The 55,607-nt window shown below is 71.4% G+C and carries 52 protein-coding genes, 5 pseudogenes and 2 CRISPR repeat arrays (1 of these 59 running past the window's edge); of the genes and pseudogenes, 31 read left to right on the top strand and 26 right to left on the bottom strand.

What is annotated here, in order from left to right; all coding sequences use genetic code 11:
- Window positions 1–6 precede the first annotated feature (6 nt).
- A CRISPR array of direct repeats spans window positions 7–523; the repeat unit is 29 nt; unit sequence CTCCTCCCCGCACCCGCGGGGGTCAGCCG.
- A 69-nt stretch (window positions 524–592) separates the two neighbouring features.
- Window positions 593–1,678 (bottom strand): IS110 family RNA-guided transposase, encoded by a 1,086-nt coding sequence (locus AC0B61_RS11475; protein WP_471740428.1) that lies wholly within the window; start codon window positions 1,676–1,678, stop codon window positions 593–595.
- A gap of 323 nt (window positions 1,679–2,001) precedes the next feature.
- Between AC0B61_RS11475 and AC0B61_RS11480 the strand changes: the two genes are divergently transcribed.
- Together AC0B61_RS11480 and AC0B61_RS11485 are read left to right on the top strand one after the other, a co-directional pair.
- A complete protein-coding gene (locus AC0B61_RS11480; protein WP_471740429.1) occupies window positions 2,002–3,036 on the top strand; it encodes an IS110 family RNA-guided transposase in 1,035 nt (344 codons plus the stop codon).
- A 190-nt stretch (window positions 3,037–3,226) separates the two neighbouring features.
- A CRISPR array of direct repeats spans window positions 3,227–3,557; the repeat unit is 29 nt; unit sequence CTCCTCCCCGCACCCGCGGGGGTCAGCCG.
- A 694-nt stretch (window positions 3,558–4,251) separates the two neighbouring features.
- Window positions 4,252–5,559, top strand: coding sequence for an IS256 family transposase (locus AC0B61_RS11485; protein ID WP_471740430.1), 1,308 nt, complete (start codon window positions 4,252–4,254; stop codon window positions 5,557–5,559).
- On the opposite strand, the gene AC0B61_RS11490 is transcribed toward AC0B61_RS11485, so the two are convergent.
- On the bottom strand, window positions 5,532–6,338 hold the full coding sequence (locus tag AC0B61_RS11490; RefSeq protein ID WP_471740431.1) for a hypothetical protein: 807 nt from the start codon (window positions 6,336–6,338) through the stop codon (window positions 5,532–5,534). The genes AC0B61_RS11485 and AC0B61_RS11490 overlap by 28 nt on opposite strands.
- Before the next feature lie 537 nt (window positions 6,339–6,875).
- On the opposite strand from AC0B61_RS11490, the pseudogene AC0B61_RS11495 reads away from it, so the two are divergent.
- Both AC0B61_RS11495 and AC0B61_RS11500 read left to right on the top strand, forming a co-directional pair.
- Window positions 6,876–8,005: pseudogene (locus AC0B61_RS11495) on the top strand (IS630 family transposase).
- A gap of 14 nt (window positions 8,006–8,019) precedes the next feature.
- Complete coding sequence (locus tag AC0B61_RS11500) at window positions 8,020–8,409, top strand: hypothetical protein (RefSeq protein WP_471740432.1); 390 nt, start codon at window positions 8,020–8,022, stop codon at window positions 8,407–8,409.
- 72 nt (window positions 8,410–8,481) lie between these two features.
- Here AC0B61_RS11500 and AC0B61_RS11505 read toward each other — a convergent pair whose 3' ends face one another.
- Both AC0B61_RS11505 and AC0B61_RS11510 read right to left on the bottom strand, forming a co-directional pair.
- The gene (locus AC0B61_RS11505) at window positions 8,482–9,000 is read right to left on the bottom strand and encodes a hypothetical protein (protein ID WP_471740433.1); all 519 of its coding nucleotides are present in this window, start codon (window positions 8,998–9,000) and stop codon (window positions 8,482–8,484) included.
- A gap of 806 nt (window positions 9,001–9,806) precedes the next feature.
- Window positions 9,807–10,280 (bottom strand): annotated as a pseudogene (locus tag AC0B61_RS11510) (hypothetical protein); the annotation flags it as partial.
- A gap of 519 nt (window positions 10,281–10,799) precedes the next feature.
- Between AC0B61_RS11510 and AC0B61_RS11515 the strand changes: the two are divergent.
- Window positions 10,800–11,261, top strand: a complete 462-nt coding sequence (locus AC0B61_RS11515; RefSeq protein ID WP_471740434.1) for a hypothetical protein — start codon at window positions 10,800–10,802, stop codon at window positions 11,259–11,261.
- Window positions 11,262–11,397: 136 nt separating this feature from the next.
- On the opposite strand, the gene AC0B61_RS11520 is transcribed toward AC0B61_RS11515, so the two are convergent.
- Window positions 11,398–11,703 carry a hypothetical protein gene (locus AC0B61_RS11520; RefSeq protein WP_471740435.1) on the bottom strand — a complete coding sequence of 102 codons (306 nt, stop codon included), beginning with the start codon at window positions 11,701–11,703 and terminating at the stop codon, window positions 11,398–11,400.
- Window positions 11,704–12,805: 1,102 nt separating this feature from the next.
- Between AC0B61_RS11520 and AC0B61_RS11525 the strand changes: the two genes are divergently transcribed.
- Window positions 12,806–13,456, top strand: a complete 651-nt coding sequence (locus AC0B61_RS11525; protein ID WP_471740436.1) for a DUF4232 domain-containing protein — start codon at window positions 12,806–12,808, stop codon at window positions 13,454–13,456.
- A gap of 960 nt (window positions 13,457–14,416) precedes the next feature.
- Window positions 14,417–15,523: a serine hydrolase domain-containing protein gene (locus AC0B61_RS11530; RefSeq protein WP_471740437.1), complete on the top strand. Its 1,107-nt coding sequence runs from the start codon at window positions 14,417–14,419 to the stop codon at window positions 15,521–15,523.
- Between the two features lie 267 nt (window positions 15,524–15,790).
- Here AC0B61_RS11530 and AC0B61_RS11535 read toward each other — a convergent pair whose 3' ends face one another.
- Window positions 15,791–15,922, bottom strand: a complete 132-nt coding sequence (locus tag AC0B61_RS11535; RefSeq protein WP_471740438.1) for a hypothetical protein — start codon at window positions 15,920–15,922, stop codon at window positions 15,791–15,793.
- A 386-nt stretch (window positions 15,923–16,308) separates the two neighbouring features.
- On the opposite strand from AC0B61_RS11535, the gene AC0B61_RS11540 reads away from it, so the two are divergent.
- From AC0B61_RS11540 to AC0B61_RS11570, 7 genes are all read left to right on the top strand, one after another.
- Window positions 16,309–17,448 carry a hypothetical protein gene (locus AC0B61_RS11540; protein WP_471740439.1) on the top strand — a complete coding sequence of 380 codons (1,140 nt, stop codon included), beginning with the start codon at window positions 16,309–16,311 and terminating at the stop codon, window positions 17,446–17,448.
- A 114-nt stretch (window positions 17,449–17,562) separates the two neighbouring features.
- Window positions 17,563–18,189, top strand: a complete 627-nt coding sequence (locus tag AC0B61_RS11545) for a transposase (RefSeq protein ID WP_471740440.1) — start codon at window positions 17,563–17,565, stop codon at window positions 18,187–18,189.
- The gene (locus AC0B61_RS11550; RefSeq protein ID WP_471740441.1) at window positions 18,186–18,593 is read left to right on the top strand and encodes a hypothetical protein; all 408 of its coding nucleotides are present in this window, start codon (window positions 18,186–18,188) and stop codon (window positions 18,591–18,593) included. Before AC0B61_RS11545 ends, AC0B61_RS11550 begins: the two co-directional genes overlap by 4 nt.
- Complete coding sequence (locus tag AC0B61_RS11555) at window positions 18,572–20,266, top strand: alpha/beta hydrolase (RefSeq protein ID WP_471740442.1); 1,695 nt, start codon at window positions 18,572–18,574, stop codon at window positions 20,264–20,266. The genes AC0B61_RS11550 and AC0B61_RS11555 overlap by 22 nt, the downstream gene beginning before the upstream one ends.
- 165 nt (window positions 20,267–20,431) lie before the next feature.
- Complete coding sequence (locus AC0B61_RS11560; RefSeq protein WP_471740443.1) at window positions 20,432–20,884, top strand: hypothetical protein; 453 nt, start codon at window positions 20,432–20,434, stop codon at window positions 20,882–20,884.
- A 225-nt stretch (window positions 20,885–21,109) separates the two neighbouring features.
- Entirely contained in the window at window positions 21,110–21,337 is a 228-nt protein-coding gene (locus tag AC0B61_RS11565) for a hypothetical protein (RefSeq protein WP_471740444.1), read from the top strand.
- Between the two features lie 435 nt (window positions 21,338–21,772).
- Window positions 21,773–21,931 (top strand): hypothetical protein, encoded by a 159-nt coding sequence (locus AC0B61_RS11570; protein ID WP_471740445.1) that lies wholly within the window; start codon window positions 21,773–21,775, stop codon window positions 21,929–21,931.
- A 266-nt stretch (window positions 21,932–22,197) separates the two neighbouring features.
- Here the strand turns inward: AC0B61_RS11570 and AC0B61_RS11575 are convergent, their stop codons facing one another.
- The 3 genes from AC0B61_RS11575 to AC0B61_RS11585 form a co-directional block, all read right to left on the bottom strand.
- Window positions 22,198–22,488, bottom strand: a complete 291-nt coding sequence (locus tag AC0B61_RS11575; protein ID WP_471740446.1) for a hypothetical protein — start codon at window positions 22,486–22,488, stop codon at window positions 22,198–22,200.
- On the bottom strand, window positions 22,466–22,762 hold the full coding sequence (locus AC0B61_RS11580; protein WP_471740447.1) for a hypothetical protein: 297 nt from the start codon (window positions 22,760–22,762) through the stop codon (window positions 22,466–22,468). The genes AC0B61_RS11575 and AC0B61_RS11580 overlap by 23 nt, the downstream gene beginning before the upstream one ends.
- 461 nt (window positions 22,763–23,223) lie before the next feature.
- Window positions 23,224–23,610, bottom strand: a complete 387-nt coding sequence (locus AC0B61_RS11585) for a DUF4240 domain-containing protein (protein ID WP_471740448.1) — start codon at window positions 23,608–23,610, stop codon at window positions 23,224–23,226.
- 328 nt (window positions 23,611–23,938) lie between these two features.
- Here AC0B61_RS11585 and AC0B61_RS11590 point away from each other — a divergent pair, with 328 nt between their 5' ends.
- Complete coding sequence (locus AC0B61_RS11590) at window positions 23,939–24,220, top strand: hypothetical protein (RefSeq protein ID WP_471740449.1); 282 nt, start codon at window positions 23,939–23,941, stop codon at window positions 24,218–24,220.
- A complete protein-coding gene (locus AC0B61_RS11595; RefSeq protein ID WP_471740450.1) occupies window positions 24,217–24,507 on the top strand; it encodes a hypothetical protein in 291 nt (96 codons plus the stop codon). Before AC0B61_RS11590 ends, AC0B61_RS11595 begins: the two co-directional genes overlap by 4 nt.
- 660 nt (window positions 24,508–25,167) lie before the next feature.
- Here the strand turns inward: AC0B61_RS11595 and AC0B61_RS11600 are convergent.
- Window positions 25,168–25,695, bottom strand: a complete 528-nt coding sequence (locus tag AC0B61_RS11600; RefSeq protein WP_471740758.1) for a DNA/RNA helicase domain-containing protein — start codon at window positions 25,693–25,695, stop codon at window positions 25,168–25,170.
- Window positions 25,608–26,531: pseudogene (locus AC0B61_RS11605) on the bottom strand (MerR family transcriptional regulator); the annotation flags it as partial. The pseudogene AC0B61_RS11605 and the gene AC0B61_RS11600, both read right to left, overlap by 88 nt.
- 104 nt (window positions 26,532–26,635) lie before the next feature.
- Here AC0B61_RS11605 and AC0B61_RS11610 point away from each other — a divergent pair.
- Together AC0B61_RS11610 and AC0B61_RS11615 are read left to right on the top strand one after the other, a co-directional pair.
- Entirely contained in the window at window positions 26,636–27,034 is a 399-nt protein-coding gene (locus tag AC0B61_RS11610) for a YaaC family protein (RefSeq protein ID WP_471740451.1), read from the top strand.
- Between the two features lie 1,117 nt (window positions 27,035–28,151).
- Entirely contained in the window at window positions 28,152–29,141 is a 990-nt protein-coding gene (locus AC0B61_RS11615) for an aldo/keto reductase (RefSeq protein ID WP_471740452.1), read from the top strand.
- Window positions 29,142–29,262: 121 nt separating this feature from the next.
- Here the strand turns inward: AC0B61_RS11615 and AC0B61_RS11620 are convergent, their stop codons facing one another.
- The gene (locus tag AC0B61_RS11620; RefSeq protein ID WP_471740453.1) at window positions 29,263–30,198 is read right to left on the bottom strand and encodes a helix-turn-helix domain-containing protein; all 936 of its coding nucleotides are present in this window, start codon (window positions 30,196–30,198) and stop codon (window positions 29,263–29,265) included.
- 104 nt (window positions 30,199–30,302) lie between these two features.
- Here AC0B61_RS11620 and AC0B61_RS11625 point away from each other — a divergent pair, with 104 nt between their 5' ends.
- The 5 genes from AC0B61_RS11625 to AC0B61_RS11645 all read left to right on the top strand — a co-directional run bounded on the left by AC0B61_RS11625 (window position 30,303) and on the right by AC0B61_RS11645 (window position 36,187).
- Window positions 30,303–31,328, top strand: coding sequence for a saccharopine dehydrogenase family protein (locus tag AC0B61_RS11625; protein ID WP_471740454.1), 1,026 nt, complete (start codon window positions 30,303–30,305; stop codon window positions 31,326–31,328).
- Between the two features lie 273 nt (window positions 31,329–31,601).
- Complete coding sequence (locus AC0B61_RS11630) at window positions 31,602–31,730, top strand: hypothetical protein (protein ID WP_471740455.1); 129 nt, start codon at window positions 31,602–31,604, stop codon at window positions 31,728–31,730.
- Between the two features lie 78 nt (window positions 31,731–31,808).
- Complete coding sequence (locus tag AC0B61_RS11635; RefSeq protein ID WP_471740456.1) at window positions 31,809–33,671, top strand: RiPP maturation radical SAM C-methyltransferase; 1,863 nt, start codon at window positions 31,809–31,811, stop codon at window positions 33,669–33,671.
- The gene (locus AC0B61_RS11640) at window positions 33,668–34,243 is read left to right on the top strand and encodes a DUF5825 family protein (protein ID WP_471740457.1); all 576 of its coding nucleotides are present in this window, start codon (window positions 33,668–33,670) and stop codon (window positions 34,241–34,243) included. Before AC0B61_RS11635 ends, AC0B61_RS11640 begins: the two co-directional genes overlap by 4 nt.
- Before the next feature lie 216 nt (window positions 34,244–34,459).
- Window positions 34,460–36,187, top strand: a complete 1,728-nt coding sequence (locus tag AC0B61_RS11645; protein WP_471740458.1) for a serine/threonine-protein kinase — start codon at window positions 34,460–34,462, stop codon at window positions 36,185–36,187.
- Between the two features lie 93 nt (window positions 36,188–36,280).
- On the opposite strand, the gene AC0B61_RS11650 is transcribed toward AC0B61_RS11645, so the two are convergent.
- Window positions 36,281–36,616: a hypothetical protein gene (locus AC0B61_RS11650; RefSeq protein WP_471740459.1), complete on the bottom strand. Its 336-nt coding sequence runs from the start codon at window positions 36,614–36,616 to the stop codon at window positions 36,281–36,283.
- Window positions 36,617–36,994: 378 nt separating this feature from the next.
- Between AC0B61_RS11650 and AC0B61_RS11655 the strand changes: the two genes are divergently transcribed.
- The 5 genes from AC0B61_RS11655 to AC0B61_RS11675 all read left to right on the top strand — a co-directional run bounded on the left by AC0B61_RS11655 (window position 36,995) and on the right by AC0B61_RS11675 (window position 40,097).
- Complete coding sequence (locus AC0B61_RS11655; RefSeq protein ID WP_471740460.1) at window positions 36,995–37,336, top strand: DUF5713 family protein; 342 nt, start codon at window positions 36,995–36,997, stop codon at window positions 37,334–37,336.
- A gap of 521 nt (window positions 37,337–37,857) precedes the next feature.
- Window positions 37,858–38,655 (top strand): hypothetical protein, encoded by a 798-nt coding sequence (locus AC0B61_RS11660; protein WP_471740461.1) that lies wholly within the window; start codon window positions 37,858–37,860, stop codon window positions 38,653–38,655.
- A 98-nt stretch (window positions 38,656–38,753) separates the two neighbouring features.
- A complete protein-coding gene (locus tag AC0B61_RS11665) occupies window positions 38,754–38,900 on the top strand; it encodes a hypothetical protein (RefSeq protein WP_471740462.1) in 147 nt (48 codons plus the stop codon).
- The gene (locus AC0B61_RS11670) at window positions 38,893–39,486 is read left to right on the top strand and encodes a radical SAM protein (RefSeq protein WP_471740463.1); all 594 of its coding nucleotides are present in this window, start codon (window positions 38,893–38,895) and stop codon (window positions 39,484–39,486) included. The genes AC0B61_RS11665 and AC0B61_RS11670 overlap by 8 nt, the downstream gene beginning before the upstream one ends.
- Before the next feature lie 20 nt (window positions 39,487–39,506).
- Window positions 39,507–40,097, top strand: coding sequence for a hypothetical protein (locus AC0B61_RS11675; RefSeq protein WP_471740464.1), 591 nt, complete (start codon window positions 39,507–39,509; stop codon window positions 40,095–40,097).
- 101 nt (window positions 40,098–40,198) lie between these two features.
- On the opposite strand, the pseudogene AC0B61_RS11680 reads toward AC0B61_RS11675, so the two are convergent.
- The 4 genes and pseudogenes from AC0B61_RS11680 to AC0B61_RS11695 form a co-directional block, all read right to left on the bottom strand.
- Window positions 40,199–40,318 (bottom strand): annotated as a pseudogene (locus AC0B61_RS11680) (NUDIX domain-containing protein); the annotation flags it as partial.
- 74 nt (window positions 40,319–40,392) lie between these two features.
- Window positions 40,393–41,079 carry a DUF402 domain-containing protein gene (locus AC0B61_RS11685; RefSeq protein WP_471740465.1) on the bottom strand — a complete coding sequence of 229 codons (687 nt, stop codon included), beginning with the start codon at window positions 41,077–41,079 and terminating at the stop codon, window positions 40,393–40,395.
- Entirely contained in the window at window positions 41,076–41,510 is a 435-nt protein-coding gene (locus tag AC0B61_RS11690) for a hypothetical protein (protein ID WP_471740466.1), read from the bottom strand. The genes AC0B61_RS11685 and AC0B61_RS11690 overlap by 4 nt, the downstream gene beginning before the upstream one ends.
- Window positions 41,511–41,534: 24 nt before the next feature.
- Window positions 41,535–42,014 (bottom strand): annotated as a pseudogene (locus tag AC0B61_RS11695) (SDR family NAD(P)-dependent oxidoreductase); the annotation flags it as partial.
- A 120-nt stretch (window positions 42,015–42,134) separates the two neighbouring features.
- Between AC0B61_RS11695 and AC0B61_RS11700 the strand changes: the two are divergent.
- A complete protein-coding gene (locus tag AC0B61_RS11700) occupies window positions 42,135–44,429 on the top strand; it encodes a catalase (protein WP_471740467.1) in 2,295 nt (764 codons plus the stop codon).
- A gap of 494 nt (window positions 44,430–44,923) precedes the next feature.
- The gene (locus AC0B61_RS11705; protein WP_471740468.1) at window positions 44,924–45,418 is read left to right on the top strand and encodes a hypothetical protein; all 495 of its coding nucleotides are present in this window, start codon (window positions 44,924–44,926) and stop codon (window positions 45,416–45,418) included.
- A gap of 302 nt (window positions 45,419–45,720) precedes the next feature.
- Here AC0B61_RS11705 and AC0B61_RS11710 read toward each other — a convergent pair whose 3' ends face one another.
- The 9 genes from AC0B61_RS11710 to AC0B61_RS11750 all read right to left on the bottom strand — a co-directional run bounded on the left by AC0B61_RS11710 (window position 45,721) and on the right by AC0B61_RS11750 (window position 54,496).
- A complete protein-coding gene (locus AC0B61_RS11710; protein ID WP_471740469.1) occupies window positions 45,721–46,590 on the bottom strand; it encodes a class II glutamine amidotransferase in 870 nt (289 codons plus the stop codon).
- 74 nt (window positions 46,591–46,664) lie between these two features.
- Window positions 46,665–48,092, bottom strand: a complete 1,428-nt coding sequence (locus AC0B61_RS11715) for a glutamate decarboxylase (RefSeq protein ID WP_471740470.1) — start codon at window positions 48,090–48,092, stop codon at window positions 46,665–46,667.
- 813 nt (window positions 48,093–48,905) lie between these two features.
- Window positions 48,906–49,328 carry a hypothetical protein gene (locus tag AC0B61_RS11720; RefSeq protein ID WP_471740471.1) on the bottom strand — a complete coding sequence of 141 codons (423 nt, stop codon included), beginning with the start codon at window positions 49,326–49,328 and terminating at the stop codon, window positions 48,906–48,908.
- A 161-nt stretch (window positions 49,329–49,489) separates the two neighbouring features.
- The gene (locus tag AC0B61_RS11725) at window positions 49,490–49,771 is read right to left on the bottom strand and encodes a hypothetical protein (RefSeq protein WP_471740472.1); all 282 of its coding nucleotides are present in this window, start codon (window positions 49,769–49,771) and stop codon (window positions 49,490–49,492) included.
- Between the two features lie 269 nt (window positions 49,772–50,040).
- Window positions 50,041–50,253: a hypothetical protein gene (locus AC0B61_RS11730; protein WP_471740473.1), complete on the bottom strand. Its 213-nt coding sequence runs from the start codon at window positions 50,251–50,253 to the stop codon at window positions 50,041–50,043.
- A 138-nt stretch (window positions 50,254–50,391) separates the two neighbouring features.
- Entirely contained in the window at window positions 50,392–50,607 is a 216-nt protein-coding gene (locus AC0B61_RS11735) for a hypothetical protein (protein WP_471740474.1), read from the bottom strand.
- Window positions 50,608–50,801: 194 nt separating this feature from the next.
- Window positions 50,802–51,191, bottom strand: a complete 390-nt coding sequence (locus AC0B61_RS11740; protein WP_471740475.1) for an aggregation-promoting factor C-terminal-like domain-containing protein — start codon at window positions 51,189–51,191, stop codon at window positions 50,802–50,804.
- Between the two features lie 628 nt (window positions 51,192–51,819).
- Window positions 51,820–53,385, bottom strand: coding sequence for an eCIS core domain-containing protein (locus AC0B61_RS11745; RefSeq protein ID WP_471740476.1), 1,566 nt, complete (start codon window positions 53,383–53,385; stop codon window positions 51,820–51,822).
- A 217-nt stretch (window positions 53,386–53,602) separates the two neighbouring features.
- Window positions 53,603–54,496, bottom strand: coding sequence for a LysR family transcriptional regulator (locus AC0B61_RS11750; RefSeq protein WP_471740477.1), 894 nt, complete (start codon window positions 54,494–54,496; stop codon window positions 53,603–53,605).
- 160 nt (window positions 54,497–54,656) lie between these two features.
- Here AC0B61_RS11750 and AC0B61_RS11755 point away from each other — a divergent pair, with 160 nt between their 5' ends.
- Window positions 54,657–55,607 carry the 5' portion of an alcohol dehydrogenase catalytic domain-containing protein gene (locus tag AC0B61_RS11755; protein ID WP_471740478.1) on the top strand. The gene runs 144 nt beyond the window's last position, so the window shows 951 of its 1,095 coding nt (coding positions 1–951); its start codon is at window positions 54,657–54,659; the stop codon falls past the right edge of the window.

Here is a 55,607-nt window from a genome sequence, read left to right on the forward strand (position 1 = left end):
CGATTGCTCCTCCCCGCACCCGCGGGGGTCAGCCGGGCCCGCTGGGGGTGGGCAGCACCTTATACGTCTCCTCCCCGCACCCGCGGGGGTCAGCCTCACCTCGGGCGACAAGACCCTGACCACCGTGTCTCCTCCCCGCACCCGCGGGGGTCAGCCGCCGCCGAGGCCGAGTTCCGTGCCGCCGTCGACCTCCTCCCCGCACCCGCGGGGGTCAGCCGACCGACGAATTGGCATATGCCGGGGTCAGTGCCTCCTCCCCGCACCCGCGGGGGTCAGCCGATGGGCACGATCTGGACGGCGGCATGGGGACGCTCCTCCCCGCACCCGCGGGGGTCAGCCGCAGCGTGGAGGATCCGGCGAGCTTGAGGGTCGCTCCTCCCCGCACCCGCGGGGGTCAGCCGGCGATGTAGGGCTGCAGTTCGGCGGTGTCCGGCTCCTCCCCGCACCCGCGGGGGTCAGCCGGCAGGCGTTGACGGAGTTCAGCTTCCAGTTCCCTCCTCCCCGCACCCGCGGGGGTCAGCCGGTGAGGGGGTCTGCGGGGCTCCCGGCCGAGGGCTCCTCCCCGCACCCGCGGGGGATGCTCCTATAGACGTCAAGCCGCAGGAGCAAGGTCGGGTTGGGTGATTCGTGAGGTTGGAGTGCTGGTCAGTGCGCGGTAGACCTCGCGGGCGACGAAGCGCTTGAGGCAGCGCGTGATGTCCTTCTTCGACAGTCCTTCCTTGGTGCGGCGGGCGACGTAGGCGCGGGTGCGTTCGTCGTAGCGCATGCGGACCAGCACGATTGTGTGGAGGGCGTTGTTCGCGGCCCGGTCACCGCCTCGGTTAAGGCGGTGACGGTGGGTGCGGCCCGAGGAGGCGGGGATCGGTGCGACGCCGGCGAGGTGCGCGAACGCTCCCTCGGAGCGTATCCGTTCGGGATTGTCCCCGGCCGATGCGAGAAGCTGGCCGGCGGTCTCGGGGCCGACGCCGAACAGCGCGAGAAGGTCGGGCGCGGCTTCCCGGACCAGCGGGCCGATCTCGGCGTCAAGCTCGGTGATCTCCTCGTCCAGCGCCTGGTGGCGGCGGGCCAGGCACCGCAGGGCCGCCTTGGTCGCGGCCAGAGGCGTCGACAGGTCCGTACCGGGCCGCAGCCGGGCGAGCGTGCGTATCAGGGCGGCCCGTTCCAGCCCCGCGAGCTGCTCGCGCAGGACCGCCGGAGCGGACACGAGCAGGCCGCGGATCTGGTTCATCGCCTGGGTGCGGGCCTTCACCGCGCTGCGGCGGCCTACCCGCAGCACGCGCACGGCCTCGACCACACCGTCGCGGCTCTTCGGGACGCCGGTGGCCCGTCCCGAAGCCACCGCCGTGGCAGCCGCGTAGGCGTCGATCGGGTCGGACTTGCCCTTCAGCCGCCGGGTCTTTCGGTCCGGCCGGTCAACGTCGACGACCGTGACCCCCGCGGCGGCCAGCACCCGGGCGAGTTCGGCACCGTAGGCGCCGGTGCCCTCCACGCCGACCGCGGTCAGGACGCCGTGCGAGCGCATCCAGTCCAGCAGGTCCCGGTAGCCGACGATGGTGGCTGGGAACTCCCGGTCGGCGAGGTGTCGGCCAAGCGAGTCGATCACCGCCGCGTGGTGGGTCAGGCCGTGAGTGTCGACTCCGCCGGTGATCTCCGGGCCGTCGTGCGTCATGCTGGTCATGTCCGTCCTTGTCGCTTGTCCGAGCCGAGGGCGGCACGCGCCGGTCGGGCGGGTGGACAAGACAGTGACGGGGCCTCTGGCCAGGCTCCTGACTTGTTGAATCGGACCCAGACGCGCGGTCTGCAGCCGTAGCGTCCAGGGTGTCGGTCGGCACGGGCCCGCAGTGCTCCTTGCCGCCCATGGGTTGGCTCTCTAATAGCGTGCCGCCGCTGGCCGACACCCGCGCGGTGTGGCTCGACAGAGGCATGAGGACGACACGGTGACTTCAAGTCAGGATGCCCACCGCACTCCCTCTCCGGTCCCGTCGAGTGCAAGGCCAGCCTGTGATCCTGATCGGTATCGACCCGCACAAGTCCTCCCACACCGCCGTCGCCGTCGACGCCTCGGGCCATCAGTTGGCCAAGCGCCGGTTCGTCGTCAACGCCGGCACGTTCCGCCAGCTCATGGCCTGGTGCGAGCAGTGGCCCGAGCGTCGCTTCGCCGTCGAGGGCGCCGGCGGGCTCGGCCGCTCGCTCGCCCAGCAGCTGGCGGCTGCCGGCGAGCAGGTGGTCGACGTTCCTGCCACGCTCTCCGCCAGGGCCAGGCTGCTGGCCACCGGCGGCAACCGCAAGACGGACGAGGCCGACGCCCGCCACGTTGCCCAGGTCGCCCTGTTCCGCCCCGACCTGCGGCAGGTCACCGCCGAGGACCAGACCACGATCCTGCGGCTGCTGACCGAGCGCCGCGACGACCTGGTCCACGAGCGCACCCGCGTGCTGAACCGGCTCCACGCCGTCCTGCGCGACCTCCTGCCCGGCGGCGTCGCCACTGGCCTGACCTCCGACAAGGCAGCCGCCGCGATGAAGGGCATCCGCCCCGTCACCGCAACCGACAACTGCCGCCGGGACATAGCCCGTGACCTGCTGGCCGACCTGCGGCGACTGGACCGCCTGGTCAAGGACAACGAGATCCAGATGCGCGAGGCGCTGGCCGCTACCCGCACCACGCTCACCGCCCTGCCGGGCCTGGGCACCGTGCTGGCCGCCAAGGTTCTCGGCCATGTCGGCGACGTCTCCCGCTTCCCCACCGAGCACCACTTCGCCAGCTACACCGGCAGTGCACCGTTGGACGCCTCCAGCGGCAACAACGTCCGTCACCGGCTCAACACCGGCGGCAACCGGGCGCTGAACTCGGTCCTGCACGTGATCGCCGTCTGCCAGATCCGCGACGGCGGCCGCGGCCAGGAGTACTACCAGCGCAAGATCGCCGAGGGGAAGACCCCGGCCGAGGCCCGCCGAGCCCTCAAGCGACGCCTGTCCAACGTGGTCTACCGGATCATGAAACGCGACCATCGCCACCAACTCGCCCAAGCCGCTTGACACACAGAGGCGCTATGAAGTCACAACGCCCGTCCGGCCGCGTGCGTGGTGACGCCGCCGACGGGCCGACAAATCCCAAACAGGACAGCCGAAGCGTCAGTCAGCCGAAGGGTCAGACCCGCCAGCAACATCACCACGAACATCATCACTGTCAGCCGAGTGCGGCAACGTCCCGGCGGCGGAGCGCATCCTCCTCCCCGCACCCGCGGGGGTCAGCCGGCACGTGAAGCCGAGTCCGCTCATCAGGTCTTCTCCTCCCCGCACCCGCGGGGGTCAGCCGTCGGTGGGTGGTGCTGGCTGTCGGGCTCCCTCCTCCCCGCACCCGCGGGGGTCAGCCGCCCTCAAGGGGGAGCTGCCCGTCCACCCGTACCTCCTCCCCGCACCCGCGGTGGTCAGCCGCTCATCCCCGCAGAGTACGCCCCGTTGTCCGCCTCCTCCCCGCACCCGCGGGGGTCAGCCGGACATCGGCCGCACCGGCCGCTCGCTCGGCATCTCCTCCCCGCACCCGCGGGGGTCAGCCGACCGGCATGCTCAGCAAGACAGCCCTCGCTGGCTCCTCCCCCACCTGTGGGGTGAGCCATTGACCACCGATGAGACTGCGGACAGCCCGTCACGTACAAACCCTTTGTCAGTAGCTGGGCCCACGCGTCTCGCCGGACGACACCATTCGTCGGCATGAAGCAGTGCCCGCTGGCCCCCTTCGCGCCAGCCGGCTTGCTTGGGTTCCTGTATCACCGTGGTCAAGGCCAGTCGGACGATGATCACGAAGGTCATCGATAGACGAGCTGCGCTGGACTTGATCGCCTGCGGCTAGAACATGTCTATCTATGTCTTTTATGTTCAAAGGCATGAACGCAGATCGTGGTTGAACCAGGATTTGATGTTCCGCTGAAGACCTCAGCTTCCATTAGCCCCGTTAGCCAAAGCAGCGCTGCCCGCGCAGTCCACCAGAAGCCTCTCACCACTGCCGTCCCGCCTGACAGCATGTCGAGGTGACTGGAGAGGTACACAACAGCAACGAGGGTTCGGTCCGGAACTTGATCCAGACAGGGAGCGCCCGCGACATCTATGTGGGCTCCTTCCCCGCCTCCCGAGCAATGCTCAAGACCTGTGGATCGGTTCCGGCAGGAACGCGGAGGGCGTACCTTCCCGAGTGATCCCGTGATGGTCATCGAGTAGGCCGACGTTGCAGCGTCGGCCGGGAAGGCACGCCCTGTGCTCACCGTAGTCAATGCCGACGGCTCGACGCGAGACGGTTCCCTGCTGGACGAGATTGTCCGCGAGGGGGCAAGGCGGATGCTTGCCGCCGCCCTGGAGGCCGAAGTCAACGCCTATATCGCCGAGTTGGCACACGAGCAGGACGAGAGCGGGAGACGCTTGGTGGTCCGCAACGGCTACCACCAGCCGCGGAAGGTCACCACCGCGGCCGGTGTGATCGAGGTCAAGGCCCCGCGGGTGAACGACAAGCGGGTGGACGCGGCCACCGGCGAGCGTAAGCGGTTCTCGTCGGCGATCCTGCCGCCGTGGTGCCGCAAGTCCCCGAAGATCGCCGAGGTGCTGCCGCTGCTCTACCTGCACGGCCTGTCCACCGGCGACTTCGTCCCGGCGATGGAGCAGTTCCTCGGCTCCTCGGCCGGCCTCTCCCCGGCCACCGTCACCCGGTTGACCGCCCAGTGGCAGGCCGACCACCAGGCGTTCCAGGACCGCGACCTGTCCGGCACCGACTACGTCTATGTCTGGGTCGACGGCATCCACCTGCGTATACGCCTGGACGAGGCCAAGGCCGCCGTCCTGGTCGTCATCGGCGTGCGCGCCGACGGCACCAAGGAACTGGTCGCGATGACCGACGGCTACCGCGAGTCGTCCGAGTCCTGGGCCGGGCTGCTGCGGGACTGCGCGAGACGGGGCATGCGCGCCCCCGTCCTAGCGGTCGGCGACGGGGCACTCGGATTCTGGAAGGCCTTGCGTGAGGTCTTCCCCGACACCCGCGAGCAGAGGTGCTGGGTTCACAAGACCGTCAACGTGCTGGACGCCATGCCGAAGTCGGCCCAGCCGGCGGTGAAGAAGGCCCTGCAGGACATCTACAACGCCGAGTACCGCGAGCACGCCGAGCAGGCGATCAAGACCTTCGCCAAGCTCTACGGCGCGAAGTTCCCCAGGGCCGTCAAGAAGATCACCGACGATCAGGACGTCCTACTGGAGTTCTACGACTACCCGGCGGAACACTGGATCCACCTGCGGACCACCAACCCCATCGAGTCGACCTTCTCCACCGTTCGCCTCCGTACCAAGGTCACCAGAGGTGCCGGCTCCCGCGCCGCCGCCCTCGCCATGGTCTTCAAGCTCGTCGAGTCCGCCCAGGCCCGCTGGCGCTCCGTCAACGGCGCCCACGTTGTCCCGCTCGTCCGCGCCGGAGCCCGCTTCGAACGCGGCCAGCGCTGGTCGAGCGCACCGGGGCGGCCGCGGCGTGAACGAGCAGTGACAAGGCCGGCTGGCTACATCAGGTCGCTGATGACCGGGTGATCCGTGGATAGGGGGCAGATGAAGACGCGCATGGTTTCTCGTCTCCCGAGTACGACCTCGGTCGGCCCCTGGCACTGACGCCGTTCGCTTGGACTACCTTCAAGGAAGCCGCCAGGCGCCCAGCTCTCCGTGCCCCCGTCCCATTCGTCACTGGCGATCGAGGCCACGAAGCGCATCCCACTGCCGCACGTGTCGCACCGCACCGGCCCGTAGTAGCCCTGGTAGTTCCAGGGTTCATGACCACCGAGCTTCCAGCCAGGGGCTGTCGAGAGGTCCCAAGAGTAGCGGGGGTCGTACTCCTCGGGGTCGTCCGGGTCACCGAAGGTCGCCATTTCCCATTCCTCGACCCGAGCCTCGAACTCCTCGCCCAGGGCTCCTGGATGCGGGTACTCGGTCACCGGCTCCGGCCGCAGCAGGCAGGGGGTGGGCAGATAGCCCGGCTCACCGATGGCCACCGGCTCCGGCGGGGTCAGGAAGCGGTCTCCCAGGTCAGCGGCGTGGCGGTAGCGGACTTGGACCCACGGGCCGGCGATTCCGTTGTAGGGAACCCCCCGAGCGTCGTAGACGTGCTGGAACGGACACCACAGGATCTGAAGAATGTCCATGCCCTCCGGAAACCCGTCGTACCAGGGCACGTCATGCGCATACACCTGCATCACAGGCAGCAAGGGCCACGACGCGTCCGCGGGTATCGCGTCCCAGGTGATCTCACCGTGGTAGGCGAACGTCGTCGACCGCTCACCTCGGACATTGGCGGGGCGATGGGGCTGCCTGCGCATCAGATGACTGCCGCCTGGGCAGGTCGGCCATGCTTCATCCTCCGTCCAGGCCAGCGGTCCTCCCACGGAGCTGTCACGCGGGCCCGGATTCGCCGGCGCGGGGTGCAGCCGGACCGCCGTCCTCGCATGGGCGGCGAGCTCGGGAAAGACCGAAGTGACATCCAACGGCCGCGGCGGAGAGACGACAGCTTTCATCGCCGCCCCCGACGGTTTCCCGTGTAGCCGACGAGGCCGATAGGAAGACCATCAGACGGCCATGGCGTCTGGACCAGACCAGCAGACTTTTCCTTGATCACACACGGCATCGTACGGAGATCCGTTCTCCCAGAACAGGGAGCTTGCGGCTTCCAGACCACGGTAGCGTTCCACAGGTCTTGACAATTGCTCCCGCCTCCCATCGCCCAGGCTCTGCATCCGCCGAAGCCGAGAACAATGCGTTGGACGAGCTGGCTAGTGCCGCATCAGGCAACGTTCGCCCTGGCGTGACGTGTTGCCCGGTTGCTGTGCCGGGCGGCACCGGTCCGTCAGAATGATCACGTGGCTGAACGCGTGCAGGTCCGTGAGATCGATGACGACGAGGGCAGACGGCTGCTGCGGATCGTCCGCCGGGGCACCGGGTCGGTGGTGACTTGGCGGCGGGCCCAGATGGTGCTGCTGTCCGCCCAGCGCATGCCCGTAGCGAAGATCGCCGAGGTCACATTCACCAGCGCTGACCGGGTCCGGGACGTGATCCACAACTTCAACTCCGACGGCTTCGACTCGCTTTACCCCAAGTACCGGGGCGGGCGACCGAGGACCTTCACCCTTCCGGAGCGTCGGGAGATCAAGAAGATCGCCAAGTCGAAGCCGGCCGAGCACGGTCTGCCCTTCTCGACCTGGAGCCTGGCCAAGCTGGCCGCTTCCTGGTCGCCGAGGGGGTGGTCGACGACATCAGCCACCAGGGCCTTCGGGTTCTGCTCCGCGAGGAGGGCGTGTCGTTTCAACGCGTGAAGACCTGGAAGACCTCCCGTGACCCCGATTACGCGGCGAAGAAGGCCCGGGTCGAACACCTCTACGCGATCGCCGATGGTGAGGTCATACCCGAGGAAGGCGAGCCCGAAGTCGTCTTCTGTCTGGACGAGTTCGGGCCGCTCAACCTCCAGCCGCACCCCGGCCGACAGTGGGCCGAACGCGGTGGCAAGGGCAAGGACCCCGACCGTGAGCCCCGGCCCCGGCGGCGGGCGACCTACACCCGACCGCACGGCGTCCGGCACCTGTTCGCCGCCTACGACCTCGCCAAGGACCAGCTCTACGGTCACATCAAGAAGACCAAGAACCGCTCCAAGTTCCTGGAGTTCTGCCGCTACCTGCGCTCGCTGCACCCGGCGGACGTGCGCGTCGCGATCATCCGCGACAACTACTCGCCGCACCTGACGACGCGGTGCCAGCGGGTCGGAACCTGGGCCGCGGCGAACAACGTCGAGATCGCCTACACCCCGACCAACAGCTCATGGCTGAACCGGATCGAAGCCCAGTTCACCGCCCTGCGCTACTTCGCCCTTGACGGCACTGACCACGCCAGTCACAAGGCCCAGGGCAGCATGATCCGCCGCTACATCATCTGGCGGAACAAGCACGCCGCCGACGAGCGCCTACGCGAAGTCGTCGCCAGGGCGAACGTTGCCTGACGCGGCACTAGGTGATGACCAGGACCACCAGCGGCATGACTGGCGACACCCAGCAGACGGCTCTCGACGGGCCGATTAGGGAATACATCTGCGAGCTCCTGCGCGCAGACCTGGCAGCGAAGGAGGCGCGCGAGGAAGAGATCCGGCGCCTCGAAGAGACCGGACACCGCATCGTGAACGGCGGTCAGACCGGAATGGACTCCTGGGAGATCACAGACTGGCGCTCAGGCGCGCTGGCGGCCGGCCAGCTCACGCATTCTCGTCGGCCGCCAGAGCGACGAGCACCACGACCCGTCTTCTTCCTCACCCTGTACGCGTGGGCGGTGTGGACGGTGGTACCGCTGCTCCTGCGGCCCGTACGTCCGGACCGACCGCGCGGCAGGCGGAAAGCGGACGGCTCATAGCGGTGGGGTCCGCCGTTGGTCCTGCCGAGGATCGCCCCGGCAGAGCCGACGGCCGGCCCGGTGGTGGCGTCCCTACAGGGTCACCGTCGCACTGTAGGTCTCGGCGGTGAATTCACCGCTTCCGGTGCTGTCGAAATACCCGGTGAGGCCGCCGGTCTTCCACTGCCCGCTCTGGTACGGGGCCGTGGCGGTCGCATAACCGTGTGAGGCATTGTGAAACGTCCCGTAGGCCTGGTTGGTCAAGGCCCCGTTGTGGTAGACGGCCGCGGTGACCGAGATGGTGGCCGCGATGGTGTTGCAGTTGACCGAGACGAGGCCCGACACGCCGGCGGTGCCGTGGGACGGCTTGCCGGCGGTTGCGGTACACGTGAGCACGACGACGGAGGGGTGCGCCGACTTGACGACGGTCACGGTTGCTCCGCCCGTCGTCACGGTGGCGCTGTTCTGGCCGGCCGGAACGGTGAACGTGGTGGTGTGGCCCGCGGCCTGAGGCGCGGTGGACGGAGCGGCTTGGGCGGCCGGGGCACCCGTCAGGGCGATAGCGGCCATCGCCGCCGCACCGACCAGGCAGGCTGACAACTTCGTGCGCATGCGACCTCGACTCGGAGAAAGGAGAACAGTGACAGTGCACGATGGTCACGCGCCAACGTACGACGCCCGACCGTCGCGGAACGGCCGGGCGCAAGATGCACAGACCCCCAACCCGCCCCTACCATGAACACTTCATCCTGCCATCGAGGCTGTCCCGCGCACCGGACAACAGCACAACTCGACACCCCACGCCCGCCCGGGCTACCCGGCGCCACCCGTCTGCCGCCGACCGGCCAGTGATGATCACCACCGGCCGCTGCGGGGAGAGTGCGCCGGGTGACCAGCACTCAGCAGCCACGCGGCATAAGCACGCTCATCCCACCACCCGAACCCACGCGACGCCCGGCGAACTGGCGACCGTCCAGCTGCCGCACCTGCGCACCGCCACCGTCCCCGTGCCGGTCCTCGCCGCGGCCCGGTGCGACACGGCAGCGCAACACACCCACCTGCCCCCACTCCCGGCCACATAGCCCTCAACCGCCCCCGGCGCCGAGCACAGTACTCCGACCGGATCTGCGCGGAGCACGCCGACGCCGATCGGTTTCCTGCGCGAGCGGTACCACACCAACGTCCACACCCACGAGCGCCGCCTCTCCGCTTTCGCCAACGGCCAGATCGGCGCGGACATGGGCGGCACCATCGAGACCCGCACCCGCCACGCGCACCAGTCCCTGCGCGAGGTCGAGCCGATGCTGGAACTGTTCGAGCACACCATCGTCGCACAGCCAAGCTGACCGACCGTCCGGCCCCGCACGAATCCGGGAGGCCCGGGTTCGTGCGGGGCCGCGCTCACGGGGTGTGGGCCGTCAGACGCCGGTCATGGTGAACGTACCCGTGCCGTCCTGCCTGCCTGCCTGCCTGCCGCTGGAGTACTGGCGGATCAGCTCGCAGTCCGCGTACCGGTCGTAGCCGATCATGGAGCCGGTGTGCTTGTTCTGCAGGCCGACCTTCGGGCTGCCGGGTACGTCACGGTAGATGTGGAACCGCTGGAGGTCGTCCTCCCGGCAGTTGGCCGTCGTCAGGTAGGCCTGCTCCTGGTTGGCGATGTCCGCGGGAATGGTCGCGCATCCGCCGTTGCCCCAGTTCCACAGGGACGCCTCGAGGACTCCGTTGTGCTCCGTCACGTTGCACAGCCGCCAGTTGTCCAGGTGAGCGCTGAAGAAGGTGGATTCGCACAGGCGGATGCCGTCGTTGGCCAGGAGCGGTGCGCTCCAGTTCAACACCTTGCCGGGGACGTCGATCCTGTAGGCGCCGGGTTGGCAGTTCAGGGCGGCGAGCGCGGCGGGCTTGGCGGCCTGGGTGGCCTTCGTGCTCTGGCCGGCCTCGGCGGCTGCTGCGGCATCGTGCTTGGCCTGGTCGGCCTTGGCCGGACCTGCCGGGTGCTGCGCGGTGGCGGCGGTGGCGCTCACGACACAGCGGGTGCTGGAGGGCGGTGTCCTGGTCGGGGTCGTACGTTCGGCGCGGGTGGCGGCGATGCGGGAACGCGTGGGCCGAACGGTTCGGGGCCACACCGGCGCGTGAGAGGATGCGCGCGGTCTTGGGGCTACGGAGGGGGTTGTCCGGTGCGTGTGCGTGCTGTCGCGCTGGTTGCGGGGGTCGCAGTGGGGCTGGGGCTGGCGGGGTGTTCCGGCGCGCAGTCGGGGGGTGGGGCTTCGGCCTCTGCAGGGCCCGTGCCGCCGCGACTGGCCGCCGGTCTGCTGACGTCCGCTCAGCTTCCGGCCGGCTTCAAGTTGCTGCCCGACGTTCCCCGCTCCCCCGCGCCTCGCGCCCCGATCATGTCAATGCCGTGCTCGGACTTGGTGACGGACAGCTTCCTGGCCACCCACACACAGGTCCTGGACGAGGCGTGGGTCAGCCTGGAGCGGCCGCCCACCGACCCCCACAACCTCGCCGACGGCTGGTACGGCGAGGAGACGCTCGACCGCTACGGGCCCGGCCAGGCGGCCGCCGTCATGACCGCCGTCCGCGGCGCGGCGCAGCGCTGTGCCTCCTACTCCGACGCGCTTCCTCTCGGCGGCCCCGCAACGCACAACACCGTCTCGACGAAGGATCCGGGCGTGCCGGCGGACGACGGCCTGCTGCTGCGGATCACCGTGACCTCCGCGGACGACACACAGCCATGGGCCATCGAGCGGGCGTTCGTCCGGGAAGGCGATGTGCTGCTGACAGTGGACAAGTTGATCGAGCAGGCACCCGTGGTCGGGGTGGAAGCCGTCCTGCCGGCCGCCGTGGCGGCCTACCGCGCGGGCAGTGGTCGGTGACCGAGCACACCGCTGCCACCACGACTTGCGCCGAGCGGCGGTGCCGCGCCCGCGCGCCCCGGCCCCGCCCCACCGCGAGCGGCCGGCACCAGCCGGACGCGAGAGACGAAAGGGCCCGCCGCAGGCGCAGCGACCCTCAACGCCACCGCCCCACCCAACCAGCCAACCAGCCAACCACCGCCTGGCGCGTCGAGCGCATGCCCTTCTCCATGGCCCCGACGTACGTCTCCAGACGTTCGCCCGCGGGGCGTAGAGCCCGCTGGACAGTCACGCCCCGGGCGGGCCGCTCGCGCCCCAGCGCGGCGCCGACGGCGGCGTTGCCGATGCTGCGTTGCAGGGCCAGCAGACCGGTCTGGGCGGCTGAGGTGGCCGAGGCCAAGTGCCGGGTGCCGTTCCGGTGACCGGGTCGGGTGTGGTCCGAGCGTTCGTCGTGGGCGCGCATGACTGGGCGGTCTCCCTGGAGGTGGCTGGACGTCAGTCCAAGGGTCGGTGCGCGAACAGACGTCCGGAAGAAGCGAGCGGGCAGCGGGTGGGGCAGGGTGAGTGCCTGCTTCGGCAGTCCGGGTTGCCCCGGCGCCGGGCCTGACCCCGAGCCGGGTTGCGCCGGCTTCTCGCTCGGCCTCATCGCAACGTTGACCCTGCCCCCTCCGGCGCCTCCGCCCTGGCAGCGGCGTTCCCGGAATACCGCACGGTTCGAATGACGCTCACCGCCAGTCGGGGCCGATCTCCGGGAACCGCCATCGCGTGCTGGGCACCGGAGCGGCCGGCGCCCCGAGCGGTGCCGCCCATGTCGGAGCGGGGCGTGCCCGGCCGCCTCCAGTCCGGCCGTGCCCTCCAGCCGCCAGGTCTTGTGCCGGTCCTTGGTGTTGCCGTCGGTGGCGACCAGGCCGTGCAGGGCGAGGTCGCCGAGGCCGGCCGGACCGCCTTGTTCGACGCCGTGCCGGGGCGCAGCAGGCGCTGGAGCTGGTCGGCGGTGGCGACCTTGAGGACGCCGAGCGCGCCGAGGACGTCGGAGCGCAGGGCGTTGGTCGAGCTGTTCGGGTTGGCGGCGCCGCGCCGGAACGCGGTCCGCCCCGGCCGGAACGGCTGCGGTGGTTCGACGGCGTCGGCCTGGTCGTCGTTGTCGTCGGGCGGGTCGGGGTGCTGACGGGTGCTCCCGGCGGATGGAGATCCGGTCGGGCACCGGACGGGGCGGGGCACCGCGGTGGAGTCCGGGTCGGGGCAGGTGGAGTCGGTCCTCGTGCGGTGCAGGCCGGCGCGTCCACCCGGCCCTCGGTTGACGCGGACGCGTCCCGGGTCAAGATCCGCTCGGTCACGGGTCTGTCCCAGCGGGCGACGGCCGTGCCGGGGCAGCGGGAGAACGGTGAGAACCGGCGTGCGGCCTGGGCTCGCGGCCGTGTGGCGGGGATAAGGAGCCCGACGTACGCGCTCCTTCGTGTAACAGCACTGTCCTGGACAAAGGTTGGGCGAAACGGTTCACCCGGTGCGGATGTCCTGCTCACCAGAAACCCGGCCACTGCCACCCCGAACCTGAGGAAGACACAATGCGCGTTCACAAGCTGACCCTCGCCGCCCTGGTCGTTGTTGCCGGTGTCTCCCTCACGGCCTGTCAGAACGACGACCTCGACGGCGCAACGGCGGCGAGCACGCCGACCGCCACCGCCGCGCCCACCAAGGCCGCCCCGGGCGGCAACTCGGCCCCGGCCCCGGCGAGCTCGGCTCCCGGCGGGAAGGCCACGACCGGCGGCACCGGCTCCACCGACACCGGCAAGGGCGGCAAGTGCCGCACCGACGACCTCACGATCACGGCCGCCGACCGCACCATCGACGGCGACGCCCAGCGCACCGTGGTGGTCGAGCTGAAGAACCACAGCGGCCACGACTGCTCGATCAGCGGGTACGCCGGTGTCGACCTGAAGACCAACGCGGGCTCGATGTCGGCGGAGCGCTCCGGCGAGCCGGTCGTCCCGGGCGTCCTCAAGAACGGGAAGTCGACCTTCTTCGGCATCAGCTACCCGGCCAACAACACCGGTGGCACCGGCCTGCGCCTCACCGGCCTCGTGGTGACCCCGCCGGACGAGACCAAGTCCGTCACCCTCCAGTGGCCGGGCGCCGGCTCGCTGCCCGCCACCGACACCCCCGGCAACCCGGTGAAGGTCGGCCCGATCGGCAGCGCCGGCCAGGGCGGCCAGTGATCGGCGCGTGCCGAGTCCAGGCCGGCGCCGTGGTGGAGGGTGCGGATGCCGTCGTTGCCGGTCCAGCGCAGCCAGAACGCGCCGCCCGCCAGCGGGGAGTCGAGGCCGCCCGGCCCGGGCCGTTCTGGCGGTCGGGCATGGGCCGGCTGCGCTGGGGGAAGAGCTCCAGTCGAACGGGCGCGCGCCTCTACGGCGACGGCCTGTACCGGATCGTGTGCGTCGAGGAGGAACGGCCGTGACCACCGACACCACCGGCGACGACCGCGGCGGGGTGGGGCGGCGCAGTTCGCCGGTGCGCGGATCGAGGTCGGCGCGCCACTGGATGACGGCCGGGCGCAGACTGTTCACGCGGCCTTCGGGCAGCAGGGCGGTGTCGAGCTTGAGGCGGCGCAGGGCGTCGTAGAGGGGGTCGAGGTCGCCGGGGGTCCACATGACGACGGTGCGCTCGGTGAGGAACCTGGTGAGGCCGGCCAGGGCGGGGCCATCCGCTGGTGGAAGCCGCCCATGCCCCTGTCCTCGTGCCAGAACCAGATCGCCAGGCGCCACCTCTGCGCCCGCTCGGTGTCGGCGTTGAGCAGCGTCTCAATCAGCTCCACCCCAATCCGCCGACGCCGGTACTCCGGGCGACCGCGATCTCGGAGATCTCCACCACCCTCTCCCGCAGCTGGTTCACCATGGACTCCGGCAACTGCGTAATCGCCTGGTGGGACCACGCCCCCGTGGCGCCCGCGTTCAGCACGCCCACATTCATGAGTGGTTGCGCGTCGGGGAGCTGAAGGGCCCGTTCAGTCGGCGGGGGTTATCCCTACCCGCGGTGGGTGGTTGGCAGGATCCCTTTCGCGATCTTGCCCGGAGATGCTGGGTCCACAGGCAGTCTCACTCCCACAGGAGTCTTTCGTGTACCAGAATGCAGGGGGCAGGTTCCGTTCCTCCGGTCAGCGGAGCACCCGACGCGGGGCGGTGTCGACGGCAGTCGCTGTGGCCGCCGGCATCGTGGCAATCGGTGCGCTGATGGCGCCTCCAGCGGTCGCCGGGTCCGCGCCGGACGGTGTCCAGCAAGGCCTGAACGCGTTGGTGCGTGACGACGGGCTTCCCGCCGCGCTGGCAAGCGTCAAGGGCCGCGACGGACAGGCCCGTAGCTACACGGCGGGCGTGGCAGACCTGGACACCAACGCCAAGGTGCCCGTCGACGGACAGGTCCGCATCGGCAGCAACACCAAGGCGTTCACCGCCGTGGTCATGCTGCAGCTGGTCGGTGAAGGAAAGGTCAACCTCGAGGCCCCCGTCGACACCTACCTGCCGGGCCTTCTGCGCGGGGACGGGATCGACGGACGCACCATTACCATCCACCAACTGCTCCAGCACACCAGCGGCCTGCCCGACTACGCGGAGGCCCTCGATCTCGTCTCCACGCGACGCCAGTACGTTGAACCCCGCGACCTCCTCGACCTGGCCCTCGCGCGCAAGGCCGAGTTCTCCCCGGGCGCGAAGTGGGAGTACAGCAACACGAACTACCTGGTCGCCGGCCTGGTCATCCAGAAGGTCACGGGCCGGCCGGTCGGTGAAGTGATCACTCAGCGCGTCATCAGCCGCATTGGACTGCGCCACACCTACTTCCCCTCCCCGGGGGACATGACCATCCAAGGCCCGCACCCCCAGGGCTACTTCCCGGAGAAGGTCGGCGGGCCCCTGCGCAACTTCACCGAGATGGATCCGTCCGGGGCCTGGGCCGCAGGTGCGATGGTCTCCACCAACACCGACCTCAACCAGTTCTACAGCGCGCTCCTCGCAGGCCGCCTCCTCGCCCCGGCGCAGCTCGCCCAGATGCGCACCACCGTCCCCGCCGACGCCGTGGGCCCCGGCATCCGCTATGGCCTGGGCCTGGAGAGCAGGCCGCTGTCGTGCGGCGGCGTGTACTGGGGTCACGGCGGAACCATTCCGGGATACCGGACCCGCGGAGGCGTCACCGAGGACGGCCGCGCCGTCAACATCGCGGTGACCACCATCCCAACCGGCGCAGCCGCGCAGCACCTGGACGCGGCCGTGGACGCCGCCCTGTGCAGCTGAGCAGGCGCGCTGTGCCAACTGGCGGTCTACGAAGGGGACGACGAGGACGGCACGACGATGCGCCGGCTGTTGGCGGACGGACCGCGCACGTGGTGGCAACTGGCCGCCGGGGCCGGAGTGCTCCACGTGGCGTGCCGGAGTGCCGGGTGGGAGCGCCAGACCCGGGCCCTGGACCGGGTGATGGTCTCCCGACTGCTGCAGTATCTCCCGGAATCGGATGTAACGGGGATCCGCCCGACTCGAGCGGGCGGATCCTAGCGGCTCCGTTCAGCGTGCGAGGTTCTGACGGGTGGTGACCAGGGTGCGCCAGCAGGAGCGGACCGTGTCCTCGTCATCGAGCCACTGTGTGGTCGAGGGGCCGTCGAGTGGCAGGCCGGCCATGTAGTGGGCGATGTCCATGTAGTAGGTGAAGTCGCCGTTCGTGGTGGCCTCCCACAGGCGGGCGATGGTGGTGGTCAGGTCGTTCTGGTCGTCACGGGCGGCGTGGTGGAAGGCGAGGGCGGTCTCCAGCAGCGGGGTAACGGGGATCCGTCCGACCGGGCAGGGTCACGGCGTAACGCCGGTGAGCGGGCATGGCCACCGCCCTGCCAGTCGGCCAGCTGCCCGAGCAGGCCGCGCACTGCGACCGGCAGCTGCTGCCCAGCGGCGCTGCACACTGCTGATCCCCCTTGTCCGCGCGCAGTAGGCGACGACGGCGCGGCCCCGCCCAACCGCGAATAATGACTCGCCGCCGGGCCGAGACGAAACCCGGACCGGCGGCTGACCTGGGCGGCTACCATCCGGCTATGGACAGCGCCCCGCCGAACGCCGCCACCGATCCGCCGGCCGACAGCGAGGCCCCGTGCGCGCGCCCCGGATGCTCCAACCCGGCGCTGAAGGGCCCCACCCAGCGCCCGAAGAAGTACTGCTCCCGTTCGTGCCGCAGCAAGAGCGACCGCGCCAAGGCCAAGGCGCGCCGCGAGGCAGAGGCAGAGGCCGCTGCACTCGCTGCTGCGCCGGATCCTGCCGCTACCCCGAGCCCGGCTGCTTCCACTACCACCCCGGCTGCCGCTGCTTTACCCGCCCCGGTCGCCGCACCCGCTGCTTCACCAACTTCTCCTGCTGCACCCGCTTCTGCTGAGAACTCCTGGGACGCGGACGGCCGCGACCTCCTGGGCGTCGCCGACGCGCTGCGCCGCCGCCTCGACCACTTCCTGGAGGAGACCCGCAGCAACGACCCGACCGAGGCGTTCCGCGAGCTGGCCCGCCTGCTGCCCGGCTACAGCCACCGCGCCTACTCGATCGGGCAGAAGATCCGCGACAAGGCCCGCTGGCCTGACATCACCGAGGACGAGCGCCGCCACCGCAGGATGCTGGAGCGGATCGACCTGTGGAAGATCCCCACCTTCGACCCGAACGCCCCGGTCCCCGGCCTCGACGACGACCAGGAGCAGCCGTATTCCGCCCCGCGGGGCGAAACCGCAGCCGACGACGAGGACCAAGAGCAGCCCGCCGGGCTGCGACCCGAGATCGCCGGCCCGCCCCGCCCCACCTCATCGGCCGCGCTGCCCCGCCAGCACAACGGCGACCCGCTGCGCCCGCCGCCGGAGCCGTACCTGCGCGGCTTGGACCGCTACGACCTGATCCGCAACGCCAGCTCGCTGCTCGGCTCCGGCTGGGACCTGGTCGGCTGGAGCTGGGCACCCGGCCTGTTCCACGTCCGTAAGGACGGCCGTGTGCTCGGCTGGATCGAGCACGGCGCGGCCCGCGTGAACGGTTGGGCCGTGCTGGTCGCCGGCACCTTCCTCGTGGACAACGAGGATCCCGAGCACCCGCTCATCTGCGGCACGGCCGACGAAGCAGCCCTCCTCATCCGCCAGGCCCTGGACCAAGGCCTGATCGAGGCCGCCGGCCCCACCGCCACCAGCACGCCTCCGAGCTCCTGAAAACGGCCGCCACAGTTGTCACGACCCCCTGTCGCGCCCCGCGGTTGCGGCGGACCGGCGACCGGTAGAGCCGCGTCCGGTCCCTTCACGATCGCCCGGCCCAGGGGCAGACGCATGTGGACGATCGGCGATCTGGCCGAGCGAGCAGCGTGGCGCCGGGGCGGCCCTGAGCGAGCGTCACCTACGCTCCAGCACCGGGTCGAAGGACTGGCTGCAGGCCGTCGCCGTCGAACTCGGCGGCCGCGTCGGCGAACGGCTGTGCCGCAAGCCCAGCGTCACGGCCGGCCGCACCCGACTCCTCGGACTGCTGGAGGCCCCGAAGTGCCCGAACACGCACCGCGGGTGCTCGGCGTCGACGAGTTCGCTTTCCGCCGGGGCCACCTACAGCACCCTGCTGGTCGACGTCGAGGCCGCCGGGTCGTCGACGTCCTCCCGGACCGGACTTCGGAGACCTTCGCCGCCTGGCTGCGCGAGCACCCGGGCGCGGAGATCGTCTGCCGCGACCGTGCGACCGCCTACACCCGCGCGATCAAGGAAGCCGCGCCTAACGCGATCGAGGTCGCCGACCGCTTCCACAGGACTCACCGGCCCAGGCGCCCCACGGTAGTCGGCGAGCGTGGTGAACACGCTCACGGTCGCCTACGAGATCGCCAAACAGCGAGAGGGCGCACTCCCGTGGGAGTGGAAATTGGAAAGCCCCTGCATCGGACAAACTGTCATCAACAGCATGATTTTGGATGAGTATTTATACGGATAGAGATCGCCTGGTCACCGATTTAGGCTCCCTGCTGACCAACACCGTCGGGAGGGAACCAGTGGGCCATCTCAAGGTCAATCCGAGCGAGATCTCCATGTCCGCGGGTGTGGCGCGGGCGATCGGCGAGGACCTCACGAAGCCCTGTCAGGCAGCTGTGGCCGCAAGTCATACCGCAGCCGGTCAGTTGACGGGATGGTCGATGGCCGGCCGGCTCGGTCACGTGGCGGACGGCTGGGCGCCCGTACTGGCGGGCATCAGCGACCGTCTCAAGAAGACGGCCGACAACCTCACCGCCACGGCTCAGGACTACACGAACAACGAGAACGCCAACGCCGACGTGTGGCAGAAGCAGAAGATCGGCGAGGCATGGGAGAAGCCGGGCCAGTGAGCAATCTGTACGAGTTGCTGGTCCGGTTCAATCCGGCTGGACTGCACGACGCCGCCAAGGCCTGGCGGGCTCTTTCCAACGGGGCCCAGTCCGCCGACAACCGGCACCGCAGCCAGGTGAACGGCCCGCTGCGCAACGGTAACTGGGAGGGGGACGACGCGCAGAAGGCCTTCTACGCACTGGGCCGGACCGAGGAGATCCTGGAGATCGTGCGGGTCGAGTCCGCCGCGGTCGCGCTCACCCTGGACACCGTTGCCGACCGGATGTATCAGGCGCAGACCAATCTGACGAACGCTGTGCACCGTGCCCAGGAGTGGGGGCTGACCGTCGGCGCCGACGGAACAGTGAACCTGCCGGCGTTGAGCAAGGGCGAGCAGAACGACCCCGAGGCCAGGTCCAACCCTGAGCGCAAGGCCCTGGCCGATCTGTCTGTACAGGCCCAGGAGCAGATCAACAAGGCGCTGGCCGACGCGAAAGAGGCGAACGACAAGGGCACCCTCGCCCTCGGCCGCCTCGATGCCGACATCCTGACCCGGCCGATGACGTTCGGCTCCGTCGCTGAAACCGCCTCCGACGTGAAGGACGTGGCGAAGGACCTCGGCCTCGCCGATCCGTACGTCCCCGAGAACAAGGACCCGCAGAAGTCCGCCGACTGGTGGAAGTCTCTGACCCTGGAGCAGCAGAGCAGCTACCTCGCCCTCTACCCGGGCAAGGTCGGGCAGCTGGACGGTCTGCCCGCGACGGTGCGGGATGAGGCGAACCGGCTTGCCCTTGATCAGGAGCTGGACGGGCTGAAGTCCGGCACCGCGCGCGGAAGCGGCATCACATCCGGCGAGTGGAACGCCCGCGAGCAGAACCTGATGAAGCTCAAGGAGCAGCTCGACCAGCACGACACCGCAGTTGGCGACAAGCAGTTGTTCCTGCTCTCCTACGACTCCAAGTCCTACGGCGGCGACGGTAAAGCGGTCATCGCCATGGGCAATCCCGACACCGCCAACCACACCGCTGTCATGGTGCCGGGAACGGGGACGACGATCGCCAGCACGGGCGGCCAGCTCGAACGCATCAACAGCATGCAGGAGGCCGCGAAGGAGGCGTCGAAGGGGACCAACCAGACGGTGTCGGTGATCTCGTGGCTCGGATACGACGCCCCCGAACTCCCGGTCGTGCAGGAAGCGAACCTGGGTGTCGGCGGTACGACCCGGGCCCAGGACGGAGCCGCAGCCCTGCGCCAGTTCACCCAGGGCACCCGCGTCGCCCAGGACAGCGCCGGCAACCACAGCCACCTCTCGGTCTTCAGCCACAGCTACGGGACGACGCTCGTCGGTGCGGCGGCCGCCGGCGGACAGGGGCTGGGCGCCGACGACATCGTGGCCGTTGCGAGCCCCGGGATGACCGTCCAGCACGCCGACCAGCTCCATATCGACCCCAACCACTTCTGGACCGGCCGGGCGGACGACGACCTGCTGATCAAGACAACATCGGGACTCACCCTCGGCGAGGACCCGATGCTCGACACCTTCGGTGGGAACAATTTCCTGACCGACACATCCGGGCACAGCGGATACTGGGATGCAGGCAGCCAGAGCCTCGACAATCAGGGCCGCCTCATCGTCGGGAAGCCGCCGAGCACGGTTCCCAAGGAACACCCCAGCCCACCGCCTCCCCCGTGACCGCTGGAGCCTGGCCGACCACGGCCCGGCTGCCCGCCCTCACCCTGTCCCGGCCGCAAGGATTCCATGTCCCCCTTCCCACGACTCGCCGCACGCCCCACCGGAGCCCGACGCCTGGGGGCCGCCGCTATCGCACTCTGCCTGCCCCTGATCCTCGGAGGATGCATGTCCACATCCGGTCCCAACGATCCGCTGCCCGTCAAAGCCCGCCAGGACGCCCAGGACTGGGCCCAGCACATGACCGAATACATGGCGCAGACTGCCGGAACCGCCCTCGACACGGGAAGCGCCGAACCGAAGTTCAGCAACTGCGTCGGCAAGAACGACGAGGTCCGAGACGACGGCCGCTACAAGCTGGTATACGTCGCCTACAGCTCCGCCCCGCTCGAACAGCACCCCGAGGCCGTACGTAAGGTCCGCACGATGCTCGAACAGCAGGGATTCAAGATCGACGGCTACAGGGAGACCGCCGACGGCAAGGTGGACACGGTCCTCGACGCGTCCCAGGAATCGAGCCGCTACATGGTCACCGTCGAGACCACCACCGGCGGGCTGCTCCTCTACCGGGTCAGGACCCCTTGTCTGATGCCTCCCACCCCGTCACCGAGCTCTCGTTGACGCCGGAGCAGCCCGACCCGACGCTTGAGCGACATTTGGAGGATGGAGGGGCGACCAGCGTCGCGGTGGCGGGGCCGTCGCCTGCCAGAGCGGCCTGATTGTGCAGGGCGTCAGTGAGGACGAAGACCATGCGGGCCATCGGATCGCCGTTGATCTCCGCGACCAGTCGGCCCGTTTCGTGTATTCCATGGTGGCGTCGATGCCGAATGCGGCGATCAGGACGCGATGAAGCGTGTGCTGCCCACAGGCGGCCAGCAGTGCCGGCAGCGGGCGCTCGCCGGCACTGCCCGCCAGTACCCCCAAGGCATCGTCGTCGTTCTTGACGACAGCCTCAAGCGTGGCCAGTGCCCGCAGATGCTCATCGCCAGTCAGCTCGATGTCCATGGCTACAGGGGAGGGCACCACCCGCTCGCCGCGCCCGGCCCGCCGATGACCCTCACCGGTGCAGCGTGACCAGGATCGCCCCATCACCCGCCCGCCGACCGCTACCGTCGATCATGCGCCCGCCATCCCCACGGAAGTTCGCGGGGTAGAGGCTCCACACGCTGTCGTCAGCCTCCCGGTGAGTGGGCCCGTTGACTTCGCCTGGTGCAGTTGCCGACGACCGCAGGGCCCTGGGCGGGCCGGTGGTGGAGGGACGCTTGTCAGCGACGGATGAAGGCCGTGATGCGCCAGGTGCGCGCGGGCGGGTCGGTCTCGGTGGAGACCTTCAAGAGCGACGGCGACGGCGACGGCGACGACGACCAAGCGCCGGAGTGCCGGCTGGGCGCGCTATGGGCGGCCCGGGGGGTGACGGGGCATCCGCTGAACCGACGAAGAAGGATCTCGCCGTGCCGCACGGCCTGGTGGAGGCGCTGTGCCGCTTCGTCACGACCGTCCTGCGCCTGCATGAGGCCGCCGCCAGCCGGCTGCTGGACGGGCCGGTTCGGCCCGACGGACAAATCGCTCCGGCTGCGGTTCGACGGCACCCTGCAGCTCACCCCGTCCGGCGCGATCCCTCTCACCAGCCTCAACCTGCCCGGCACGGCCGCCGCGCCCGCCCGCTGAGTCCGGCGGCGGCGGAACCGGAGCGCAGAACCTGCTCCGAGTCCCTGCACCTGCCGGGGCGAACCCCGGACCGAACGCCCGGAGGCCGCCACCCCGCTGGGTGGCGGCCTCCAGTGCCTTCTCGGGGCCTCGGCAGCCTAACGCGTGCCTCGGACATCAGCCCCGTCCGCTCTGGCTCCTGCCTCACGGCCGCGACAGGACTCCGGCGGCCTCCCCGGCCGTCCGCGCGCCCGCGACCGGCCCCCGGCGGGACGGGTGGTGGCTCGTCAGAGGGGGATGATGCGGGTGAGGCGTACGACGTGGCAGTGCACGTCGATGACGTACTCGACCAGGCCCCGTCCGTGGGGGATCGGGAGTCGGCGCCAGTCGCCGGCGCTGTCGCGCGCGCTGCTCTCCGGCAGCCACGGGTTCTCGGCGATCGAGACAGTGAGCGCGACGATCGCGGAGAACAGTTCGGCGGGCAGGTTGGGATCGGACAGGGCGTCCTGGACGGCCTCGGAGGGCAGGACCGGCCACAGGTCGTCCGGTTCTTCGTCACTCCCCCGGCAGGTCTCCACCTCGTTCGCGGCGCAGCCGCAGGACGTCGGCCATGGTGGTGGTGGGCAGGGTGGCGTTGCGGGCGGCGGCGATGATGCGGTCCTGGTCGGGGTCGGTGTCCATCTCCGCTTCGCACCACCAGCGCTTGAGGACGTCTTCGGCCTGGTCGATGGGGGCCTGGCCGAGTTCGCGGTAGAACTCCATCCGGCGCCCGCCTTGCAGCGCGGCGGCGATGCCGTCGGGGGTGCGGGGTACTCGGGGCTGCGGGGGGTGGTACACGGGTTGGACGCTCATCGGGTTCCTCCTGCCTCTGCCTCTCGGCACCACGGTATCCGGTGGCGGTCGGTCGGTGGTCACCGCGCTGGATTCGGGTGCTGGGCCCGCTGTGATCAGGTCTGGGACGTGTCGGGCAGGTGGGCGGGCTGTTCGATGAGGTGAATGGTCGGGGGTAGGGCGGGCGCGGCGGGATGGGGACCGTCGGCACGATGGGCACTCCGGCCGGGGCGGGGCCGGTCCTGCGTCCGGGGGCGCGGCGGCTTCGGCGGGTGCGGCGCTGACAGGCCTGTCGGTGTCGGCGCACCCTCTGGTCTTGTCGTCTTGTCCACCGAGGTCCGGGGACCGAACGAAGAGCGGCATGGCGTCGACGACCGGCTTCCCGGCCACGCGGCGTCGCGCCTGGTCGCTCACCGGCGCCGCGGCCACCCTCCCGGTTGGAGTACGACTCGACGTCGTACCCGGTGGCACGGTCCCATTCCTCACCCGTCGCCCCCAGGTAGGTCTGAGGCGCTACGTAGAGCAACCACTCGGCCCAGCGTCGTAGCCGTGAACGGGGAGAAGCGCGCCGGGTCGTCGAGCACTCTCTCGTACGTCTCCCGGCCTGCCGCGACCACGGCGCAGCGGGCGTAGCGGAAGTGGTCGCCGGACTGCGGGAACGGGTCGTCCTCCGTGGTCATGTCGATCACCGGCAGCAGCCCGAACCGCTCCTGGTCGAGCCGGTGAAGTGCCTCGGCCAAGCGCTCTCCGAAGCCGGTGATCTCGGTGACCGGCCGCCGCGCGAACAGTTCGGACAGCGACGCACAGCCGCGCCGGCTGGCGTGCCCGTCGAGAAGGTCGATCATGCCCCAGAACTCTTCCCAGGTCATCACGGGCGCCGCATCGCACGCACAGCTGACATCGATCGGGTTCCAGCGGATCGGGGGACACCTGGCGCAGGGTGGGCGATGACAGGGCGACGGGGACTTCCATGGTCTCTGGGGGCCGGCTTGCCGAGGAAACTCCAGTGTCGATTCCAGGCCCTGGTCAGGCGGTCACCCGACCGGTCCAGCCGATCCGGCCGGGGATGTCATCGCCCGATCACCGGCGGAGTTGACCGGGCGCTTCCGCGGCGTGACCGCTCCCCCGGGTGTCGGGTCGGTCGGCAGGGGGAGGACACTGGTGCAGGACCGCCCGACGAGAAGCCCCGGAGGAACGGTGAGCGCCGCACCCGTGCACGGCCACCACGACGGCCACCAGCCCATTGCCCGTACCCAGGACGCCGTCGCTGCTGCCCTCCCCCCGGCGCAACGGATGGAGTTCTACCGGGAGATGGGCGAGGCGGACGACGCGACGATCGGCGGCGTCCTGCGGCGCTGGTGGCTGCGGGCCGAGCTCTACCAGGATCCGGAGGGCGACCGCATCCACACAGCGGTCCAGGACGGGACCGCCCCCGGCACCTCCGCCTCCGCGATCCTTCGGCGCCTCGGTACCCGGTGAGCGAGTACTTCGAGGGTCCGGACGAGGATGATCCGATCACTCTCTCCCCGGCCGTCGAGCAGTTCCTCGCCGACCCGGGCACCTCGTCCGACGTGTTCTCCGCCGTGGTGGCCTTCCTCGTCGACCTTCGTGAGAACCCCTTCCCCCACCTGAGCATGCCTGTCCCGGGTCGACCCGGCATGCACTCGACACCGCTGCGCCGGGATCTGGGGCTGGTGGAGTACGCGGTGGACGAGACGGCGGATCCGGCGCGCATCTACGTCTCCCGGATTCTGCGAGCGGACTGACCCGTAGCCTCCTTGCGCCGTCCCCGGGCGAGGCGTTCGGCAGACCACCGGGGACGAGGGCGGGTGGGTGAGGTGGTTCTCTTGTCGACCTGGCCCGGTGTGGGCACTGACCTTGGCCGGCGGCTCCCGACGGTTGCAAGGAGCGAACCGTTGCCAGCCGTCCGCGGCACCTCCACGGTGACGTTTCGATGAGCACCGGCGGCTACTCCCCGAGGCGGGGCATCGGCAGGGACCTCCAACGGTCCGAATGAGCGCCGCGTCAGACAGCGCTTGCCTGGTAGCGAGAGATCGCTCTGTCGACTGGTGGGAGAGTGCGGACATGGAGATTGCCAACCGCACGCTGACGGTGGACGTGATCGCGGCACTGACGTACTGGCCTGGCGTCATCTGGGGAGGTCAGAGGAACCCGCCTGAGCCGGTGGATCTCACTGTGCTGCCCCCTTTCTTCAACGAGGTGCTGCAGGAACTTCCCTGGTGGAACCGCGACTGGCAGATCAGCCACGTCGAACCGGGTCTTCCCCTGGAGATCGACAGTGATCACCACGGTCACCCTTCGACGTTCACCGAAGTGTCAGTGCCGGGCACGGTCGGTTCCGGCGGTGGTGAGAGCCTGCCTTTCGTCGCGAAGGTTGGTTTTGCGGGCGACCGACTGATCCAGTTTCAAGCCAAGGTCGGCGACGTGGTCCTCGGTCCTGCCCTCGCCCCAGCTGGGTGGCTGTCGGCGCCCAGGATGACGGCGCCGAAGGCGTACTCGAGGCCCTGGGCGGTGTAGATGCAGCCGACCTGGTCGTGGCCGCCGCGGTCGGTTGCCCAGTACGGGCGGGCCGGGATGTCAGGGAAGCCGGGGACGGGCTGGTCGGAGCGCAGGTTCCAGGGGCGGGCCCAGGTGTGTTCGTGGTGGTCGGGGCCGTGCCAGCGGATGGTGACCTCCGGCTCGAGCGGGGGGACGTCGCCCGTGTTCCAGGGCCAGCAGAATCCGGCGGTGATCCGGGCGCTGCGGCCCCGCGCGGTGTGGCCGTCGACCCAGGAGGCGAGTGCGTCCGGGTCGGGCGCCAGGGCGAGGTCGTAGCTGCCGGCGTTCCAGGGCTGCTGCTGGCACCGGCGCGCAGGGCCGCGATGAGCCAGGCGAACACGGGCGCAAGGCTCGGCGGGAGGGCCCAGGCGTTGATCACGGCAACGAGGTGCCAGTAGCGTTCCGCGCGCGGGTCGTTGGCGGTCTCCAGGCGCGTCAGCAACCACTCGCGCAGCTCGCCGTCGTCCGCACGGTTGAAGGCTCGGGCGTAGCGCGCGGTCAGGTCGCGGACGACGGGCACGGACTCGGCGGAGGCCGGGGCGATGCCGGAGGCGAGGGCGTCGCCGACCCGGTCGCGGACGGCTTCGGTGAGCTCCTGGTGCAGGCCGGTGGTGTCGCCCTGGGCACGCTCGTTGGCCTGGTGCTCGGCCATCCGTCGCACGGAGGCGCGGAAGGCCGGGTCCTGGGTGAGTTCGGCGAGCTCGACCCAGGCGTCGAGCTGCTCGGGTTCGGGGTCGTCGGGCAGCTCGGGCATGGCCGAACGCATCAGGGCCACGAAGTCGGGGTTGGCTTCGAGACCGCCGAAGGTGTCGTCGATGAAGTCGTTGACGAGGCGTCGGCGTTCGTCGTCGGAGAGTTTCGCGAGCTTGTGCATGAGGTCCATCTCCTTGGGAGTAGAGCCCCGTTTGGCCACCGCCCGCAGCACCGCGCGTCGCAGTCGAAGGGTGCGGATCTGCACCTCCAGCGCGTCGGCGTGTGCCGCCGCGACCTCGGGCACCGAGATCTCCCGGTCCAGCACCTGCCGGATGACGGCAAGTTCCAGGCCCAGGTCGCGAAGAGTGCGCACCAGATCCAGGCGTGCAAGCGCGGTGATGTCGTAGAGCCGGTAGCCAGCCGGGCTTCGGTCGGCCGACGGCACGATCCCGGTGTCGGAGTAGAACCGTATGGTCTTGACCGTCAGCCCGGTCCTACGGGCCAGAGCCCCGATCGTGAAGAGTCCGTCGCCGTCCATGCCCCCACCCTTGTGTCTCCCCTTACTGGAGACTCAAGTCATCTTCCCTCCACCCCACCACCCCACGGGACCGAGACAGCGGCCTCATCCACAGGTCTTGACAATTGCTCGACGCCGACCCCGGGTTTCGCGTCCAGAACGGCTGGGGCTGGTACCCGCCCGGCTGGGGCGACGCCACGCTGCACTGGGCCGTCAAGGCCCCCTGGTCGACCTCGGCGCAGGACCGCATCGCGTACCTGCGGACCCTTCGGCGTAGCTACTCGAACCCCGACCACCTACTGTTCTTCCCCTCCCTTGGGACAGACCGAGGGATCCACCCCCTGATGGCCTGGTGGGCAGGGCTCCACGCCTTCTCCATGCTCGCCCGGTACCAGCCCGCCGAGTGGGCGCAGCACATCAGCATCGACCACAGCACCTACGCGGCGGGGATCGAACGTCTACTGGCCGAGGGATTCGAGACCATCCCTGGCCTGCTACTGCAGGTACTCCTCGACGTGTCCTGAACCGCGCACGGTCGGCGGCCATGAACAGGTCGCGGTGCGCCAAGTAGAGCCTGGTTCATCCTTGAACAACGCCGAGACAAGGCGGGCGAATCCGGCGACGGACCGGCTCTCGGGCAAGCAGTCGGCTTGGCACAAGCCGGGCATCGGCGACCGCGACCGGGCCGGCCTGGCGGCCATCGGCGAGGCATACTTCGGCTTTTTGCTCGTCCAGGCTCCGGGCCCAGTAGGCGGTCTCCATCACGGGCACGGTGACGGCGTACAGGTTGGTGGTCTCGTCGAGAGTCCTGGCGAGCCGGACGCAGGCCGGGGTTTCACCGCCACCTGTGCCTGGCGGACGGGCACGCGGCGCGGCAGCAGGCCCATGGCCTGGTGGACCGCGACCGTCTTGCCCTGCCCCGCATCCCCGTACACGCAGGCGATCCCGCGCGCGGCGACCGCGTGCGCGAGTACCAGTCGGTGAACCGGAAGGGGCGGGAGAAGGAGGCTCCACCTGTGTTCACCCACTCGTCGAGGATGCCGTAGGTGTCGTCGCGGGCGATGAGGTCGGCGTGACCCGTGCCCCGGAAGTCACCCGCCATCGTCTGGCAGAACGGGCCCCAACCACCGGTGACGAGGACGCGGCTGCGAAAGTGCCGTCCCCGTTACTGGGCCACGGGTGAGCCCGACCCGCAAGCACTGCGACGAACGGTCGCGACGGCGCTGAAGCGCCTCGGCCGGTCCTGACGGCAGGCCGCCACCCGCACCAGCGGCGCCGGGGGGCACCCTGAGCGTCGCGAGGAGCCGGTCCCGGCCCGGAGCGGACGCGGCCCTCCCGCACGGAACCCGAGGGGACACGACTCGCCCCGCGGCCACCCGGGCTCAGGAGGTCGGGCCCGCCGGGGGTGCGCCGGGGGGCGCGGCTTCGTACCGGGCCCGGGTGACACACCGTCGTCGAGCGTCCGCACGCCGGCCCGCCCCGCGCGCGGAGCCGCACCCGGCCGTGCCGGTCCGCCTCCGGACGGCGCGGGCCCCGTATGGTCCTCTCCCAGGACACGAGGGCCGGCCGCTGTGCCCGGAGCGGGGCGTCGGGAGAGCGGCGGGCCGCGAGAAGGACGAACGGGAAGGGCTGGCACGTCACATGCAACAGCGCAGTCTGCGGGACCTCCAGGTGTCGGCCATCGGCCTCGGCTGCATGGGGATGTCCGCTTTCTACGGCACTGCCGACCAGGACGAGGGCGTCGCGACCATCCGACGTGCCCTGGAGCTGGGCATCACCTTCCTCGACACGGCGCAGGTCTACGGACCGCTCACCAACGAGTCCCTGGTCGGCGAGGCCGTCCGGGGACACCGCGACGAGTACGTGATCGCCACGAAGTTCAACTACCGGATGGACGGCGCCGTGCCGGGCGACATGTCGACGGTGGGCCGCCAGGACGGCTCCGCCGAGCACGTCCGCAGTTCCGTCCACGGTTCGCTCGCGCGGCTCGGAACCGACCGCATCGACCTGTACTACCAGCACCGGGTCGATCCGACCGTGCCCATCGAGGAGACCGTCGGCGCGCTGGGCGAACTGGTCGCCGAGGGCAAGGTGCGGTACATCGGGCTGAGCGAGGCGAGCGCGGAGACCATCCGCCGCGCCCACGCCGTCCACCCGGTCACCGCCGTCCAGAGCGAGTACTCGCTCTGGTCCCGGGACGTGGAGGCCGAGGTGCTCCCCGCGTGCCGGGAGCTCGGAATCGGCTTCGTGCCGTACTCCCCCCTCGGCCGCGGCTTCCTCGCGGGCCGCTTCAGCTCCCCCGACGAGCTGGACCAGGACGACTTCCGCCGTAGCAACCCGCGCTTCACCCGGGCCAATCTGGCGGCCAACCTCCGGCTCGCGGAGAAGGTGAAGGAGATCGCCGCGGAGAAGGACGTCACCCCGGCCCAGCTGGCGATCGCCTGGGTACTGGCCCGCGGCGAGGACCTCGTGCCGATCCCGGGCACCAAGCGCCGCACCTACCTGGAGCAGAACGCGGGCGCGGTCGACGTCGAGCTGACGGACGAGGACCTGGCGCGTATCGAGGCGGAGTTGCCCGAGGCGGCGGGCGAGCGCTACGACGAGGACGGGATGCGGTCGGTCAACCGCTGAGCGGCCACCACTGCCGGAAGCGGCGCGCGCCGCGACCGCCGGGCTCCGGCTCAGCCGGAGCCCGGCGGGCTGGTCGCCAGGTCGTGGGTCAGGCGGGCGTCAGGCGTACGTCAGGCGGGCGTCAGGCGCGGAACGTGCGGCGGTAGGTGTCCGGGGGCACGCCGACCGTGCGCTGGAAGTGGCGGCGCAGGGTGGTGGCGGTGCCCATCCCGGTCGCGCCGGCGATCCGTTCGATCCCGTCGTTCGTGGTTTCCAGCAACTCCTGTGCGTGGCGGATGCGTTGGGTGAGCAGCCACTGCAACGGCGTGGTGCCGGTGACCGAGCGGAAGTGCCGGCCCAGGTGGCGTGAGCTCATCCGGGCCTTCCGGGCGAGGTCCTCGACCGTCAGGGGCTGGTCGAGCCGCTGCAGTACCCACGGAAGGAGCTCGGCGAGCGGGTTGTTCTCCGGGGCGGGCACCGGGGTGGTGACGAACTGGGACTGGCCGCCGTCCCGGTGCGGGGGCACCACCAGGCGGCGGGCCACGGTGTTGGCGACCGCGGCGCCGTGGTCGAGGCGGACCAGGTGCAGGCACAGGTCCATGGCGGCGGCCTTGCCCGCGGAGGTGAGCACGCTGCCGTTGTCCACGTAGAGCACGTCCGGATCCACCGTCACCCGCGGGTGGCGGGCGGCCAGCGCGTCGGTGTGGGCCCAGTGGGTGGTGGCCCGCCGGCCGTCCAGCAGGCCGGCGGCGGCCAGGACGAACGCGCCGGTGCAGAGCGAGGCCACCCGTGCCCCCGCCTGGTGGGCCGCGCGCACGGCGTCGACCAGGTCGGCAGGCGGGTCGACGTCCACGTCGGCCCAGCCCGGGACGATCACCGTGTCGGCGGCCGCCAGCCGGTCGAGCCCGTGGTCGGGCTCCAGGTGGAACCGTTCGACCCGGACCGGGCCCGGCGCGCAGACGGCCAGGTCGTACCAGGGGCCGGCGAGGGCGCCCGGGCGCGAGCCGAAGACCTCGTGTGCCAGGGAGAGTTCGAAGTGCAGCATGCCGTCGGTGACGGCCAGGGCGACGGAAGCCATGTCCGGAATTGTACGGGCCGTGTCGTTCCGGACACTCACCGCCCGGGGGGCCGCGCCGCCAGGATGGTGGCAACGGGAAACGAGCAGGGAAGAGGCGGGGAACCATGGGTCAGACGGTCGCGGTGTTCGGGGCGTACGGGCACACCGGGCGGTTCGTGGTGGCGCAGCTGCGGGAGCGGGGCTTGCGCCCGCTGCTGGTCGGCCGGGACGCCGGCAAGCTGGCGGCACTGGCGGCCGAGCACCCCGGGAGCGAGGCGAGGGCAGCCTCGGTCGAGGACGCGGACTCGCTGGACCGCGCGCTGGCCGGCGCCGACGCGGTGATCAACTGCGCGGGTCCGTTCGCCGCTACCGTCGCCCCGGTGGTCGAGGCGGCACTGCGCGCCGGGATCCCGTACGTGGACGTGGCGGCGGAGATCGAGGCCAACCTGGACACCTTCGACCGGTTCGCCGACCGCGCCCGGGCCGCGGGCACCGTGGTGGTGCCCGCGATGGCCTTCTACGGCGGCCTCGGCGACCTGCTGGCCACCGCCGCGATGGGCGACTGGACGGCAGCCGACGAGGTGCACATCGCCTACGGGCTGAGCAGCTGGCACCCCACCCCGGGCACCCGGCTGTCGGGCGCCGTCTCGCGGGAGCGGCGCGGCGACCACAGGCTGCGCCACACCGGCGGCCGGCTGACGTACCACCAGGACGAGCTGCCCGCCCTGCAGTGGGCCTTCCCCGAGCCGCTGGGCATCCGCCCGGTCATCGGCGAGTTCGCCATGGCGGACATCGTGACCGTGCCGAGCCACCTGACCGTCGCCGACCTGCACAGCTACATGACCGTCGAGGCGGTCCGGGACCTCGCCGCCCCGCAGACGCCGGCGCCGGTCGCGGCCGACGAGCAGGGCCGCTCCGACCAGACGTTCCTGGTCGACGTGGTGGTGCGGTCCGGCGGCGAGCAGCGCCGGGCGGTGGCCCGGGGCCGGGACATCTACGCCATCTCGGCACCCCTTGCGGTGGAGGCGGTGCACCGCATCCTCACCGGGCAGACCCGCACGGTCGGGGTCGCCGCCGCGGGCGAGGCCTTCGACGCGATCGACTTCCTGCAGGCACTCTCCGGCCACCTGGCCGTGGACCTGGCCGTCTGAGGCCGAGCGCGGACGCTCCGGGGCGCCGTTGCGGTGATCGGGGGCGAATGTCCGACCCCCGTCATTCACCGGGAGAAGCGATGGCCACTGCCGCCTCGCTGAGCAGCGGGCGGTCCTCGATCGGAACTCGGGCGTGAAGCCGTACCAGGCGCATTGTCGTACCTATTCACCGGTGGTCAGGTGCCGATTACAGTGACCTGGCATGCAAGCCCGGACGCCTGTGAACGGCCGGGCTACTGCGCGCCATGGCCAGTGGGAGAGGAGGTGACCACGATGCAGATCACCAAGACCGTGATGAGCAGCGGGGCTTCGAACTCGACTCCGCGGATCGACGCTCCGCCGGCGTACCGGATCGACGCTCCGCCGTCCCGGGTCGACTTGTCCGCCGAGCGGGACAGCTGAGCCGAAGCCGAGACAGGCCTATCGACGGGCGGGGCCCCACCCACTCTGGGGTCCCGGCCCCGGCGCGGGGAGCGGAGTTTGAGGCTGAGCCTGGTGTCGATGCCGTGGCAGCTGCTGGAGCTGCCCTCGTTGGCGATCGGCATCCTGCGCCGCCGCGTGGCACTGACCCGGCCGGAGGCCGAGGTCCGCGAGGTGCACTCGGCGATGGACTGGGCCGCGTTCCTGCTCGCCGAGAGCGGTGGGGACCTCACCCCGCACGACTACACGCACGTCGCGGAGACCGGTCTGCACCACGGGCTGGGAGACTGGGTGTTCGCCGGTGTACTCCACGACGACGACGGCTGGCGCGAGTCGGAGCTGAACCGCTACGCGAAGGCCAGTGGCGTCGACACCGACGTCGTGCGCCGGATGCGCCCGTACGCACGCCCCTTCGTCGAGCGGGTCGTCGACCGGATCCTGAGCGAGGACCCGGACGTCGTCGGATTCACGACCACGTTCATGCAGAACGTGCCGAGCCTCGCGGTGGCCCGGCTGCTCAAGCAGCGGCGGCCCGGGGTGAGGACCGTCATGGGCGGGGCGAACTGCGACGGGCCGATGGGCGCGGCACTGCACCGCAACCACCGCTTCGTCGACTTCGCCGTCCGGGGAGAGGGCGAACTCGCCTTCCCCGCGTTGCTGGACCACATCGCGGCAGCGACAGCGCCGCTGGACGTACCGGGGCTGTGCTGGTGGGACGGCGACCGGCCGGTGGCGAACCCCGAGAGCGCCGCACAGGTGCCGCCCGGCTTGATCCCCGCCCCCGACTACACCGACTGGCAGCGCGCCCTGGAGGCGTCGCCGGTGCGCACCTTCGTGGAGCCCAAGCTCGCCGTCGAAGGAGCGCGCGGCTGCTGGTGGGGAGAGAAGCACCAGTGCACCTTCTGCGGGCTCAACGGCTCGGCCATCGCCTTCCGCAGCAAGGACGCCGACGCCGTGTGGCAGGAGGTGTCCGGCCTGGTCGAGCGCCACCGCATCCTGGACCTGGTGATGGTGGACAACATCATGGACATGGGCTACTTCGGCAGACTGCTGCCGCGGATGGCCGCCAGTGGCTGGGACCTGCGCGTGCACTACGAGGTCAAGTCCAATCTCCGCCCCGACCAGCTCGACCTGCTCGCGGCAGCCGGGGTGGTGCACATCCAGCCCGGCATCGAGAGCCTCAACGCCCGTGTACTCGACCTCATGGACAAGGGCGTCGGCGGCGCCCGGAACGTGCGCCTGCTGCGGGACTGCCACGAGCGTGGCCTGACGGTGAGTTGGAACTACCTCTACGGCTTCCCCGGGGAACGCGACGCGGACTACCGGCCCGTGATCGACCAGATGCCCGCACTGGTGCACCTCCAGCCACCGGGCGGCACCATCCGCATAGCGCTGGAACGGTTCAGCCCGAACTTCGAACGCCCCGAGCTGGGGTTCGCCGAGCGGGCCCCGTCCCGGGTGTACGACCACGTCTACGACCTGCCGCCCGAGGAACTGGCGGATCTGGTCTACCTGTTCGACACACCGCCGCAGGGGATCCGGGGCGAGGTCGAGGCCCGGCTCCACCGTGCGGTCGACGCGTGGCAGGCAGCGCACGCCGCGTCGTCCCTGGTGATGGTGGCCGACGGCGACGGTGAGGTGCGGATCGCCGACCGCAGGCACGGCTGGCCGGCGCGCGACCACCTGCTGCGCGGTCTGGACGCTGCCGTGTACCGGCTCACCGAGCGGGTCCGTACTGCGCGGTCCGCGGTCCGGGCGCTCGCCGAGCAGGGGTGGCACGCGTCGGAGGAGGATGTGGCTGCGGCGCTGGTGCGTTTGACGACACACGGGCTCGTCTACCGCGACGGGGACCAGGTCGTGGCACTGGCGGTGCGGGACCTCCCGGCGCGCGTCTTCCCGCAGTCGTGGGAGGGAGCCGAGTGACCGCAGTGTTCGGCGACCGGGCGGCAGCGGTGCTCCGAAGGCACGACCCCGCCTACGGCGCCACGGTGGAGCGCGGCGCCATCGTCGTGCACGACGAGGTCGAGTTGGGTGGAGACCCGCTTGCCGCCCTGGCGTTTCTGGCGTTCCTGCGGGTCGCCCTGGAGGAAGGTGTGCCCGTTCGCTGGAGGGCTGCCGCCGGCGGCGGACTCGACACCGCACCGCTGCACCACCTCTGGCCGCCGAGCAGGATCGCCGGGTGTCCGGCTGGTCGCCGGCGGGCCTGGGACGAGGCGTTCCGGTACGGGCTGTGCCACTTCAGACGGGGACCGGGGTTCATCACGGTCAAGGACGCCCGGGCGGAGCACGACGTCCATCTGATGCTCGACCACCCGGATCTGATCGCCACCTTCCTGGCCGGACGCACTCCGCTGCCGGGAGACCTCCTCACCGCCACGCAGCGGGAGGCGGCCGGCCTGCTGCTGGCCGAGAACCTGATGTATCGACGTGGCGATCTGCTACTGACCCTGCCCACCCACATGCGCCGCTGGCCCGTACCGTTCAGCGCGGTGTGAGTGGGTCTGTCGTGGCAGCGGGAGTCACGAAGCCCGCCGCCCCCCGGCCGGCCACGGGCCGCCGGCCGTCACAGGTCCGCCTTGCGCTGCTGGACGTTCAGAGGAGGGCTGAGGCCGAGCGGGCCGTAGGAGCCCCTGAGGGATACCGCTAGGCTCTGGGCGGCTTCGGGGTGCCGTGGCCGGGAAGGCGAAGGCTATCGGGGGGAGTGCGCGGCGATGCAGCCGTTGCTGGCCGGGGATCCGTCGGTCATCGGGTCGTACCGCCTGCTCGGGCGGCTGGGCGCGGGCGGGATGGGCTGCGTCTACCTGGGGCGGACGGTCGGGGGCCGGACCGTCGCGGTGAAGGTCGTGCGGCCGGAGCTGGCGGCGGATGCGGAGTTCCGGGCCCGGTTCCGGCGCGAGGTGGACGCGGCGCGGCAGGTCGGGAGCGCGTGGACGGCGCCGGTGCTCGATTCGGACACCGAATCGCCCGAGCCCTGGGTGGCCACGGGCTACGTCGCCGGGCCCTCGCTGGCCGAGGCGGTGGCGCAGTTCGGGCCGCTGCCCGAGCACGGGGTGCGGGCGTTGGTGGCCGGTCTCGCGGAGGCGTTGGCGGCCGTCCACGGGCTGGGGTTGATCCACCGCGACCTCAAGCCGTCGAACGTGATGCTGTCGCCGGACGGTCCGGTGCTGATCGACTTCGGGATCGCGCGGGCGATGGACAGCCTCGCCACGTCCTCGCTCACCGGTACCGGGGTCGTGGTGGGCTCACCGGGTTACATGTCGCCGGAGCAGGTGCAGGACCGACCGCTCGGTCCCGCCTCGGACGTGTTCCAGCTCGGCGCGGTGCTGGCGTTCGCGGCCACCGGACAGTCGCCGTTCAGTGCGGACAGCGCGGCCGCGCTGCTCTACAAGGTGGCGCACGGCGAACCGGAACTGAGCGGCCTGCACGGCGAGTTGCGCGCCGTGGCGCAGGCCTGCCTGGCCAAGGACCCGGCCGCCCGGCCGACCCCGCAGGAGGTCGCGGCCCGGCTCGCCCCGGGCGGGGCCGCCGAACTGGTCGCGGCCGGCTGGCTCGCCGCACCGCTGATGGCGCAGATCGGCCGGCGGACGGTGGAGCTGCTCAACCTGGACGCGGCACCGGAGCGGGCGGAGGACCCGGCGCCGCCCGCGCCGCCTGCGACCGTGCCCCCTGCGACCGCGCCACCTGCGACCGTGCCTGCGCAGCCCTCGGCGCCGGCCCCCACGGTGCCGGAGTCGACGATGGTGCTGCAGGCCCCGGCGCTCGCACCGGCGCCGGGCGAGCGCAACAACGCGCTGGTCGCCGGGGTCGCGGTCGTGGTGGCCGCAGCGGTGGTCACGGCGGCCGTGGTGCTGTCCCCCGGGACGGGGAAGACCGCTTCGGGGCAGGCCGTCCCGCCGAACACCTCTCCCGTCCCCACGGCCACTCCACCTGCCCCGAGCGCCGCCTCAGGCACCGCCTCGACGTCCAGCTGGCCCGTGCCCGCCGAGTGCCGGAACATCGACAGCACAAAGCTGGAGCAGCTCTTCAGCAAGGAGTCGCGGGCGCCCAAGGGGGAGGCGAAGCAGTACAACGCCGGTTCCGCGGACGCGTTCTCCTCGCAGTCGTGCACCCTCTGGTTCGCCGGTGGCGCCAGGGCCGATACCTACGTCAGCTTCGAGACCTTGACCTTCGGGACCCCCGAGCGGGCCCAGCAGTTCTACGCGGACTGGCAGAAGAGCGACACCGGGACGGTGTCCAAGCCTCCCGTCGCGCTCGGCGAGAAGGCCTTCCAGTCGACGAAGGACGACAGCGCTCTCTCCGAACGGGACTACCGTCTGGCCACCGTCACCGCCAACCGGGTCCTGAGGGCGTACATCCCGCACGACACGGGCTTCCGGGACGATGCCGTGGCCGCCACCGCCAGTGACGTGATGAAGGAGCTGCTCGCCGGTCTGCAGTAGTCACCTCGGCGGGGTACGTGCGGGGTACATGACGAAGGCTTCCCCCGGCACGGCCGGGGGGAGCCCTCGTCACTTCAGGCGGGAGGCCGGACCTCAGGCGCGACGTCCTGCGGCGCCGAGGCGGGCGCTGCCGCAGCGGACGACACCAGGGCCTGGACCCGGGCTTCCTGAGCGACCCTGGCAGCGAGCGGGTTGATAGTCCAGGTCGCCGAGGACCGTCACGTCGACGTGGCTCACCATGGCGCCCGCGATCCGGCCGACGACGATCGAGCCGATCCAGGTGGACCACCACAGGGTGAGCACCTTCTCCCCGAGCGCATCCGGCCGGAGGCGTCCGCGTTCGTTCGCCGCCAGCAGGGCGTCCGGCGCGGTGGTGCGGTTCTCCGCCCGGGTGGCGGTCAGCCCGTAGGCGAGCAGGAAGTGGCTCACCGGCCCGAGTTCACCCGGGAGGTCCGCGAACCCGCGGCAGCAGGGGGTCGGCCTCCCGGGATGCGGCCGCGTCCGATTGGAATACCGCGCAGGGAGGGTGTGGGCGGCGATGGCTTCCGGGTGGCCGGAGTGCCGGCACGGAAGCTGGGCGGGTTCAGCGGGTGGCGTCGACGAGGCGCCCGCGAACCGGGCGGTGTCGGGTGAAGTCGTGAAGAACGTGCGTGCCGCGCTGACAACCGTGCGGGCGGCCCTGAAGGCGGCAGTGTCTCCCGCCGGCGCTCCGGCCGGATGACGGCTTCGGACGGGGTCACGGCCTCGGTTGTCAGTGGTGCCGTGCATGATCGGCGCGTCAGTTCTTCTGTGTCGGGGGGAAGCACCGTGCCGATCACGAACCAGCGGGTAGCAGGGCACGCGTTCCTGCAGCCGATGTACGAGGACCCGTACTTCCCCGATCACGCCGTCAGCCGGGGCAGGGCGGTCCTACTGCGGCTGTGCGAGCGGATCGAGGCCGAGCAGCCGTCGGACCTGGGGGCCCTGTATGCGCTCACCCATGCCGCGACGGAGGAGTTCAACCTGCTGGAGGCAGAGTTCGAGGCAGCCGGGAGCGAGATCGAGACGGTGGCGCGCGAGTGGATCGCCGAGGAGTTCTGGTTCGTCGCGTCGGCCTACGGGTTCGGGGACGCGGATGTGGAGGAGCTGATCGCCGTCCGGGAGTGGTGAGGCGGGAACCGGTGCCCCCGGGCCGGGGCCGTCGTGCGGCAGGTGGCCGAAGGGTAGCGGTGGCGGTGGCCCATCGGTGCCGCTCCGCCTCGACGCCGGCGGAAGTGTCCTCCCCACACCCACGGGGGTCTGTCGGCAGCGAGCGGAACGAGGGCCACGGGCAGCGGGTCGTTCGCGGCAACCATTGCAGCACCGATCCAACGAGCCCGACGGAGTGCCGATTTGAGTACGGGTACTCATGTCCCCGAGCTGGTGGATCGAGCACGATTCAGACCGTGACAGAGATCGTGTGGAAGACGCCGGTGCCGTCGAGTCTCCGGGTCGCCAAGGGGGAAGTGCGTCAACGAGCGCCCGTGGCCACCGCGCGGCCTGTGCAGCGAACCCTGCGGTCGGCCGGCGCCGACCCGCCGACACCGTCCGATGATGCCCTGGCGGCATCGCTCTGTGAGCACTCCTGGCGGACTGACCGCCGCGCGCTCACGAAATCCTGCATTCGAATGACGAACCCGACGGGGGTCCTCGTGTCCACCACCCGAACCACCAGCAAACTTCTCCTCACGGTCGGCGCGGCCACCATGGCCGCGGCCGTTGTCACCGGATGCTCCTCCGACCCTGGAGCCGCCCCCGACAAGCCGGCCATTACCGCCCATGACAGTGCCGCCTCCGTGGGCGCCGCCCCGACGGCCACGCCGACGCTCCAGACCTCGGGAGCCCCGGCGTTCGGCTCTCCCAGCAGCGCCCCCAGTGGCCCTCCGGTCCCCACCGGCGCGGCCCTGCGCACCCTGCTGCCGACCGCCGCCACCCTGCCCGCGGGGTGGACGATCCAGGGCAACGGCAACCAGACCGACACCGGCACCTACGTCGTGGACGATCCGGTCGCGCCGACGCTACCCAAGGAGCCGTGCACCCAGATGCGTCTGGCCGGGACTCTCCTCTCCCAGGACTTCAAGGCCTCAGGCGCGATGAACGAGGTCTACGACGGCGAGAACAGGGTCCAGGTCTACCTGGCCGCCTACCATCCCGGCGACGCGGCCAAGCTGCTCGGCGAGATCCGGGCGTACACCGAGCGCTGCAAGTCCTTCACGGGCAAGGGGGTCGACGGTCAGCCGGTCCCGTTGACCGTGACCCAGCAGCCCGTGCCGGGACTCGGCGACGAGGCCCTCGATGTGAAGAAGGTGCCCCAGGGCCCGTACCACAGCGAGGAGATCGTCGTGACCCGGGTCGGCGACCGGCTGCTGTTCCTCAGCGGCGACAACATCCTCGGCCGACTGCCGAACTTCATGCAGCTGGCGACGCCGCTCTCGAAGAGCATCAAGTAGTCACCTCACTGCGGGAAGCCCCGCCGACGTGGCCTCCGCAGCAGCCCGAACGGGCGTCCATACTTCATCTGGACAACGACATCGCCATTGTGCTGCTGGTGTTCGTCGCGGTCGTCGTCGTGGCCCTGGGAGTAGCACGGCCGGACGAGGCTCTGTCCCGCAAGACCATCCAGCTGGTGATGCGGCAGCTCGATGACCAGCAGATCGCCCAGATCCTCGCCGGGCGGGCGGCGCTCGGTGGATGAGCGCAGCACCGACACGACGACGCCGCAAGCAGGCTTCGGGATCCTCGACCCGCTCCCGCAACGGCGCATCCTCTCGCTGCTCCTGACCTTGCGCTGCACGGCGGAGTGCGGGGAGTGCGGCACCCAGAGCAGCCCGCGGGTGAGAACCAGGCTCGCCGAGGAGGAGGCCGCCCGCCTCATCGACGAGGCGGCGGCCGACAAGTACAACCTGGCCGCGTTCACCGGCGGCGAGCCGATGCTCTACGGCAGCGGCCTACCTCGGCTGGTCCAGCGGGTGACCGATCACGGAATGCCGTCGCGGATGGTGTCCAACGCCTTCTGGGCGCGGACGCCGGACAAGGCCGCCCGAGCACTCGCCCCCCTCGCCGACGCAGGCCTCGGCGAGCTGAACGTGTCGACCGGCGACGAGCACGCACGTTTCGTACCGATCGAACACGTCCTGTACGCCGTTCGGGCCGGCCTCGACCGGGGCCTCACCTGCGCCGTGATGATCGAGACGCGGGCCGCCAACCGCATCACCGGACGCACCCTGTCCGAGCACCCCCTGTTCCGCGAGCTCCTCACCCGTCCGAACGGGAGTCGCTGACGCTGTGCGAGAGCCCGTGGATGCCGCTCGACGAGCACGAGCACTTCTCCTACCCGGAGGGGACGACGATCAACGCCGGCAACCTGTTCCGGCGCAGCGGCTGTGACAGTGTCATCGACACCGTCACCGTCCTCGCCGACGGCCGGATCATGGCCTGCTGTGGGCTCGGCACCCAGTCGATCCCGGAGTTGCAGGTCGGCCAGGTGTCGACCGACGGGGTCCACGAGAGTCGGCGCCGGGCCGAGGCAGACTTCCTCAAGCGGTGGATCAGGGACGAGGGCCCCGAACGGATCCTGGCCTGGGCGGCAGCTCGGGATCCGAGGATCGTCTGGGAGGACCAGTACGCGCACCGCTGCCAGGCGTGCAAGCGCCTCTACAGCGACCCGCTGGTCGGCGACGTCATCCGCGCGCACTACGAGGAGAAAGTCCTCGACGTGCTCACCAGCGAGTGGCTGATGCGCCACCCGGTGCAGCCGACGCCGCAGGCGGTGGAGGTGGCGGCGATCGACACACCCTCCCGAAACGGTGTCCGGCTCCCACCACCCCGACCGCACCGACCAGCGCGGGAGTCCCGACGGCCTCCACCAGGTCGTCGGGCAGGTGGGCGGTGAAGACCAGGTGCCGGGCGCCGGAACGGCTCGGCCTCACCCGGCTGCGGGGTGCTCTGGTCCTGGACGAAGCGCAACACCGGCGGCGCAGGCAGCACGGCCAGGTCGAGGCGGAGTTCTTCGAGCAGCTCCCGGCGCAGCGCCTCGGTGGGGTCCTCGCCGTCCTCGACCACGCCGCCGGGGCAGGAGAGTTGTACTCCGGCCGGGCGCTGACGGTGGATCAGTCACACGAGGCCGTCGTGGAGCAGGACCGCGCACACCCGCAGGCGGGCCGGCCCGCTTCCCGTGTCGCTGCTCGTCACGGCCGGTACGGGGTCGCCGCCGTGGCCGCGTCGTCGGCGCCGGGCGGCAGTGTCGGCAGCGGCCAGGAGGGATCCGGTGCCCAGGTCTTCCAGCCGCCGGCGAACGGCCCGGTGCGGTCGTCCAGCATGCTGATCGCCCGGCCTCGGGCCCGCTCGACCTGGCGGCCCACGTAGTCGTCGACCACACCGAGGCGGCGCAGCTGGGAGTACTCCTCGGTGTCCTTCCAGTGGTGCCCCGACAGGTCGGGGGTGATGACCAGGTCGAGGGCGAGGTCCATGGTGTCGACGCCAAGGCCGGGGCGGCGCCGGTAGGGGTGCTCGAAGTTGACGTACCAGCGCAGCGGCTCATGGGTGGTCGCGTCCTGGAAGCAGTGCACGGAGAACCACTCGCCGTCCAGGAAGTGGGACAGCAGCTCGGTGCCGGTCCAGCGGTAGTGGTCCAGGGTCCAGGTGCCGGCCGCCAGGTCTGCCAGGCCCTGCTGGCGGGTGGTGTCGTCGCCGGTGCGCGTGGAGGTGATCCAGGTCGTCGGGGCCAGGCTCTCGATTCCCGGCCAGTAGGCCAGGGTCAGCACGTGGCCGGTGTCGTCGATCACCCGTTGCGGCATCGCGGTCCACACCCGGTCGGCGTGGACGTCGCGACGGATCGCGGTGGTGCCGGGCTGGAACAGGGTGGTGTCGGTCATGGCGGAGAGTGTTCCCGGCCTCGGGGCCGGGAAGCCGCTCGAAGGTGTGACGGCGGGTCAGGGCTTGGGGAAGCCGTAGCGTTCGGCGGCCCAGGGTTCGGCGGCTGCGGGGCGTCCAGGCGTTTGCGCAGCTCCTGGACGGCCCGGGCGAGTTCCTCGCGGTCGGTGGCGTTGACCGTGCCGTCCAGGAAGGCGGAGACGTCGGCGAAGGTGCCGTCCGGCCCGAGGCGGCCGGCGCACAGCTGGACGCGCAGGTACGGGGCGAAGGCGTCGATCCCGATCCCCCAGCCGTCGTGGACCAGGCGCAGCTGGGAGGGCAGGTGCCCGTGGAGGACGCGGGTCTGGTCCTGCCAGCCGCACACCTCGATGATCCACTCGGCCGCCGGCTCCGGCCCCAATTCGACGAAACGGCGCTCGGCGACACCGTCCACATCGCTGATGCCGCCCCGCAGGGTCTACCAGGGGACGGTCCGGCCGAAACGGTCCAGGTATGCCAGGCCGGGCGTGCCCAGTCGGGAGAGCAGGACGTCCACCAGCAGGGGGACGGTCTCCTCGATGGTGTACGGCGCGTCCGGACCACCCAGGGCAGTGCGGATCCAGCCCGGCGCCATGAGGACGAAGGCGCGCTGCGGCTCGCTCCGCCGGGCCGCGAAGCTCCGCAGGAACATGTTCAGGGCCGCCTTGCTCGCTCGGTAGACCTCGCGGCCGCCGGTCGTGTTGTTCGTGATGCTGCCCTGTCCGGAGGACATCGTCCCGATGAGTCCCGCCGGGGACACCAGGTCTTCGAGGGCCTCGATGACGCGCACGGGACTGAACGCGTTGGTGACCATCATGTCGATGAAGTGGGCCGTCGCGACCGCCCCGATGGGTGTCCGCTGGTCGTTGGTGGTACCCGCGTTGACGAAGAGCACGTCGAGTCGGCGTTGCGCTCCGGCCGGGTGCCGCCGGTCGCGGGAACACGCTGGGCGCCCGGGGCCGGATCTCCGGGAGCCGTTTGGCCGCACAGGGCCGGGGTTACCCGAGAAGGGCAGTCCCGACGAGGAGGAGGCCATCGCATGCAAGAGCCCGGCCCGCTGAAGAAGATCGCCGACAAGGTCGTAGACGTCGTCCAGAACGCCGCCTCCGGGGAGCGCCCGGAGGTACCCGGTGCGCCCGGCGCGGCCCCGCCGAGCGTCGCGGAGCCCGTCGACCCGAACGGTCCACTGCCGCCCAAGCCCGACCAGGCCGCGCCCCGGCCGGTCACCGCGACCGGCCGTGACACGGGCGCCGGGGCGCCGGCCAGGTCCCAGGACGGCCACTTCCTGACCACCGCGCAGGGAGTCCGACTGCCGGACGGCGACCACTCCCTCAAGGCCGGCCCCCGCGGCCCGGTGCTGCTGCAGGACCACCACCTGCGCGAGAAGATCACCCACTTCGACCACGAACGCATCCCCGAGCGCGTCGTCCACGCCCGGGGCGCGGCCGCGCACGGTGTCTTCCGCGGGTACGGGACGGCCGGAGCCGTCTGCAAGGCCGCGTTCCTCGCCGAGGACGTCGAGACGCCGGTGTTCGTGCGCTTCTCCACGGTGCTGGGCTCCCGCGGCTCGGCGGACACCGTCCGCGACACCCGCGGCTTCGCGACGAAGTTCTACACCTCCGAGGGGGTGTTCGACCTGGTCGGGAACAACATCCCGGTGTTCTTCATCCAGGACGCGATCAAGTTCCCCGACGTCGTCCACGCGGCCAAGCCCCACCCGGACCGGGAGATCCCGCAGGCCCAGTCCGCGCACGACACCTTCTGGGACTTCGTCACCCTCCACACCGAAGCCACCCACCACACCCTGTGGAACATGTCCGACCGGGGCATCCCGCGCTCCTTCCGCACCATGGAGGGCTTCGGCGTCCACACCTTCCGGCTGGTCAACGCCGACGGCGCGAGCACCCTCGCCAAGTGGCACTGGAAGCCCAAGCTCGGCGTGCACTCCCTGGTCTGGGAGGAGGCCCAGCTGGTCGCCGGGGCGGACCCGGACTTCCACCGCCGGGACCTCGCCGACGCGATCGAGGCCGGCGCCTTCCCCCAGTGGGAACTCGGCATCCAGACCTTCCCCGACACCCCCGAGCAGACCTTCGAGGGCATCGACCTCCTCGACCCGACCAAGATCGTTCCGGAGGAGCTCGCACCGGTGCGCCCGGTCGGGCTGCTCACCCTCAACGCCAACCCCACCAACTTCTTCGCCGAGACCGAGCAGGTCGCCTTCCACCCGGGACACCTGGTGCCGGGGATCGACATCACCGACGACCCGCTCCTGTCGGGGCGCCTGTTCTCCTACCTCGACACCCAGATCACCCGGCTCGGCGGCCCGAACTTCGCCCAGATCCCGGTCAACCGCACCCACGCCCCCGTCAACGACATGCTGCGCGACGGCTTACACCAGCACGCCGTCCACTCCGGCGTCGCGCCCTACAAGCCGAACTCGCTCGACGGCGGCTGCCCGTTCTTCGCCGGTGCCGACGAGCACGCCTTCATCGAGTACCCGACGCCGGTGGCCGCCGCCGCCAAGGTGCGCGAGGCCCCGGCCTCGTTCGCGGACCACTTCAGCCAGCCGCGCATGTTCTGGGCGAGCATGAGCCCGGTGGAGCGCGAGCACATCATCGCCGCGTACACCTTCGAACTCGGCAAGTGCTACGAGCAGGCCGTCAAGGAGCGCGGTCTCCAGGTGCTGGCCGACATCGACCCCCACCTGTGCGCCCAGGTGGCCGCCGGACTCGGCCTGCCCGCGCCCAAGCCCACGGAGCCGTACGGGCAGGTGCGGCCGAGCCCCGCCCTCTCCCAGCTCGGCCGGACCTGGCCGGTGGACGGGCGGACCGTCGGCCTCGTCGCGGGAACCGACCACGGGTCGCTGACCACCGTGCGCCGGGCCGTGCTCTCGGCCGGCCTGGTCCCGCTCGTGATCGCCGGCGTCGGGGGCGAGCTCCGGACGGGGGGCGACGCCGAACCCCTCGCCGTGCAGCGGACGTTCGACACCGCCCGCTCGGTGGAGTTCGACGCGCTCGTCCTGGTCGGCGCCCCGGGCCCGGTCCGGGGGGCGAACGCCTCCCGCGACGCCAAGGCGGGCAACCCGCTGCCGGCCTCCTCCGGCGTCGATCCCCGCCTGGTGCTCATGCTCACCGAGGCCTACCGCCACTCCAAACCCCTCGTCGCCGTGACGGGCGGCCAGACCGCGCTGCAGGCCGCGGGCATCCCCACCAACGCCCCCGGCGTCCTCGCGGGTGTCGCGCCCGACGAGGCGGTGGGGCCGCTCACCGAGCTGCTCGCCGCCCACCGGGTCTGGCACCGCTTCCCGCCGTCCTCCGACGCCGAGGGCTCGTAGCGCGGCGGGTGGGTGTGTCCGCGGAGGCGACTCTCCCCGCTCGACCGTCCGGCCTTCGCCCGACCCGCCCCGCCCCGGCGGAGAAAGTCCGCCAGGGCGGGGCGCCGGTGTGCAGCGGCCCGCTAGTGGGGGCCCTCGACCGCGTCGCGGCCGAGGCGCCGGTCGAAGCAGCGAGAGCTGAGCGCGCCGGCAGCAACGCGACCATCGATGACACCGGCTGTCGGGAGAACGACGGGGGAAGTCCGCGCCGCCGCCGGAATCCCGCGTGCAGGGGCCTTGCCCCGGAAGGCCGTACGGCTTCGGAGCGCTGCCTCCCCGCCCACCGGCCGCCGCACCGTCGTCACCGCGCCCCTGCCGTCCTGGCCGCACCGCCGTCACCACGCCCTTGCCGTCCTGGCCGGCACCCGGGATCCACCGCTGTCCGCCGAGTGGGCGGGCGGCACTTCGGCTAGCGTCGCCTGCGGGGGACCGGACGGGACGCGGAGGTCGCTGGCATGGCAACGACGGCACCCATGCGGCTGGTGGACGAGTGGCGTCGGGCAGCGGACCGGCACCTGACGCCGACGAAGCGGTCGCTGGTGGTGATGTGGGCGGCGTTCGGCGTCACCTTCGGCACGGTGCGGCTCATCACGCACGGGATCAAGGGCGGCTGGCTGCCATGGGGGAACGTTTCTGCCGGCGGGAAGCACCTGCACCACTACAACATCGGCATCGCGGCGCTGGCCGGGGTCGGCCTGGTGGCCGTCCGGGGCGACGAGCAGGCGGTCGGCCACCCGGGGGTGGCCGCCGCGTACGGCGCGGGCGCCGCTCTGATCACCGACGAGTTCGCGCTGCTGCTGGACCTCCAGGACGTCTACTGGGCCAAGCAGGGCCGGGTGAGCGTCGACGTCTCGTTCGGTGTGCTCGCCGCGCTCGGCGGCTACCTGTCGGCCGCGCCGTTCTGGCACGAGATCGTCCGGACCGCGCACCGCCGGCTGACGTCCGGGTGAGGTTCCCGCCGGCCTCCTCGCGGTCAGCTACCGGAACCATGGGCGACTACGTGCCGGCCCGGTGGCGGTCAGCGCGAGGCCGGTGGCCGTCCCGGCGGCCGTGGTGAGCAGGGCGCGCCGGGTGTATGCGGCCGCTGTGATCGTTCACATGCTCCGTCAACGAGTCCGCACAAGCGGCAGGCACGGTCAGGGCCGCTGCCTCATCCGTGAGTCGTGGGTCCGCCGGCCCACACGGGCCGACGGAGCCTGGTGCCGCGCGGGGCCGGCTGGTGCCGCCCCGCGCGAGTGGTCCGGCTGTGGCCTCAGGCCGCCCGCTGGGAGGCGGCGGCCGTGGGGTGGAGGTCGGCGAGGGTCAGGCGGTGGCCGGGCTCCTGCGGCAGGACGATGCGGCGCGTGACCGTCTGGTCGGGCCCGACGTGCAGGAGTTCACCGGGCTCCATCAGCCGCCAGTACGGGTTGCCGTCCATGCGTTCGCTGGCGACCACCGTCGCCTGGGCGTGAGCGAGGTCGCCCGAGTGGACGCGCATGCGTCCGGCGGCGCCGGCGTGGTCCAGGCGACGGTGGCCGTGGTGTCCGCCGGGCCGGCGTTCGAGGACGTGCAGTTCATGGGTGTCCGGGTAGCGCAGGGCCCAGAGCTGGTCGCTCGTGGTGAGGACGACGTTGAGGGCGTAGAGGGGCAGGTTGTGGGCCACCCAGCGGGCGGCGGCCACGATGCCGGCGCTGACGTCCCCGCCGTGTGCGGCGGTTTCCCGGGTGACCAGGGCGAAGAAGCGTTCGGAGTCGGTCTCGCCCTTGACGAGTGACCGATCCGTTCCGAGGCGGGCGTCGAGCCGGTCCAGGTCTTCGATCACCCCGTTGTGGGCGAACAGCCGCCCGTTCTGCTCGAAGGGATGGGTGTTGGACGCCCGCAGGGCTCCGGTGGAGGCGTAGCGGATGTGGGCCAGGAACGTCGCCGACTCCACCTCCGCCGAGTCCTCGGCGAAGGCGCGGTCCTGGAACGCGGCGACGGGGGCCTTGTGGACCTGCGGCGTCCCGTCGGCGGTGAAGTAGCCCAGCCCGGTGCCGTCGGGCTCCCGGCGGCTCTGGGCGCTCAGGTTGTCGGGCGCGTCCAGCAGCCAGAACGTCGCACGGCTGCGCCGGGGCGCACTGCTCATGCCGAACAAACGACACATCGGGGTCCTGCCTCTCCTCGGGGCGCGTCGCGGCCGCGTCGGGGGCCGTTGCGGCCGTGCCTGGGGCACGGGCGTCAGCTTCGCCCCGGGTGCCTGGGGTTCTTGGTCTCCGCGCCGTGGGCGAAGCCGCCCGCATTGTCGGCATTGCGTTGCGGGCCGCTCTGGTGCTCCAGGCGTTCGAGCACGCGTTTGAGGTCGGCGAGCAGCAGGTCGGCGAGGTCGTGGCTGAAGCCGTTGCGGGCGACGATCCGCAGGACCGCCAGGTCGGTCCGGTTCCTGGGGAAGGTGTAGGCGGGTACCAGCCAGCCGCGCTCGCGCAGCGCGGCGGAGACGTCGAAGACGCTGAAGGCGTCGATCCCTTCGCGGACCTGGAAGGCGAAGACGGGGGTCTGGCTGCCGTCGGTGATCAGCTCGAACGGGCCGAGCTTGGCGATCTCGCCGGCCAGGCGGGTGGCGACGTCGCGGCAGGTCTGCTGGACGCGCCGGTAGCCGTCGAAGCCCAGGCGCAGGAAGTTGTAGTACTGGGCGACGACCTGGGCGCCGGGGCGGGAGAAGTTGAGCGCGAACGTGGGCGTGTCACCGCCCAGGTAGTTCACGTGGAAGACCAGGTCGTCGGGCAGGGCCTGCTCGTCGCGCCACAGCGCCCATCCGACCCCGGGCATCACCAGGCCGAACTTGTGGCCGGAGGTGTTGATGGAGGCCACCCGCGGCAGCCTGAAGTCCCAGACGAGGTCGGGGTCGAGGAACGGGGCGATCATCGCTCCCGAGGCGCCGTCGACGTGAATCGGGATGTCCAGGCCCGTGCGCTCCTGGAGGTCGTCCAGGGCGGCGGCGAGCGCGGCCACCGGTTCGTAGCTGCCGTCGAAGGTGGAGCCCAGCACCGCGACGACGCCGATGGTGTTCTCGTCGCACAGCTCGACCGCGGCCTCGGGAGAGAGGTGGTAGCGCTCTCCCTCCATGGGGACGTAGCGGGCCTCGACGTCGAAGTAGTCGGCGAACTTCTCCCAGCAGATCTGCACGTTGACGCCCATGACCAGGTTCGGCTTCGCCGCCGTGCCGTCCGCGCCGCGGCGGTGCTGCCAGCGGCGCTTGAGCGCGAGTCCGCCGAGCATCGCCGCCTCGCTGGAACCCGTGGTCGAGCAGCCCACCGCCCGGTGGGAGTCGGGGGCGTTCCACAGCCGGGCGAGCATGTGCACGCAGCGCGTCTCCAGCTCGGCCGTCTGCGGGTACTCGTCCTTGTCGATCATGTTCTTCTCGGCGCACTCGCCCATCAGGCGCAGCGCCTGCGGCTCGGCCCAGGTCGACACGAACGTCGCCAGGTTCAGCCGCGCGTTGCCGTCCAGCATGAGCTCGTCGTGCACCAGCTGGTAGGCGGTCTCCGGCTCCATCTCGCCCTTCGGGAGGGCGTGACGGGGGACTTTCACGGGCTCACGGCTGAAGACCGGGTTCAGTTCCAGGTCGCGGCTGGGGCGGTTGTCGTGCTGCGCTCGCTTGAGCGGCATTCGCGGCGTCCTTTCGTCGACTCGTCGGGGGCTGCTGTTCGGCCACACGGGCGGGGCCCCACGTCGGCCCGGCTGTCACCGGCCGGGCACTGCCACCCCGGCCGCGGGTGCGGGGTCGGTCATCCCTGGTCTTCCAGGGCGTCGGCGAGTTCCTGCTCGTCATTCGGCATTGTGTCTCCCAACGTCCGGCTGCGGCCAGGTGCACGCTTACCCCGACAACCCGGCGGCACGCTGCCGCCACCACCAGAGCTTGCCGTCACGCGCGGAGGAATCCGGTTCCGCAACGCGGAAGTCGCCTCATGGTGAAGAGCGGAGACCGCGAAGCGGGGTGGCGGCCTGTTCGACCGGCTGGCCTCCGTGCGGCGTCGGGCGGCCCTTCGCGGCGTGACCCGCTCGGCCAGGGGGAGCGGGTCACGCCCGGCCGTCGCCCTGCTCGTCGTCCGGGCGCTTGCAGGTGTCGCGGGGTCTCACCGGGCAGCGTGCTGGCGGTGTTCCCTCCGGGCGGCCCGGCTGGCCGATGCCTCCGGCTCCTGGGCCCCCGCGGATCCTGCTGGCCGAAGCCCTGCCGCAGGACGGCGGCGGCGCGGATCTGCTCGCCGCCCTCGCCCAGCAGCCCCGCGTCTCCGCCGCGGTCGCCACCGCCTGCGCCCCGGCCGCGCAGGACCGACCGCTGCCCGAGTGGGCCGCCGATGCCGGCCGCACCGAGGACGTCCGCTGGCGCCGGGCCCGCACCACGCTGCTGGAGGCCGTCGCCCGCCACCACCACGGCACCCTTCCCGCCGCAGTGAGCCGTGCTTCTCGGAATAGCAGGCGTTATGCGGTGGGGGAAGGCGCCTTGGGCGGCAGTAGGCAGGGAGTGATGATTCGCAGGTACATGCGGTCTCCGCTGCCCGAGGTATCCGCCGTGGCGAGGTACCGGCTGCTGGGGTGGAAGGCGTCAACGAGCGCGTCCGGTTTGCCGTCCACGGTCTCGCGGTAGCCCTGCACCGTCAGGCCCTCGCCGGCCAGCATGTCCCGGACCTTTCCGACCACCTCCGGGTGCTGGGCCCGCGGCACCGAACTCTTCACGCTGTACATCAGGATGTACCGGTCATCGGAGGCGGTTTCACCGTTTTTGCCGGTGCACGGGGTGAAGAGCGCGTCGATGGTCGCGGGGTCGGTCTCGATCCCGGCGGTCCGGGCCATGTGCTCGGTGATCTGTTGGGCCCAGGTCTGGGCCTCGTCCTTGGATTTCACGGGTGGTGTGTCACTCCTGTCAGCGGGACCGGCGGAAGAGCACCCGCCGAGCACCGCGAGCAGGAGCGCGGTGGCGAGAAGCCGCGCGGGGGTGCGGGGTGCGGTGGCAGTCATGGTGCTCCTGAGCATGTGGCCGGTCGACGGTCGGTCGCTGAAGTCGCTCACCGGGCCCCGTGACGACGCAGGACCGCAGACGCTGAGGCGCCGGGGGCGGTGCCGGCCTGGACGGTGGCGTGGATCCGGTCACTCTCCGGGTCGCGGTACAGCTCCGCCCGCAGCCACCACCGCTTCAACACGCCGCCGATCGTCTCGACGTCGGCCTCACCCATCTCCCGGTAGAACTCCATCCGCTGCGCCGGCGGCAGCGCTGCGGCGACGCCGTCCTGGGTACGGGCGACGGGCTGACGGCCATCGTGGTGGCCGTGCAGGGGCGCTGCGCTCACCGTTCCTCCGGAAGCTCTCGTGCGGGCGGGACCGGTACCGGTGTCCTCTCCCGACAGTCCCGGACGGAACCCGGGTCACCGCCCGCGAGTCCGGCACGGCGACCGCCAGGGGAAGGACACCCGGCGGCGAACGAAGCACCGGCGCGGTCGGCCACGACCGCAGCCGGCCGGGACCTCGGGGACGGGGGCACCCCAGATCCCGGCTGCGGGAGGCACCACCTGCCCCCGCCCGGCGGAATCGTGCTCGGGCGCGGTGTCGCCATCGCCGGTCAGGTCCGCCGGTCCGGGTCGGAGAAGGTCAGACCGCCGGGCGAGAGGCGGCGGCGGGCAGCGGCAGGTGCGGTCACGGTCTCGCCGGGCGGCTGGCGGAAGTCCGCGCCCTGCTCGACCGGCAGCCGGCGCACGCCGGACTGGGCAGCCACGGCAGCGTCGGTGGCGGGCTCGGAGAAAGCGGGCAACGCGAGGGGTCGGCGGTCAGTCATGATCGCCAGTCTCGCAGCCCGGATGGGCGGGGTGAGCCAACCGCTGGTCCGGTTGGTCCGCGACGGCTACGGAGGCCCGGATCCGGCCCGCACCATTGCCACGAGCCTGCCCACCCAGGTGCGTCCGCTGCCGCAGAGTCAAGCGCGGAGCAGGTCGGTCGAGACCGCCCAGAGGCACTTGGCGATGGCGGGATCGAGCGCCCATTCCTTGACACCGTGCGGGTGTTGCGCGAGGTCGGCGTCGTTCGGCACGGTGTAGGCCTCTTGCGAGTCATCGAGGTAGTGGCCTCCGGAGTGGGCGAACTCCGGGGCGACGGCCGCGACAATGCTGGTGGCGGCTCCCTGCGTAGGCAATCTGCGGGTCGTAGCTGCGACGCTCGAAGTGGAGGTCGTCGAAATCGATACCGGAACGCAGGCGGACGAGCTGAGGGGCCCGGTGCGCGTGGTGTGCGCACCGGGCCCCTCGGCTTTGGACCCTGTTCGGCCCTGGACTCGGCTTGTGAGGTCCGTGGGTCCTTCGCGGGTGGCCGATCGGTGGTTGCGGCCGATCAGTAGTTGTGGTGGACCTGCCAGTAGGCCCAGGCCTGGTTCGGGCTGCCGTAGCGGCTGTTCATGTAGTCGTAGGCCCACTTGATCTGGGTGGACGCGTTGGTCTTCCAGTCGGCGCCGGCGGAGGCCATCTTGTTGCCGGGCAGGGCCTGGCCCAGGCCGTAGGCGCCCGAGGAGGGGTTGGTCGCGGTGACGTTCCAGCCGCTCTCGTGGGAGATGATCTGGTCGAAGGAGGCGAGCTGGCCGGCGGGGACGATGCTCGCGGCCAGCTGCTGCGGCGTGGTGGCCGAGGCGGCGGTCGGGACGATGGCGGCGCCGATCGCGGCGATGCCGAGGGCGCTGGTGAGCAGGGCGGCGGACTTGCGCATGCGGGTGGAGATCACGGGCATGGGGGAGTTCGACCTCAATCGTGGGGGCGCCTGGCCCCGCGGCTCGGCGGGCCCGAGAGGGCCGGCGGGCGGGGTGGGCACCGGGGTGGTCACGAATGGTGACCGCCGGGCGGGAGGTGCGGCAGCGGTACGAACCGCCGCCGCAGCTGGCGACTGAGCCATTGTTAGCGGGGTCGGGGCCCGGCTCCAAGGGGTGCCCGCTACGACGCGGCGTCGTAGCGGAGCCGGGCGAACGCGCTCGTCGGACGCGGGACGGTTCCCGTCGCCCGGGGAGTCAAACCTGGAAAAGCGCGGACTTTTGTGCCCATTTGCACCCGTTTGGTCTGCGGAAACGCGGGGGGAACAGCCCTCAGGCACGGGAGCGCGGCAGCGCCGCCGATCAGCCGGGTGACTGCGGGACACGGGACCGGGAACGACCTACTAGGAAGGGTCGCAGGCACGCTGAGCGCGTGAGAACCGTCACGAGCCACCCCGTTCCGACGCCCCCCTCAAGGGGATCCAGCTCACACCGCGATGACTTTCCGTAACGAACCATGGCGCGCAACGATGCGGATCCAGACCAGCGACCGCACCACGGCCCGCAGGACGCCGGCCGCCGTCGGGGCGGCGCTCCTCCTTCTCCGCGCGGTCATTGGTCGGTCTTCCCCCGCTTGCGCGTGCTGGTGGAGCCCCGGCCCGTGCCCCCCGACCGCTTCCCGGCCGACGCCCTCGCCTGCTCCCTGGCGCTGATGACGCCCTGCAGCCGCTGCTGCGCCGCGGTGATCCGCCCGGCGAGGGTCTGGTCGGTGTGGTCGGCGACGGCGGGGGTGGCGGCGGCCCGGCCGAGCGCGGCGACCGAGTTGTCCAGGTACGCGCGCCAGTACTCGAGATGTCGCTCCGTGGTGCCCTCCCGGCCGAGGTTCCCGGCCAGCTCGTCCACGTACTGCACGAGGTAGTCGACGGTCTCGCCCAGGTAACCGCTGCTGATCCCGGTGCGGCCCGCGTGTTCCAGCTCCCATACGTGGGTCTCGATCTCCCGCATCGGCTGCTGGAGCGTGGCGAAGGTCTCGTGGCCGATGTCGGTCTGCACGTCCATGTAGATGTGGGGGTCCGAGCCGTCGGCGGCGTCCTCGTCGGGCACCAGCGTGGCCTGAGCGGCGTGGACGAGCTCGTGGCGCAGCGTGCTGTGGATCTCGGCGGGGCCGTAGTCGTCGAACAGGTTGCGGTAGAACGCCATGGCGATCCGGTCGCCCGAGGTGCCCGTGCTGGTCACGGCCATGGGCTTGCCCGCCCCCTGGCGGGAGTGCTTGTAGCCGAGGACGAGGTCCCCGGCGGCCACGGCAGCCTGCAGGTCGGGGTGGTCGGGCGTGACCGGCAGCCGGGCGAGGACGTACCCGAGCAGCTCGTCGAGCGCCGCCTGGCGCACCGCTTTCGCGTCCGCCCCGCTCGCCGCTTTCGCCTCCTCCAGCTGTCCGACGAGGGCGGCGGGCAGTTCGGGAACCGCCTGGGACGGTGTGTCGGCCTCGGGAAGGTCGTCGGTCGCGGCGCGCTGCAGGGAGCCGGCGGCCGTGGAAGCCGCCGAACGCTGCTCCGGCACGGTGGCGCCGCTCTCCTCGGGCGAGCGCAGGGGCCCGGCCATGACCCGGCGCGCGGTGGCCTCCGCCTCACGCTCGAACCGGTCCGAGGGGTCGCTGACCCGCAGGCCGTTCCCGTGGTCGGTGCCGGCCACGGGGCCGTGCCGCTGCTGGATGACGTGGGTCAGCTCGTGGGCGAGGGTGTGCTTGTCACCGCCGCCCTCGCCGATGACGACGTGGTTCCCGGAGGTGTAGGCGCGGGCGCCCACCTCGGCCGCGGAGGCGCGGGCGGCAGGGCCGTCGTGGACCCGGACGTCGGAGAAGTCGGCGCCCAGACGGGCCTCCATCTCCGTGCGGGTCGACCCCTTCAGGGGGCGGCCCGCGGTGCGCAGGACGTCGCCGACGGTGGAGCGCTGCACGGCGTCGAGCGGCCCGGCGGCGAGTGGCCCGGTGCCGAGCGGCCCGGGTGCCTGGTGCCCGGTGAGGTGGCCGTCCCGGTGCAGCATCTGGACGACGGCGGCGTTGCCCACGCTGCTCTGCAGGGCGAGCAGTTGCCGGGCGGGTCTCCGGTCGGCGCGGTCCGCGGGGTCGGCGGCGGTGTCCCGGCTGCCGTGGTGGCGCTCGCCGTCGTGTGTGCGCATGGGTGTGTCCCCCCGGAGGTCGGCCGACGTTCCATGGTCAAGCTGCGGGGTGGCGGGGCGGAAGGGCTGTGGGGGCAGTGGTCCGTGCCCGTCCGGGCAGTTCGGACGGCTTCCCCGCAGCGGTTCCGGCTCCCGGGCCCGCACGGAGGAGGCCACGTGAACACGGCGCCGGGAGTGAGAAGTCGGCCCGTCCGATCTCCCCCGTGCCAGGCCCGTATCAGGCGGTCGAGGCGATGGCTCGGGTGACGGCCGTGATCGCCGGGGTGGGGTGGCCGGGGAGTCGAGCCACGAGAACCCGGCGAATCTCGGGAGGCGCGCCCTCGACGTGCAGCAGGCTCACCCCGGCGGGCAGCACCGGCGAGAGCCGGGCGGGCACCGTCGTCACCCCGAAGCCACCGGCGACCAGGTGGAGCTTCGTCAGCCAGTCGCGCGCGCGGTGGACGATGTGCGGCCGTCCGGGCAGACCGGGCCAGACGCCGAGCAGGGGCTCGGAGTTCGACGCCGGAGTGGCGATCCACGGGGCGTCGACCAGTTCGTCGACGTGCACCGCGGTGCGGCCGGCGAACTCGCCGGTCGAAGGTGCCGCCACGACCAGTTCGGTGTCCGCGACGGTCTCGACGTGCAGGCGCGGCGACTCGCCGTCCACGGGCCGGTGGGGCGGGCGGGACGTCAGCACGGCCAGATCGATCGAGCCCGCGCGCAGTGCCCGGACCAGGGTGGGCGTGGTGCCCTCGGTGGTCGTGACCGTGACCTGCGGGTCGGTCGCCGCGAGGCGGGCGAGCGCGGGGGGCAGAAGGGCCGCGCCCGCGCTCAGGAACAGCCCGAGCCGCACACGTTCGGTCCGCGGGACGGTGCCGGTGAGGTCGCGCTCGGCGACCGTGAGGCAGTCCAGGATCGTGTGGGCGTGGCGCAGCAGGGTCAGACCCGCGGGGGTGAGCCGCACTCCGCCGGGGTGGCGTTCGAACAGGGTGGTGCCCGCGCTTCGTTCGAGGGAGGCGGCCTGGCGTGAGATCGCCGACTGGGTGTAGCCGAGCCGGGCAGCCGCTGCGGTGAAGCTGCCGCACTCGGCGATCTGCTGCAGGACCCGCAGGCCCGCGCTGGAGATGTCCATGCGCCATACGCATACCACATATGCTTGATAGTCGCTTCCCGCATGCCCCCCGGGCTCCTAGTGTCGACCGCGACCGCGACGGACGAATGACGGACGACGGCGAACGACGGCGGACGACGGCGGACGACGGCGGACGACGGACGAACACGGAGGCCATCAGGTGCGAGCAGCAGTTCTCACGCAGTTCGGTGCCCCGCTCGCGGTGCGGGAGGTGCCCGACCCTCAGGCAGGCGGCGGCGAGGTGGTGGTCGAGGTCCTCGCCGCCTACGTGGCCCCGTACGCGGCGGAGGTCTTCGGCGGCGAGCGGAACTACCCCCTGGTCCCGCCCGTCGTGCCCGGGATCGGCGGCGTGGGACGGGTCGTCCACGCGGGCCCCGACGCTACCCGGCTGCGCCCCGGCGACCTGGTGTGGTGCGACTCCGTGGTGCGCTCGCGCGACGACGCCCTGACGCCCGACATCACGCTCCAGGGCTGGAGCTCCCGCGGCGAGGGCGGCGCGCGCCTCGCCCGGTACCTGCATGACGGATCGTTCGCCGAGCTCATGCGGGTCCCGACGGAGAACGTCTTCCGGCTGCCCGCGGCGGCGGGCGACGACCCGGCCCGCTGGGCCGCGCTCGGCGTGCACGTCATCGCTTACGGCGGGCTGCTGGCCGGCGGGCTCGCGGCCGGTGAGACGCTGCTCGTCAGCGGGGCCACCGGCAACCTCGGCAGCAGTGCGGTCGCGGTCGCGCTCGCCATGGGGGCGGGCCGGGTCGTCGCCCCGGGCCGCAACCGGGCCGCGCTCGACCTCCTCGTCGGCCGGTTCGGTCCGCGGGTGCGCCCGGTCCCGCTCACCGGGGACGAGGCCGGCGACCGCGCGGCGATGTCCGCGGCGGCCGACGGCCCGGTCGACATGGTGATCGACCTGCTGCCGCCGAGCGCACCCAGCTCGGCGGCGCGCACGGCCGCCATGACCGTGCGCGAGTACGGCCGCGTCGTCCTCATGGGCGGCGTCGGCATGCTCGGTGGCGACGACCTCGTACTCCCGTACCCGTGGATCATGCGCAACTCGATCACCGTGCGCGGCCAGTGGATGTACCCGCGTACCGCGAACGTCGGCATCATCCGGCTC

The sequence above is a fragment of the Kitasatospora sp. NPDC023385 genome, assembly GCF_055664045.1.

What these genes read in the sequence shown, in the direction of transcription:
- AC0B61_RS11525 (WP_471740436.1), top strand. Translation starts at nt 12,806, where the DNA reads ATGCGCGTTCACAAGCTGACCCTCGCCGCCCTGGTCGTTGTTGCCGGT.
- AC0B61_RS11685 (WP_471740465.1), bottom strand. Translation starts at nt 41,079, where the DNA reads ATGACCGACACCACCCTGTTCCAGCCCGGCACCACCGCGATCCGTCGC.
- AC0B61_RS11545 (WP_471740440.1), top strand. Translation starts at nt 17,563, where the DNA reads ATGTGGACGATCGGCGATCTGGCCGAGCGAGCAGCGTGGCGCCGGGGC.
- AC0B61_RS11645 (WP_471740458.1), top strand. Translation starts at nt 34,460, where the DNA reads ATGCAGCCGTTGCTGGCCGGGGATCCGTCGGTCATCGGGTCGTACCGC.
- AC0B61_RS11520 (WP_471740435.1), bottom strand. Translation starts at nt 11,703, where the DNA reads ATGCGCGCCCACGACGAACGCTCGGACCACACCCGACCCGGTCACCGG.
- AC0B61_RS11555 (WP_471740442.1), top strand. Translation starts at nt 18,572, where the DNA reads ATGGGAGAAGCCGGGCCAGTGAGCAATCTGTACGAGTTGCTGGTCCGG.
- AC0B61_RS11740 (WP_471740475.1), bottom strand. Translation starts at nt 51,191, where the DNA reads ATGCCCGTGATCTCCACCCGCATGCGCAAGTCCGCCGCCCTGCTCACC.
- AC0B61_RS11705 (WP_471740468.1), top strand. Translation starts at nt 44,924, where the DNA reads ATGGCAACGACGGCACCCATGCGGCTGGTGGACGAGTGGCGTCGGGCA.
- AC0B61_RS11615 (WP_471740452.1), top strand. Translation starts at nt 28,152, where the DNA reads ATGCAACAGCGCAGTCTGCGGGACCTCCAGGTGTCGGCCATCGGCCTC.
- AC0B61_RS11700 (WP_471740467.1), top strand. Translation starts at nt 42,135, where the DNA reads ATGCAAGAGCCCGGCCCGCTGAAGAAGATCGCCGACAAGGTCGTAGAC.
- AC0B61_RS11750 (WP_471740477.1), bottom strand. Translation starts at nt 54,496, where the DNA reads ATGGACATCTCCAGCGCGGGCCTGCGGGTCCTGCAGCAGATCGCCGAG.
- AC0B61_RS11505 (WP_471740433.1), bottom strand. Translation starts at nt 9,000, where the DNA reads ATGCGCACGAAGTTGTCAGCCTGCCTGGTCGGTGCGGCGGCGATGGCC.
- AC0B61_RS11475 (WP_471740428.1), bottom strand. Translation starts at nt 1,678, where the DNA reads ATGACCAGCATGACGCACGACGGCCCGGAGATCACCGGCGGAGTCGAC.
- AC0B61_RS11675 (WP_471740464.1), top strand. Translation starts at nt 39,507, where the DNA reads ATGCCGCTCGACGAGCACGAGCACTTCTCCTACCCGGAGGGGACGACG.
- AC0B61_RS11535 (WP_471740438.1), bottom strand. Translation starts at nt 15,922, where the DNA reads ATGGACATCGCCCACTACATGGCCGGCCTGCCACTCGACGGCCCCTCG.
- AC0B61_RS11625 (WP_471740454.1), top strand. Translation starts at nt 30,303, where the DNA reads ATGGGTCAGACGGTCGCGGTGTTCGGGGCGTACGGGCACACCGGGCGG.
- AC0B61_RS11745 (WP_471740476.1), bottom strand. Translation starts at nt 53,385, where the DNA reads ATGCGCACACACGACGGCGAGCGCCACCACGGCAGCCGGGACACCGCC.
- AC0B61_RS11620 (WP_471740453.1), bottom strand. Translation starts at nt 30,198, where the DNA reads ATGGCTTCCGTCGCCCTGGCCGTCACCGACGGCATGCTGCACTTCGAA.
- AC0B61_RS11710 (WP_471740469.1), bottom strand. Translation starts at nt 46,590, where the DNA reads ATGTGTCGTTTGTTCGGCATGAGCAGTGCGCCCCGGCGCAGCCGTGCG.
- AC0B61_RS11630 (WP_471740455.1), top strand. Translation starts at nt 31,602, where the DNA reads ATGCAGATCACCAAGACCGTGATGAGCAGCGGGGCTTCGAACTCGACT.
- AC0B61_RS11570 (WP_471740445.1), top strand. Translation starts at nt 21,773, where the DNA reads ATGAGGCCGCCGCCAGCCGGCTGCTGGACGGGCCGGTTCGGCCCGACG.
- AC0B61_RS11490 (WP_471740431.1), bottom strand. Translation starts at nt 6,338, where the DNA reads ATGCGCAGGCAGCCCCATCGCCCCGCCAATGTCCGAGGTGAGCGGTCG.
- AC0B61_RS11565 (WP_471740444.1), top strand. Translation starts at nt 21,110, where the DNA reads ATGAAGCGTGTGCTGCCCACAGGCGGCCAGCAGTGCCGGCAGCGGGCG.
- AC0B61_RS11560 (WP_471740443.1), top strand. Translation starts at nt 20,432, where the DNA reads ATGTCCACATCCGGTCCCAACGATCCGCTGCCCGTCAAAGCCCGCCAG.
- AC0B61_RS11550 (WP_471740441.1), top strand. Translation starts at nt 18,186, where the DNA reads ATGAGTATTTATACGGATAGAGATCGCCTGGTCACCGATTTAGGCTCC.
- AC0B61_RS11500 (WP_471740432.1), top strand. Translation starts at nt 8,020, where the DNA reads ATGACCAGGACCACCAGCGGCATGACTGGCGACACCCAGCAGACGGCT.
- AC0B61_RS11540 (WP_471740439.1), top strand. Translation starts at nt 16,309, where the DNA reads ATGGACAGCGCCCCGCCGAACGCCGCCACCGATCCGCCGGCCGACAGC.
- AC0B61_RS11730 (WP_471740473.1), bottom strand. Translation starts at nt 50,253, where the DNA reads ATGACTGACCGCCGACCCCTCGCGTTGCCCGCTTTCTCCGAGCCCGCC.
- AC0B61_RS11585 (WP_471740448.1), bottom strand. Translation starts at nt 23,610, where the DNA reads ATGACCTGGGAAGAGTTCTGGGGCATGATCGACCTTCTCGACGGGCAC.
- AC0B61_RS11715 (WP_471740470.1), bottom strand. Translation starts at nt 48,092, where the DNA reads ATGCCGCTCAAGCGAGCGCAGCACGACAACCGCCCCAGCCGCGACCTG.
- AC0B61_RS11580 (WP_471740447.1), bottom strand. Translation starts at nt 22,762, where the DNA reads ATGAGCGTCCAACCCGTGTACCACCCCCCGCAGCCCCGAGTACCCCGC.